Raw genomic sequence first — 57,671 nt, 5'->3', positions numbered from 1 at the left:
CAGCGCGGCACCGGGCCGGGGGCCTCGCGCCGCGCCCGAGCCACAACGACAACGGCGCAGCGACCCGTGGGGTCGCTGCGCCGCTGGATCGGGCCGCCGAGGGGGGAAAGACGGCCTGCCGAATTCAATATGCCAGAAGAGCCGTCCGGGAGGTGCGCCCGAGCACATCCAAAAGGATGTGGCGCGGCAGCGACAGAGATCGGCCATCACCTGTGGACAGCGCGAAGCGCCCTCGATCCGTCAAGGTTCAGGAGCGAGCGTGATGCCCTCACCACCGATCCGACCCAGCCATGTTCGCCAGCCCGCACGCCTTCGTCCTGCACCATCGCTAGCGCCTCGCCGTGCTCGTCTCCTCGGCCCTGTTCCTCGCGGGCGCGCTGCCGCTGTTCTGGGCCATCGGCTGACCGTTCAGGCCCGCCGCGCTGACCGAGCGTCCGGGCACGCTGTCCCGGCGCCCCGCATCGTGTCCGGCCTATCGACGCCTTCGAAGCAGGGTGCCGCTCCGCTCGGAAGGCGTCGCGGCCCGGGGAGGCTCAACGCGGCTTCGCCGATCCGCCCGGCGCCCAGCCGTGGGCCTGGATGGCCGTCGTCAGCTTGCCCTGCATCTCGGGCATCACCGACTGGATCCATTGCTGCATGCCCGCGAGCTGGATCTGAGCGAGCTGCGGCTGGGCCGCCGCGAGGCGCTTCCCGGCGGGGGTCGCGTAGAAGGCGGCGATGGCCTGCAACTCGTCCTTGTTCAGCACGGTGGCGAAACCGCGCGCCTGGATGTCGAGCAGCTCGTCGTAGTGCGCCGTGAGCGTCGGCATGACGACCTCCTGCACCAGCACCTGCGCCTTTGGGGGGTCCTTGATCCCGATCTGCTGCATCATGCCGATCATGGGGGCCGCCATCGAGCCGAGCGTCGCGGCGCGATCACCCTGCATCTGCGCGACGGTCTCCCGGGCAACCTTCAGCAGGGCCGGATCCGGCGCGGTCGTGGGCGCGGGCTTCGGGGCCGGTTGTGCCAGTGCCGCACCGATCGGGAAGGAGGTCAGGCACAAACCGACGACGAGGGCAGAGAAGCGCATGGCGGTCCCGTTCACGAGCGCCGCGCGATCCAAGGCCGCGCGGCCGGTCCGGGTAGCTACCACAGCTCCGAACAGGATCGATGACAGCGCGGGATTGCTCGGCACCGCGTCGCGCGGCGGGCCCTGAACTCGGGGTGCCGATCAGCACCGAGATCCGGCGGTCGCGGGCTCATGGTGTCCGCATCGAGGAATGGGAGGACACCATGCGTCAAACGTTTCTGCGGACCGGCGCTGCGGCCGCGCTGGTCGCTCTGGCACTCTGCGCCACCCCGCCGGCCGCTCAGGCGCGCGGCATCGGCGTCGGCGGTGCCGTGGCGCTGGGCATCCTCGGCGGCGTCGTGGCCGGCAGCGCCATCGCGTCCGCCAACAGCGGGTACTACCCGGGTCGCCCCGTCTACGCCGCGCCCGACCCGTACGGCGCCTGCCACTTCGAGCGCCGCGCGTACATCGACCCGTACGGGTACGAGCACGTTCGGCGGATCGAGGTCTGCGAGTAGGCCGAGCCCCGTCCCGGAGATCGCGGAACGGCGACCCGGCGTCGCCGCGCGCGGCCTCGCCCGCTAGGCCCGGCCTGATCGCAGGCGTGCGACCTCGCTCGGCCCGATCTCCAGGTAGAAGCGGATCGCATCGTCGACGAGTGCGTCGGGCGTGACACCCGCCGCCTTCGCGGCCCGAGCGACCTGGAGGCCGAGCGCGAGGTCGATCCTCAGGTCGGCGCCCCGGCTCGACGGCGCCGGTGCGGCGGTCGGGGCCGGTACGGGCGCGGCGCTGCTCCGCGACTCGAGCTTGCCGAGCTTTGCTTCGCGACGCCCCCTGTGGACGAGCGCGTCGGCACGCTCGTTGAGGCGGTCGCCGGCATGCCCCCGGACCCAGGTCCACTTCACGTCGCGGGCCGCGTTCAGTTCGTCGAGGCGCTTCATGAGATCGACGTTCTTCACGTCACCCGTCGTCGAGCGCCAACCCCGCGCCTTCCAGCCGCGCATCCACTCGGTCACCGACTTGACGACGTACTGGCTGTCGCACCGCATCTCGATCGCGGCCCCGGCGGGGAAATGCTCGAGGCCCTTGATCGCGGCCGTCAGTTCCATCCGGTTGTTGGTCGTGGTGCCGGGCTCCCCGCCGCACAGCTCGATCGTGCCGTCCGGGGCCGCGATGACGACGCCCCACCCCCCCGGCCCGGGGTTCGGGTCGCAACCGCCATCGGCATAAACGATCGTTCGCATCGTGGCGTCAGCCCTCTCGTACGGGTGGTCGGTGGACGGGCGCCATCGAGGCCCGACATCGGCCGACCGATGGTCGCCCCGGCCCGAGCCGGCATCGCCGGCGAGCGCGGCGGCACCTCTAGCACCGATCGCGCGCCGCGGCAGGGCCGGGTGAGGCGCGCGTCGGCGAGCGAGCGGTGTCCCGAAGCCCCGCGCCGACGGGCGGGCCCGGTGCTGGCGACGAAGGCGCATTCGTGTGAAACGCGCCGCACGGACGGAGATCGATATGCGCCGGAATGGCTGAGGATGGGATTGCCGATTCGGGCCGCGCCTGGCGTCGGCTCGCCGCGGCGACGGCGCTCGGCACGGTCGGGGGCGTCGGCATGTGGTCGGTCGTCGTCGTGCTGCCCGCGGTTCAGGCCGAGTTCGGGGTCGATCGGGCGGCGGCCGCCCTGCCCTACACCCTCACGATGGTCGGCTTCGCGGTCGGCGGCCTTCTGATGGGCCGGCTCGCGGACCGCATCGGCATCGTGCTCCCGCTGGTCCTCGGCACCGTCTGCCTGGCCCTCGGCTACGGGCTCAGCGCCCTCGCGACGAACCTCTGGCAGTTCGCCCTCGTGCACGGCGTGCTCGTCGGGGCGCTCGGCAGCTCGGTCGCCTTCGGACCGCTGATGGCCGACGTGTCGCGCTGGTTCTCGCGCCGGCGAGGGCTCGCCGTCGCGCTGTGCGCGTCCGGCAATTACCTCGCGGGCACGCTCTGGCCACCGGTGGTGGAGCGCGCGGTCCACGCGTACGGCTGGCGCGCGACGCAGGCCGGCATCGGCCTGTTCTGCCTCGTCGCCATGCTGCCCCTCGCGCTGGCGATGCGGGGCCGACCGCCACGGGCTTCGGCGACGCGCGCGGCCGGTCCTCAGGCTGTGACGACGCTGTCGCCCGCGGCGCTGCAGGGCCTCCTCGTCGTGGCCGGCACCGCGTGCTGCGTGGCGATGGCGATGCCGCAGGTCCACATCGTGGCGTACTGCAGCGATCTCGGGTACGGCGTCGCCCGCGGCGCGCAGATGCTGTCGCTGATGCTCGGTTTCGGCATCGTCAGCCGGGTCGCGTCGGGCTTCGTCGCCGACCGGATCGGCGGTCTCGCGACGCTGCTGGCCGGTGCGCTGCTGCAGGCGGCGGCGCTCGCGCTCTACCTCGCGTTCGACGACCTGACCTCGCTCTACGTGATCTCGGCCCTGTTCGGCCTGTTCCAGGGCGGCATCGTGCCGGCCTACGCGATCATCGTGCGCGAGTACCTCCCGGCCGAGGAGGCCGGGGCGCGGATCGGTGCGGTGCTGATGGCGACGCTGGCCGGCATGGCGCTCGGCGGCTGGCTCACGGGGGCGATCTTCGACGCCACCGGCTCCTACCGTGCGGCGTTCGTCAACGGGCTGGCCTGGAACGCCGTCAACGTGGCGATCGTGCTGTGGCTGATCCACTGTCGTCGGGCGCGCACGAGTCCGGCCGCGCTCTGAGGGCTCCGGACCCGCCCCCCGGGATCTCGGGCCGTCCCGCCGGTCGCGGCTCCGCGCGCGTCTCACGCGTGCGCCTTCCCCGCGGGTCACGGCGCGGCCGATCCCGCCGCGGGCACGGGCAGCACGTCTGGCCGGAAGAACAGGCCCGCCTTCAGGCTGTCGCCGATGCGGTGCGCGCGCTCGATCAGGAGGGCGGCAGGTTCGGGCGGGAAATGGGCGGAGGCCGTCTCCCCGAACAGGTCGAGCCACCGCGCGAAGTGCTCGGGCTCGAGGCGGCCCAGCGCGAGATGCTTGCCGAACGGGTTGCCCTTGTACCGGCCTGACTTGAAGAGGACCGAGGACCAGAACGCCCGGACGGTCTCCATGTGCCGCGGCCAGTCCGGGTCGGGGATCGCGGCCGCGAAGACGGGTCCGATCAGCGCATCGCCGCGCACGCGCCCGTAGAAGGCATCGAGAAAGCGGGCGAGGCTGGCTTCGTCGAGCGCGACATCGGGCATGATCGTGAGATGCCGGCAGACCCCGCTCTCTTCAAGGGGGATCGGACGGCCTCCGGATCGGAGCCGGAGGGGACGGCGCGCGTGAGTCCTCGGCCGACGCCGGGCGCGGCCGCCATTGACCGCGGTATCGCGCCAGAATAAATGATGGTCATAATTCTTTTGGGCGATCGGCTGCGACGGGGCTCGGTGATGGACGCGCGATGGGTGATCGGGTTCGCCGGCTTGGCACTCGCGGCATGCTCGCCGGCCGAGACCGCCGTCACGCCGGAGCCGCCGCTGGTGCAGACCGTCGCGGTCGCGCCGGCCTCGGCGGCGGTGGCGCGCTACACCGGCGTGATCCGGGCGCGCACCGAGAGCAACCTCGGCTTCCGGGTCGGCGGCAAGATCTTCGAGCGCCTCGTCGACCCGGGCGACCACGTGCGCCTCGGCCAGCCCCTGATGCGGCTCGACCGGACCGACTTCACCCTGGCGCTCAACGCGGCCCGCGCCTCGGTCGAGGCGGCCCGCGCGCAGATGATCAAGGCCAGGGCCGACGAGGAGCGCAGCCGCAAGCTCGTCGGCGACGGGTGGACCTCCAAGCAGACCTACGACCAGAACAAGGCGGCCGCCGACGCGGCCATCGCCCAGTTCGCCAACGCCGAGGCGCAGGCGAGCCAGATCGCCAACCAGGCCGGCTACTCCGAGCTCCAGGCCGATGCCGACGGGGTCGTGATGGAGGTGCCGACCGAGCCGGGCCAGGTCGTCGCCGCCGGGCAGACGGTGGTGAAGCTCGCCCGCGACGGCGCGCGCGAGGCGGAGGTGTTCCTGCCGGAGGGGAGCCGGCAACGCGCGAAGGGCACGGCGTCGGCCACCCTCTACGCCGAGGGCGAGACGACCTACCCGGCCAAGCTCCGGGAATTGTCGGCCACGGCCGATCCGGCGACCCGCACCTACCGCGCCCGCTACATCCTGTCGGGCGGGGGCGAGACCGCGCCCCTCGGGGCGACCGTGACGCTCCAGCTGATCCCTGCCCAGGGGCAGGCGCGGGCTTCGGTGTCCGTGCCGCTGGGGGCCCTGTTCGACCAGGGCGGCGGCTCGGCCGTCTGGCGCTACGACGCCGAGACCCAGACCGTCGCGGCGCAGCCCGTCACCGTCGCGCGCCTGTCGGAGGAGACCGCGGAAGTCGCCTCGGGCCTGACGCCCGGTGACCGGATCGTCGCGCTCGGCGCCCATCTGCTGAGAGCGGGCGAGAAGGTCCGTCAGGCCGACGCCAGCGTCGTGGAGGCCGGCCGATGAACGCCTCCGGCTTCAACCTCTCGGCCCTGGCGGTGCGCGAGCGCGCCGTCACGCTGTTCCTCCTGCTCGCCGTCACCGCGGCCGGGATCTTCGCCTTCGAGAAGCTCGGGCGCGCCGAGGACCCGACCTTCACGGTCAAGACCATGGCGGTCTCGGCCGCCTGGCCCGGCGCGACCACCGACGAGATGCAGCGGCAGGTCGCCGACCCGCTGGAGAAGCGGCTCCAGGAGCTCGTCTACTACGACCGCGTCGAGACGACCGTCCGCCCCGGCCTGACGCTGATGAAGGTCTTCTTCAAGGACAGCATGCCGCCGGCCCGGCTCCAGTCGGAATTCTACCAGGCGCGCAAGAAGCTCTCCGACCAGGCCTCCGGCCTGCCGCGCGGCGTGCTCGGGCCGCTGTTCAACGACGAGTTCTCGGACGTCTACTTCGCCCTCTACGCGCTCCAGGCCCAGGGGCTGCCGCACCGGCATCTCGTGCTCCGCGCCGAGGACCTGCGCCAGCGGCTGCTGCGCGTGCCCGGCGTCGAGAAGATCAACATCCTCGGCGAGCAGGCGCAGAAGATCTTCGTCGAGGTCTCCTACCAGCGCCTCGCGACCCTGGGCATCACCGGCCAGCAGCTGCTGGCGGCGCTCGCCAACCAGAACGACGTGACGCCGGCCGGCTTCGTCGAGGCCGACGGCCCGCGGGTCTACCTGCGCCTCGACGGCGCCATCGACGGCCTCGACGCGATCCGCGACCTGCCGGTGGCGGCCGGCGACCGCAGCCTCAAGCTCGGCGACATCGCCGAGGTGAAACGCGGCTACGAGGACCCGAAGACCTTCGCGATCCGCAACGACGGCGCGCCGGCCCTGGTGCTCGGCCTCGTGATGAAGCCGGGCTTCAACGGACTGAGCCTGGGCGAGGCGCTGAACGCCGAGGAGGTCGCGATCCATCGCGATCTCCCGACCGGCATCACCTTCACGAAGATCACCGACCAGGCGAGGGTGATCGACGACGCCATCCACGAGTTCATGGTGAAGTTCTTCACAGCGCTCTCGGTGGTGATCTTCGTCAGCCTCGTGGCGCTCGGCTTCCGGGTCGGCATCGTGGTGGCGCTGGCGGTGCCGCTCACCCTCTCGGCCGTGTTCGTGGTGATGATGATCACCGGCCGCGACTTCGACCGCATCACGCTCGGCGCGCTCATCATCTCACTGGGCCTCCTCGTCGACGACGCCATCATCGCCATCGAGATGATGGTGGTGCGCATGGAGGAGGGCGCCGACCGGGTCTCGGCGGCGACCCATGCCTGGAGCGCCACCGCCGCGCCGATGCTGACCGGCACGCTCGTCACCATCGCGGGCTTCCTGCCGGTGGGCTTCGCCGCCTCCACGGCGGGCGAGTATGCCGGCAACATCTTCTGGGTGGTGGCCTTCTCGCTGATCGTCTCGTGGATCGTGGCCGTGACCTTCACGCCCTACCTCGGCGTCAAGCTCCTGCCCGACATCAAGAAGGTCGAGGGCGGGCACGCCGCGATCTACGCCACGCGGAACTACCAGCGCCTGCGCCGGGTCGTGCGGCTCTCGGTCGACCACAAGTGGATGGCCGCCGGCATCACCGTGGCGCTGTTCGCGGCGGCCGCGGTCGGCATGGGCAAGGTCGAGAAGCAGTTCTTCCCGAACTCGGAGCGCTCCGAGCTCATCGTCGAGGTGACGCTGCCGACCGGGTCCGCCTTCGCGACCACCGAGGCCAGCGTCCGGAAGGTCGAGGCGGCCGTGCGCGCGCTGCCCGAGGCGGGCGAGATCACGAGCTATATCGGCCAGGGCATGCCGCGCTTCGTGCTCTCGTTCGACCCGGAGCTGCCGGACCCCGCCTTCGCGCAGATCGTCGTCCAGACCGCGGATTCCCACGCCCGCGACGTGCTGCGCGGCAAGGTGCGCAAGCTCGTGGACGACGGCCGCTTCCCCGAGGCGCGGGTGCGGGTGCTGCAGATCGTGTTCGGGCCGCCGGTGCGCTTCCCCGTCGCCTTCCGGGTGGTCGGGCCCGACCTCACCGTCATCCGGGGCATCGCCGCGGAGGTGCGCGACGTCATGATGGCCAACCCCAACATGCGCCTCGTCCACCTCGACTGGGGCGACAGGACGCCGACCCTGCACCTCGCCCTCGACCAGGAGCGCCTGCGCCTGATCGGCCTGACGCCGAAGGAGGCCGGCCAGCAGCTGCAGAGCTACCTCAACGGGACGCCGGCGACCCAGGTCCGCGAGAACCTCCGCTCCGTGGACGTGCTCCTGCGCAGCCCCGGCCCCGAGCGCCGCTCGCTCGGCGACATCGGCGACCTGACGCTGGCCACGCGGGACGGGCGGCAGGTGCCGCTCTCCCAGGTCGCGCACCTGGAGAGCCGCAACGAGGACGCGGTGCTCAAGCGCTACAACCGCGAGACCTACATCCGCGTGCAGGGCGACGTGATCGACGGCAAGCAGCCGCCGGACATCCACGCGCAGATCGTCCCCGAACTCGCGGCCATCAAGGCGAGGCTGCCGCCCGGCTACCGCATCGACACGGCCGGCTCGGTGGAGGAGAGCGAGAAGGCGATGAAGGCGCTCGTCACGGTCTTCCCGCTGATGCTGATCGTGACCCTGACGGTCATCATGCTGCAGGTCCGCTCGTTCACCACGATGTTCATGGTGTTCGCGACCGCGCCGCTCGGCCTCGTCGGGGCGGTCCCGACGCTGCTCGTCTTCCACCAGCCCTTCGGCTTCAACGCGATCCTCGGCCTGATCGCGCTGTCCGGCATCCTGATGCGCAACACGCTGATCCTGGTGGACCAGATCCACCACGACCGCGCGGCGGGCCTGTCGGACTACGAGGCCATCGTCGAGTCGACGGTGCGGCGGGCCCGACCGGTGATCCTGACGGCCGCTGCCGCGATGCTCGCCTTCGTCCCGCTGACCCACTCGGTGTTCTGGGGGGCGCTGGCCTACGTGCTCATCGGCGGCGTCGGCGTCGGGACCCTGCTGACCCTGCTGTTCCTGCCGGCACTCTACGCCCTCTGGTTCCGGGTGGCGCGGGACGCGCACGCGCCGCGGACCGCACCCGGCCCCGCACCGGTGCCCGTGCCGGCCGAGCCCTGACCCGGCCGCCCCCCACCGATGCCCCGCTCGGGGCATCCCGCGATCGCGCGCTCGGGTCCCGGGCGCGCGGTGCGTCGACCGGCCCGCGCTTCGCCCCCTCGCCCGGGCCGGTCGGCAGCCCTGAACGGCCGCCGCGGCGCGACCGCGACGCCGCTCTCCGCCCGGCCTCGGGCATCCGCGGCTCGCCGTCCCTTCAATAAATGACATCTCGCATCTATGTGAGGAGGCGGAGCGGAGGACGGTACGATGCCGAGGGTCTCGCAGGAGCAAGCCAAGCTGAACCGCCAGCGCGTGGTCGAGGTCGCCTCGGCCCTGTTCCGGGAGCGCGGCCTGCACGGTATCGGCGTCGTCGACATCATGGCGGCCGCGGGCCTGACCCATGGCGGCTTCTACGGTCAGTTCGCCAGCAAGGATGCCCTCGCTGCGGAGGCGTTCGACGCGGCGATCAGCGCCGAGTACCGGGCCAACCTCGACGCCTTCATCGAGAATTACCTCTCCTTGGGGCATGTCCGCACGCCGGGGAGAGGCTGCCCCGTCGCGGCGCTGGTGAACGACGTCGGGCGTGAGCCGCCCGGAAGCGCCCTGCGGGCGCGGTTCACCCAGGGGGTCAAGGGGCTCGCCGGTCTCATCGCGGACAGGCTGCCCAGAGCGTCGAAGGAACGCCGCCGGCAGCGCGCCCTGATCGCGCTGTCGACCATGGTGGGGGCGGTGGTGCTGGCCCGGGGCGTCGACGACGAGGCCCTGGCCGGGGAACTGCTCGAGGCGGCGCGCTCCACGATCCCGGGCTGAGCCGGTCCGAGGCGGCACCCCGGCTCGGGCCGCCTCACCGCCGGGACAGGCACGGGCGATGCGATGGCCTCAGATGCCGCGACGGCGCGCGGCCCGCGGTCGGGCGGGCCGCGGTTTTCGGATCGACGGTGTCCGTCACGGCCGTCCGGCGCGTCCGGACGGAGGGTTGCGGGCCGTCAGCCCTCCGCCTTGGCGAGGAAGTCGAAGTCACAGCCTTCCGGGGCCTGCGTGACGCTGCGCCGGTAGAGCGCCTTGTAGCCCCGGGCCGGGGCCGGGGGCGGCCGGTGGCCGGCGAGCCGGCGGGCGATCTCGTCCTCCGCGACCAGGAGATCGACGCGCTTGTCTCGGATCGACAGGCGGATGCGGTCGCCGTCGCGCACCGCGGCCAGCGGTCCGCCCACCGCGGCCTCCGGGGCCACGTGGAGGACGATCGACCCGAAGGCCGTGCCCGACATCCGCGCGTCGGAGATGCGCACCATGTCCTTCACGCCCGCCTGCGCCAGCTTCTTGGGGATCGGCAGGTAGCCCGCCTCCGGCATGCCGGCCGCGTGCGGGCCGGCATTCTGCAGGACGAGGATGTCACCGGGCGCCACGTCGAGCGCGGGGTCGTCGATGCGCGCCGACAGGTCCTCCAGGCCGGTGAACACCACCGCCCGGCCCTCCGACTCGAACAGGTCGGGCGTCGCCGCCGCGCGCTTGAAGATCGCCCCGTCGGGCGCGAGGCTGCCGGACAGGGCCACCAGGCCGCCGACCGGCGACACGGGATCCGCCGCGGTGCGGATGACCGCGCGGTCGACCCAGGACTCCGGCTCGTCCAGGCGCTCGGCGAGCGTCCGGCCCTCCACGTCCACGGTGTCGAGATGGAGGAGCGGGCGCAGCTCGCGCAGGAGCGCGCCCATGCCGCCGGCGGCGTGGAAATCCTCCATGTAGCCCTGCCCCACGGGCTTCAGGTCGACCAGCACCGGCGTCTCGTCGGAGATCTGGTTGAAGCGCTCGGGCGAGATCCGGATGCCGAGCCGCCCGGCGATGGCGGTGAGGTGCACGATGGCGTTGGTCGAGCCCGACACCGCCATCAGCACGCGGATCGCGTTCTCGACCGACTTCTGCGTGATCACCTGGGAGGGCCGGATCCGCGTCTCGATCAGCCGCACGGCGGCGCGGCCGGTCTCCTCGGCGGCCACCAGCCGGTCGGAATGCACCGCCGGGATCGCGGCGGTGCCCGGCAGCGACATGCCGAGCGCCTCCGCGATGCACGCCATGGTCGAGGCCGTGCCCATCACCGCGCAGGTGCCGGCCGTGACGGAGAGCCGACCCTCGACCTCGGCGATCTCCTCGGCGTCGACGGTGCCGGCCCGGTACTTGGCCCAGAAGCCCCGGCAATCCGTGCAGGCGCCGAGCCGCTGGCCCCGGTGGCGGCCGGTCGACATCGGGCCGGTGACGAGCTGGATCGCCGGCAGGTCGGCGGAGGCCGCGCCCATGAGCTGGGCCGGCACGGTCTTGTCGCAGCCGCCGATCAGCACCACCGCGTCCATCGGCTGGGCGCCGATCATCTCCTCGGTGTCCATGGCCATGAGGTTGCGGTACATCATGCTGGTCGGGTTGAGGAAAACCTCGCCGAGCGACACGGTCGGGAACGGCCGCGGCAGGGCGCCGGCCGCCAGCACGCCGCGGGAGACCGCCTCCACGAGCTCCGGCATGCCCCGGTGGCAGTTGTTGAAGCCCGACGGCGTCATGGCGATGCCGACCACCGGCTTGTTCAGCAGGCCGACCGAGATGCCCATCGAGCGCGCGAAGGAGCGGCGCAGGTAGCGGGCGAAGTCGCGGTCACCGTAATTGGTCAGGCCGCGGTCGAAGCCGTGCGGTTCGTCGGTCATGGTCGTCTCCTCGCGTGGGCGGCCCGGGTTGCCCCGGCCGTCCGGTCTGTCTCAGCGGTCGCCGGGCTCCCGGCTCCCGGAGCGCGCGTCGAGCAGGTCCTCGCGCGCGTCGTCCCACCCCTGTCGTTCGCGCCGCGTTCCCGGCGGAGCGCCGCCGGATCGGTTGCGGCCGCCGACGGCATCGGGGTGCGGACAGGCATGTCCCAGTCCGGCGCCGATGACGAGGCCTCTCAAGGCATGGCCCATCGGATAGGTGTCCGAGAAGGGGCCGCGCGGGTTCCGGAGCGCGAAAAGCGCGGCCGCGTCACCGCGCCCGGTGCCAGCCTCCACGGCGGCGCCCGCGTTCCGCACGATCCGTCCGGCGTTGCATCCGTAGCGGGACAGAGATCGCTCAGGCGGCGGGCGATCTGTAAGACGGTTCCGGCGTCGGCGGCCCCGGCGCTTCGCGGCAACGGGCTACCGGGTCACGTCATGGATTTGCGCAGAGCCGCGGTCGGGCTCACCCGTCAGGTGCGTGACGCCGTCCGCGGCCGGCCGGGCACCGTGTCACCGCGCGGCTCGACGGGGCGCGCGAGGACCGGGCTGTCGCGGCGATCGCTGGGCATCCTGCTCGTCCTCGCGGCGACGGCCGTCTGGCTGGCCGTCGCCCTCGTGCCCAACCTCCTCGGGAAAGGCGGAGCCCTGTGGGCGATCGTGCACGGCGCGTGCGTCCCCCACGCGTTGCGCGGACAGGGCCCCGCACCGTGCAGCCTGGTCGACCTGGAGGGCGGGGTCGAGAAGGGATACGCCATCCTCAAAGACCTTCGCGGGCGGGCGCAGTTCCTCCTGATCCCGACGGCGCGCATCACCGGCATCGAGAGCCCCGTGCTCCTCCAGCCCGGCACGACGAACTACTTCGCCAAGGCGTGGCGCGCCCGAACCTTCGTGGAGGAGCGTCTCGGCCATCCGCTCGACCGGCGCGACGTCAGTCTCGCGGTGAATTCGCGGCTGCGGCGGACTCAGGGGCAGCTGCACATCCACATCGACTGCGTCCGCCGTGATGTCCGCGACACCCTCCGCCGCCTCGCACCCACGATCGGGGATCGCTGGGCACCTCTCGCGGAGCCGCTGGTGGGTCGCCCGTACAGGGCGATGCGCGTGCTCGGCGAGGATCTCGGCACCGCGGACCCGTTCGACCTGCTGGCGCGCGACGACGGGGCGCGCTCGGCCATGGGCGAGCACGCCCTGGCTGTCGTGGGCGCCGAGTTTCCGGGCGCGAAGCCGGGCTTCGTGCTCTTGGACGGTCTGGTGACCAGCCGCTTCGGCAAGGCCTCCAACGGCGAGGTCGTGCAGGACCACACCTGCGCCGTGGCGGCGGAGCCCGCATCGAGCGGGTTTCGGCCACTGGAAGACTGACGCGGGCGGATCCGGCTTCCGCCGCGGGTCGGGTTGCGCGGTGCCGGCCGCGGGCCGCATTCCGGCCGGCCCTCGCGTGAGCAACGTCGCGGCGGCCGGCGGCGGCGCGCCTGCGCGCAAGTCTTATAAATGACCTTAAATCTGTGCCGACGCCCGCAGCGGGGCGGGTAGCCCGAGACAAGGGCCGACTCTGACGCGTGCCATGTCGACGATCATCGCGATGAGAGCGAGGGCGAGAGCCGGTCGCCCTCCGCCCATCCGCCGCTGGTCCCTTCGCGCACGGGGCGCCTCGGTGCAGCCACCGAGGACCCAGTACTCAGGTCATATATATGACACATGAATATTGACAGACCTCCCCGGGGGCGTATCCTCGATCCGACGCCGACGAGGTCGCGGACTTCGCAAGATCGGCGCGCGGACAGGTGAGGAGCGCCATGACGGCACGGAGCATCATCCGGCTCGTCGGGACGGTCGCGGTCCTATGGGGGGCGCTCGGCGCCGCCCGGGCCGAGGTCTCGACCGTGCGGCTCGCCAAGCAGTTCGGGATCTCCTACCTGCCGCTCACCGTGATGGAGGAGGAGGGCCTGCTCGAGAAGCAGGCCAAGCAGCGCGGGCTCGACGTCAAGGCCGAGTGGCTGCGCTTCACCGGCGGCTCGGGGATGAACGAGGCCCTGCTCTCCGGCAACCTCGACCTCGCCTCCGGCGGCGTCGGCCCGTTCCTGACGATCTGGGGCCGGACGCAGGGCAATCTCAAGGTCAAGGGCGTGGCGGCGCTGAACGCGATGCCGCTCTGGCTGGTCACCATCAACCCGGCGGTGAAGGCGATCACGGATTTCGGCCCCCAGGACAAGATCGCCCTGCCGACCGCGAAAACCTCGATCCAGGCCATCACCCTGCAGATGGCCGCCGAGAAGGCCTTCGGGCCGGGCCAGCAGGCCAAGCTCGACCCGCTCACCGTCTCGATGGGGCACCCGGACGCGCAGACCGCCATGATGGGCGGCCGCTCCGAGATCACGGCCCATTTCGGCTCGCCGCCCTTCCAGGAGATGGAGCTGAAGGACCCGCGCGCCCGCAAGGTGCTCGACAGCTACGACGTGATGGGCGGCCCCCACACCTTCAACCTCGTCTGGGCGACCAACCGCTTCGTCACCGAGAACCCCAAGGTCACGGCGGCCTTCCGGGCGGCGCTGGAGGAGAGCCTCGCGCTGATCCGCGACGATCCGGCCCGGGCCGCCGCCCTGTGGATCAAGGCCGAGGGGGCGAAGATCTCGCCCGAGGAGGCCGTGGCCATCATCCGCGCGCCGCAGAACGCCTGGACCACCAAGCCCGAGCGGATGCTCGCCTACCTCGCGTACATGAACCGGGCCGGGCTGGTCTCGGCCAAGGCCGACAGCGAGAGCGAGCTGTTCTTCCCCGATCCGAACGCTGCCGGCGCTCCGAAGGAGGCCAACCGGTGACGGCTCCCGTCGGCCACGCGGCCGTCGACCCGGGCGCAGGCGAGACGCTGCGGGTGCATGTCCGGCGCGGCGAGACCGTCGCGGACTACGCGGTGCCGCGCCGGGCCAACCAGACGGTGCTCGACGTCGTCACCGAGATCCAGCGCGACCAGGACCCGACCCTCGCCTACCGGTTCGCCTGCCGGGTCGGCATGTGCGGCTCCTGCGGCATGACGGTGAACGGGCGCCCGCGCTGGACCTGCCGGACCCGGGTCGCCGCCGTGGCGCCCGACGGAGAGCTTCTGCTGGAGCCCCTGCGCAACCTGCCGGTGGTGAAGGACCTCGCGGTCGACATGGAGCCCTTCTTCGAGAAGTGGCGCCGGGCCCACGGCTTCTTCGAGCCGGGCGAGAACCCGCCCGAGGATTTCGCGGTCGTGGAACCGGAATCCGCCGCGCGCCGGGAGGTCGATGCCGGCATCGAGTGCATCAATTGCGGCGTCTGCTACGCCGCCTGCGATCTGGTGACGTGGAACCCCGACTATCTCGGGCCCGCGGCCCTCAACCGGGCCTGGACGCTGGTCAACGACGTGCGCGACCGCGACCGGGATCGGCTCGCCGCGGTGGCGGGCGATGCCGGCTGCCATTCCTGCCACAGCCACATGAGCTGCACCGAGCATTGCCCGAAGGGCCTGAGCCCGACCTTCTCGATCGCGGGCCTGAAGCGCGAGACCGGCAAGGCGGCGCTGCGCCGGTTCTGGAGGCGCGGATGAGCCCGCTCCTGTACCTCGCCCAGCGCGGCACCGCGGCGATCCTGGCGGTCACGGTCGCGGTCCATCTCGGCACGATCCTCTACGCGGTGCGCGGCGGGCTCACGGCCGGCGAGATCCTGGGCCGGACGCAGGGCAACCTCGCCTTCCTGCTGTTCTACGCGGTCTTCGTTCTGGCGGCCGCGATCCACGCGCCGATCGGCCTGCGCAGCGTCCTGCGCGAGTGGACCGGCTGGCGCGGCCGCTCCCTCGACGTCGCCATGATCGCCCTCTCGGCCCTGCTCGCCGGGCTGGGCCTGCGGGCGGCACTCGCGGTGTACGCGGCATGAGGACCGCCCCGGGCACGGCCGGGCGGGCCGGCATCACCCGCGCGTCCCTGCGCCGGCCCGGCTTCGCCGCCGCGCTGATCCACCGGCTCTCGGGGATCGCCCTGGCGCTGTTCCTGCCGATGCACTTCATCGCGCTCGGCACCGCGCTCCAAGGTGCCGACCGGCTGGAGAGCTTCCTCGGCCTCACCCATAACGGCCTCGTCCGCACGGCCGAATGGGGCCTCGTCTGCGCGCTCGCCGTCCACATGGCGCTGGGGTTGCGCGTGCTCGCCATCGAGTGGCTGCGCTTCCGCGAGCGCGATGCCGGCGTCGTGGCGGGCTGTCTCGCGGCCGCCTTCGCGGTCGGCCTGCTGTTCCTCCTCAGCGGGGCCTGATCCCCCGACCGTCACCAGCGGAGACCCGCCATGGACCTCGACATCCGCGAATTCGAGGAGGTCTGCCGCGACCTCTACGTCCGCGCCCTGAAGATCCTGCCGCCCGACATCAAGGCGGGCTTCGCAGACCTGCAGCGGGCCGAGACCAGCGCCACCGGCCGAGCCATCCTCGACACGATGGTGGAGAACGTCGCGGTCGCGGAGCGCACGAAGAATATCCTCTGCCAGGATACCGGCATCCCGATCTACAACGTCGTGATCGGCGCCGACGTGCGGTTCGACGGCGCTGCACTCAAGGCCGCGATCCGGCGCGGCTGCGAGCGGGCGACCAAGGACTTCTCCCTGCGCTCCTCGGTGGTCCACCCGATCACCCGCACGAACGCGCAGACCTCCTGCGGCATCCGCGTGCCGATCATCCACGTCGACTTCGACGACCGGCCCGAGACCGTGGCGGTGGAGATGATCCCGAAGGGCTCGGGCTCCGAGAACGGCTCGTTCCTGCAGATGCTGCTGCCCTCGGACGGGATCGGCGCGGCCAAGCGCTTCGTCATCGACCGGGTGATCGAGCTCGGCGGCCGGGTCTGCCCGCCGACCATCGTGGGCGTCGGGCTCGGGGGCACCTCCGACCTGTGCATGCACCTCGCCAAGGTGGCGGCGACCCGGCCGCTGCGCTCGGTCTGCTCCGATCCCGAAGGCGCCCGGATCGAGGCCGAGCTGTCGCGGGCCGTGAACGAACTCGGCATCGGCCCGCAGGGGCTCGGGGGCCGGTCCACGAGCTTCGCCGTCCATGTCGAACTCGCCGCGACCCACATCACCCAGAACCCGGTCGCCGTGAACATCCAGTGCCACTCGGCCCGCCGCGCCCGCGCGACGCTCACGCCCGGCGGCATCGCGTTCGATTGAGGAGCAGACCGTGGCCCACCACGTCCTCGACATGCCGGCCACTGAGGCCGAGATCCGGGCGCTCCGGATCGGCGACACCGTCACCCTGCGGCGCTGGCTGTTCGGCATCCGCGACGCGACCCTGATCCACATGTTCGACCGGGACCGCCGCACCCGGCTCGACCTCGACGGCCACGCGGTGATCCACACCGCGCCGAACGTCCACCGCGTCCCGGTCTCCAACGAGGCGCCGGTCGGCTTCGCGCCGTTCTGCATCGGTACCACCACGTCGATGCGCATGGAGCGCTTCACCGACGCGCTGATGGAGCGCGAGGGCGTGCGCCTCATCGTCGGCAAGGGCGGCATGGGGCCGGCGACCCTCGACGCCTTCGCGCGGCGCGGCGGCGCCTACCTGGCGATCGTCGGCGGCGCGGCGGCGCTGGAGACCACCTGGATCGAGACCATCGTGGACGTCGACCTCGACGATCTCCATCCCGAGAGCCTGTGGCAATTCGCGATCCGCGATTTCGGGCCGCTGCTGGTCGGCATGGATTCGCACGGCGGCTCGCTCTTCGCCGACGTGCAGCGCGACGTGGCCGCCCGGCGCGACGCCGTCATCGCCTCCCTCGAGGACGCCCGATGAGCCCCGAACAGGTCGAGACCGACATCCTGATCCTCGGCTCCGGCGGGGCCGGGCTGTTCGCCGCGCTCCACGCCAAGAAGGTCGCACCGGACCTCGACGTCACCGTCGCGGTGAAGGGTCTGCTGGGGAAATGCGGCTGCACCCGCATGGTCCAGGGCGGCTACAACGTGGCGCTGGCGCCGGGCGACTCGGTCGAGCGGCACTTCATGGACACGATCGAGGGTGGCAAGTGGCTGAACGATCAGGCACTGGCCTGGACGCTCGTCACCGAGGCGCAGGTGCGGATCCGCGAGCTGGAGACCGAGCTCGGCTGCTTCTTCGACCGCAACCCGGACGGCAGCGTCCACCAGAAGGCCTTCGCGGGCCAGACCTTCGACCGGACGGTGCACAAGGGCGACCTCACCGGGATCGAGATCATCAACCGCCTGTCCGAGCAGGTCTGGCGCCGGGACGTGCGCCGCCTGGAGGACCACCGCGCCCTGGAGCTGATCCCGGCCCGGGACGGATCGGGGCTGGCCGGCGTGCTGATGCTCGACATGCGCACCGGCGAGCCGAAGCTGGTGCGGGCCAAGGCCGTGCTGCTCGCCACCGGCGGCGGGCCGACCATGTACAAGTACCACACGCCGTCCGGGGACAAGTCCTGCGACGGGCTCGCCATGGCTCTGCGCGCCGGGCTGCCGCTGCGCGACATGGAGATGGTGCAGTTCCACCCGACCGGGCTGCTCGCCGGCGCCGGCACCCGCATGACCGGGACGGTGCTGGAGGAGGGCCTGCGCGGGGCCGGCGGCTGGCTCCTCGATTCCACCGGCCAGCGCTTCATGGAGGCCTACGACCCGCGGGCCGAGCGCGCGACCCGGGACGTGGTCAGCCGCTCGATCATGCGGCGGCTGCGCGACGGCTTCGCCACGCCGAGCGGGGGCGTCCACATCCAGATGAGCCACCTCGGCCCCGAGGACGTGCGCCGCCGGTTCAAGGGCATGGTCGAGCGCTGCGCCGATTGCGGCTTCGACCTCGCGGGCGGGCTCGTCGAGGTCATCCCCACCGCCCACTACATGATGGGCGGCCTCCAGTTCGCGGTCGACTGCACCACCGCGCTGCCGCGCCTTTACGCTGCCGGCGAGGATACCGGCGGCGTCCACGGGGCGAACCGTCTGGGCGGCAACGGCGTCGCGAACTCCACGGTGTTCGGGGGGCTGGCCGGCCAGTCCATGGCGCGGGCCGTGACGCGCGAGGGCCGCCTCGCCGAGCCGGATCCCGCCGCCATCGAGGCGGGCCTCGCCCGCGCCTACGGCCCGCTCGGCCGGCCGGCGGAGTCGCTGCCGGAGATCCGCGAGGCGCTCTACGAGACGATGTGGGCCGATGTCGGCATCCTGCGGGACGCGGCCGGGCTGACCCGGGCGCTCGCCACCCTCGACGGGCTCTCCGACGCGGTCGCCCGGGCCGGCGCGCCGGACGGCGACCGCCGCTACGCGCTCACCTGGATGGACCGGCTGAACCTTGAGAACCTCGTGCTGGTCTCCCAGGCGGTCGCCCGGGCGGCGCTCGCCCGCACCGACAGCCGCGGCGCCCATTTCCGCGAGGATTTCCCGGAGGCCTCGGACCTCGCGACCTCGCACTTCACCGTGGTCCGCCAGCGCGGCGGGGCGCTCGACCTCGCGATGGAGCCGGTGCACTTCACGCATGTGCGGCCCGGCGGCTCGCTCCTCGACGCCGCCGCCTGAGGAGAGCCCGTCCATGCAGACCCTGCGCGGCGCCGACATCGTGGCCCGGACCCTGGAGGCGCTCGGCGTCACCCGGATCTTCACCCTGTCGGGCAACCACATCATGCCGGTCTTCGACGCCCTGCTGGAGACCGGGATCAGCCTCGTCCACACCCGCCAGGAGGCGGCCTGCGTCCACATGGCCGACGCCTGGGGCCGGCTGACCGGCGAGGTCGGCGTCGCCCTGGTGACCGGTGGGCAGGGCCACACCAACGGCGCGGCGGCGCTCACCACGGCGCTCGCGGCCGAGTCGCCGGTCCTGCTGCTCTCCGGCCATGCGGGCCTGTCGGAGCTCGGGCGCGGCGCCTTCCAGGAACTGGCTCAGGCCGACATCGCGCGGCCGATGACCAAGGCCGCCTGGACCGCCGGGTCGGTCGCTTCCCTCGGGCCGGACCTCGCCCGGGCCTTCCGGATCGCCCGGGAGGGGCGGCCCGGCCCGGTCCATCTCAGCCTGCCGGTCGACCTGCTGGACACGGCCGTCCCCGCCGCCTCGGTGCGGATCCCGGACCGGGCCGCGGCCGCCATCCGGGTCGCCGAGCCGGCGCCGGATCTCGTGGCCGACCTCCTCGCCGCCCTCGCGGGGGCGGAACGGCCGCTGATCGCCTGCGGCCCGGCGCTGTGCGACGCCTCCGGCCGGGCTGCCATGGCAACGCTGGAAGAAACTCTCGGCCTGCCGGTCGTCGGCATGGAGAGCCCGCGCGGGATCAACGATCCGGCGCTCGGCGCCTTCGCCGAGGTCCTGGCGCGGACCGACCTCGTCGTGCTCCTCGGCAAGCCGCTCGACTTCACCCTGCGCTTCGGCGCGGCGCCCGCCCTCGCGCCCGACTGCCGCTTCGCCGTCGTCGATCCCGATCCGGCGCTGTTGGCCCGCGCGCCGGCCGACCGCCTCGCCGTCTCGGGCCTCGCCGATCCGCGGCCGGTGCTGGCGGCGCTGACCGCCCGCGCCACCGCCCTCCCCCGCCGGGACGCCTGGCACCGGGAGGCGCGGGCCGCCCTCGCCTACCGGCCGCCGGCCTGGGCGGATTTCCACGGGACGGGTCAGCGCCTGCACCCGGTGGAGCTGTGCCGGGCGGTCGACGCCTTCCTGGAACGCCACCCCGACGGCACGCTGATCTGCGACGGCGGCGAGATCGGGCAATGGCCGCAGGCCCTGGTCCGCGGCGGGCGCCGGCTGATCAACGGCGTCTCGGGCACGATCGGCGCGTCGATCCCCTTCGCGATCGCCGCCGCGCTGGAGCGGCCCGGCGCCCCGGTGGTCGCGGTGCTGGGCGACGGCACCTTCGGCTTCCACATGGCCGAGTTCGACACCGCCGTGCGCTATCGGATCCCGTTCATCGCGGTCGTCGGCAACGACGCGCGCTGGAACGCCGAGCACCAGATCCAGCTGCGCAGCTACGGCCCCGAGCGGACGCGCCACTGCGACCTGCTCCCGACCCGCTACGACACGGTCGTCCAGGCCCTCGGCGGCTTCGGGGCGCTGGTGACCGAGGCGGCCGAACTTCCGGCGGCGCTGGAGGCGGCCCAGGCCAGCGGCCTGCCGGCCTGCATCAACGTGATGATCGCGAGCGTGGCGGCGCCGGTGATCCGCCGCCCCGGCTGAGGGGGCGAGCACGATACATGACGGCGACGCCGTCTTGCCGAATGAGGCGCGGGTCCCCTCTCCCGGGCGGGAGAGGGACAGGGTGAGGGATGAGACCTATCCGGACGAGGCGCACCGCGTAGGCGGTTCGAGGGCGGGCTTAATCCTGAACCTTCTCATCCCTCACCCCAACCCTCTCCCGCTCGGGAGAGGGGGCAGGTCGCGCCCGCCACGTGCGCCGGCGCGACGGTCGTGGACCTTGGGCTCAAGGAGGGGAATCATGCGCAGACGCGACGTTCTGGCCGGGGCAGCGGCGTTCCTGGCGAGTCCCGTCCCGGGGCGGGCCGACGAGGTCGGCGCGGTGGCGATCGCCCGCCAGCCGAGCCTCGGCCACCTGCCGCTGATGCTGATGGAGGAGCAGGGCCTGCTCCAGAAGGCCGCGGCCGCCCGCGGCGTGGCGGGGCTCCAGGCGCGCTACCTCACCCTCGCGGGCGGGGCGGCGATGAACGACGCCCTGCTCTCCGGGACGATCCAGTTCGCGGCCGGCGGCGTGCCGCCCCTCGTGCTGCTCTGGTCGAAGACCGAGGGCACCGCCATGGCGGTGAAGGGCGTGGCGGCGATGAACAGCATGCCGCTCCTGATGAACACCAGCAATCCGAAGGTGCACCGGCTCGCCGACTTCACCGACCGGGACAAGATCGCGCTCCCCGCCGTGAAGGTCTCGGTCCAGGCGATGTTCCTGCAGATGGCCGCCGAGAAGGAGCTCGGCGCAGGCCGCCGCAACGACCTCGACCGGCTCACCGTCACCCTCTCCCATCCCGACGGCATGGCGGCGCTCCTCGGGGGCAGCGAGGTGACGGCCCATTTCACCGCCGCGCCGATCCAGGAGCTGGAGCTGCGCCGGCCCGGCATCCGCACGGTGCTGAACAGCTTCGACGTGCTGGGCGAACCCTCGACCTTCAACGTCGTCTGGGCGTCCTCGGCCTTCGCGGGCGCCAATCCCCGTGTCGTCGCGGCTTTCAACGCCGCCCTGGACGACGCGCTCGCCGCGATCACGGCCGATCCGTCGGAGGCGGCGCGCGCCTACGTGCGGCTCGCCCGCAACGGGAGCGATGTCGGGCTGATCACCGAGATCCTGAAGGACCCGCAGGTCTCCTTCACGGCGACGCCCCGGGCGGTCGGAAAGGTCGCCGACTTCATGGCCCGCACCGGCACGATCCGTCGCCGGCCGGAGAGCTGGAAGGACCTGTTCTTCGCGGGCGTCCACGACAAGGCGGGCAGCTGACGCCCCACCGGCCGCGCTCAGTTCTGCAGCAGGCCGGGCAGCGCCAGGGCCGTCGTGGTCAGGCCGATCGCGGCGAGCAGCGCGAGGACGAGCGTGCGGAAGCGGCGCTGGTCGATCCGGGCGAACAGCGAGAGCCCGGCGAGCACGCTCACCAGCACCACCGGCAGCGCCAGGGCGAGGTCGCCGAGGAGCTCGGGCGGCAGCGGATCGAGATAGAGGAGGATCGTCAGGGCCCAGACCTGCATCACCAGGGTGAAGGACTGGTAGACCGCCCGCTGGGTGCGCGGATCCCAGCCGCGCACGAGGCTCCAGGCCGTCGGCAGGGCTCCGGACAGGCCCGCGATGCCGCCCAGCACGCCGCCGAGGAAGCCGATCGCGCCGTCGCTCCAGCGATTGCCGAAGCCGACCCGGTAATCGGCGCGCAGCAGGGCGACGCCGCCGCTGTAGAGGACCAGGAAGGCGCCGATCGCGACCTTGATGAAGCGCGGATCGAGATCGTGCAGCAGGTGGATGCCGATCGGCGCGCCGACGAGGCCCGGCAGGATCATCGCGAAGGCGGTGCCCCGCGGCGGCCAGGTCCGCAGGCGCAGGATCGAGATCACCTGCGAGAGGATGCTGCAGACGAGCACCAGGGCGGTCGCCTCCACGGGCGTGCGGATCGACAGCAGCGTGCCGGAGGCGATCAGCGCGAAGGCGAAGCCCGTCAGGCCCGAGATCACGCCGGCGCAGCCGACGCAGAGGACGAGGAGGAGCGTCTCGTTCACCGGGGGCGCCCGGCCCGGCCGATGCCATCCGCGCGCACACCCGCCATTCTCGTCCTCCCGGCCCGCGTCCCGCCGGGGCGGGCTCTCTTTCCATGTATCTTATATAAGACTTGCCCCATGGGGCAAGACGCATGCCTCTGCGGCGCGACAGGGCTACCCATCCGGATCCGGCCTGCGACCTCCCACCGTCACAGAGGAGGATGGGGGCGCTCGGTGCCGTCCCCGAACCAGTGAAATCACCCGCACCCCTCGATCACCCGTTGACGCCGGACATCTCATTGGTCTTATATAAGACCAGTCGCCGCCGAGAAGCCGACGACGCAGATCAGGAGGACCGCATGAGCAGCCACGCCGCGTCCGGCGAAGGGCATCGCGAAGGGCGCCGCAAGCCGCATCTTCTCGCCCATTCCCCCCAGGACAACGTCGCCGTCGCGGTGATCGAGGGCCTGAGCGCGAGCACCGACGCCTTCGGGGTGGTCACCGAGAACGACAGCACCTTCGAGGTCCATGTCCGCCACGACATCCCGATCGGCCACAAGGTCGCGCTCACCGACCTGAAGGCCGGCGACACGGCGATCAAGTACGGCCAGGACATCGGCAAGGTCATCAAGGACGTCGCTAAGGGCGAGCACGTCCACGTCCATAACGTCAAGACGAAGCGCTGGTGAGGTGACGATGTTCAAGGAAGCCGCTCAGCTCGAACACGAGATCGCCACCCCCTTCGTGGGCGGTGCGCCCGATCAGTTCGCCACCAAGGCGCTCGCGACCAAGCGCGCCTCGGAGAACTACACCTCCGCCACCTTCATGGGCTGGCGCCGGGAGAACGGCCGGGTCGGCGTGCGCAACCACGTCGTGCTCCTGCCGCTGGACGACCTGTCCAACGCCGCCTGCGAGGCGGTCGCCAACAACGTGAAGGGCACGATGGCGCTGCCCCACGCCTACGGCCGGCTCCAGTTCGGCGAGGATCTGGACCTCCACTTCCGCACCCTGATCGGCATCGGCTCGAACCCGAACGTCGCCGCCGTCGTGGTGATCGGCATCGAGGACCAGTGGACCAACCGCGTGGTCGAGGGCATCGCCAAGACCGGCAAGCCGGTCGTCGGCTTCGGCATCGAGGGCCACGGCGACATCGCGATCGTCGCCAAGGCGAGCTACCAGGCCAAGCGCTTCGTGCAGTGGGCCACCGAGCTCCAGCGCGAGGAATGCCCGATCGCCGACCTCTGGGTCTCGACCAAGTGCGGCGAGTCCGACACCACCACCGGCCTCGCCTCCTGCCCCACCGTCGGCAACATGTACGACAAGCTGATCCCGCACGGGATCTACGGGGTGTTCGGCGAGACCTCGGAGATCACCGGCGCGGAGCACCTCTGTCGCGAGCGGGCGATCAGCCCGGAAGTCTCCGACAAGTGGTACACGATGTGGAAGGCCTACCAGGACGACGTGATCGAGGCCCACAAGACCGACGATCTCTCGGACTCGCAGCCGACCAAGGGCAACATCGCGGGCGGCCTCACCACGATCGAGGAGAAGGCGCTCGGCAACCTCGAGAAGATCGGCCACGAATGCCGGTTCATCGACGCGCTGCAGCCCGCGGAGGCGCCCGCCAAGGGGCCCGGCCTGTACTTCATGGACACGTCCTCGGCGGCGGCCGAGTGCGTCACCCTGATGGCGGCGGCCGGCTACGTGGTGCACACCTTCCCGACCGGCCAGGGCAACGTCATCGGCAACCCGATCGTCCCGGTGATCAAGATCACCGGCAATCCCCGGACCGTGCGGACCATGGGCGAGCATATCGACGTCGACGTCTCGGGTGTGCTCACCCGTGAGATGACGATCCCGCAGGCCGGCGACGCGCTCATCGACATGGTGGTGCGCACCGCCAACGGCCGGCTCACGGCGGCCGAGTCCCTCGGCCACCGGGAATTCGTGATGACGAAGCTCTACCGCAGCGCCTGACGCACAAGTCCCGCGCCCGCGGACCGCGATCCGGTCCGCGGGCGCGGCCCCGACGCCACGGGGTCAGGACCACGCCGGAGCGCGCGACCGCGGGGGAAACCGCGGCGGCCTCCGTCCCGTCATTCTGGAGGAACGCATGAGGCTGCTTCGGTCGATCTACGGCCAGGTCCTGCTCGGCATCGCGCTGGGCATCGCGGTCGGGGTGGTGGCCCCCGATTTCGCCGTGGGCTGCAAGATCCTCGGCGACATGTTCATCAACCTGATCAAGATGATCGTCGCCCCCGTCATCTTCTGCACGGTCGTGGTCGGCATCGCGCATGTCGGCGACATGAAGAGCGTCGGCCGGATGGGCCTGAAGACCATCCTGTACTTCGAGGTCGCCACGACCGTGGCGCTCGCCGCGGGCCTCCTGTTCGTCAACCTGCTGCGACCGGGCGACGGCGTGAACGCCACGGTCGACAGCCTCGACGCCAAGCTCGTGGCCGGCATCGCCGGCAAGGCCCACGCGCAGTCGCCGATGGAGATCGTCGCCAACATCATCCCGCACAGCGCGGTCGACGCCTTCGCAAAGGGCGACCTGATCCAGGTGATGTTCTTCTCGGTGCTGGTCGGCATGGGTCTGGCGATGCTCGGCCGGCGCGGCGAGTTCCCGCTCAAGGTGGTCCACGCCTTCGGCGACGTGCTGATGAAGGTCGTCGGCCTGATCATGCACTTCGCGCCGATCGGCGCCTTCGGGGCGATGGCCTTCACCATCGGCAAGTTCGGGCTCGGCATCCTCGCCCAGTACGGGATGCTGATCGTCTCCCTCTACCTGACCTTCATCGTGTTCATCGCGGTCTTCCTCGGCGGCGTGATGCGCTTCTACGTCGGCCTGAGCCTGTGGAAGCTGTTCCGCTACAGCCGCGAGGAGCTGTTCATCCTGCTCGGCACCACGAGCTCGGAATCGGTGCTGCCGCGGATCATGGCCAAGCTCAACGGCCTCGGGGTCGACAAGAGCGTCACCGGACTCGTGATGCCCGCCGGCCTGTCCTTCAACATGGACGGCTCGTGCATCTACCTGACCATGGCGATCGGCTTCATCGCCCAGGCCCTCAACGTGCCGCTGACCTGGGAGCAGGAGCTCGGCATCCTCGCCATCGCGCTGGTGACCTCGAAGGGCGTGGCGGGCGTGGCCGGCGCCATCCTGTTCGTGCTCGCCGCGACGCTCCAGGCCTCGCAGCTCCTGCCGGTGGCGGGCATCGCCCTGATCATCGGGGTGGACCGCATCCTGAACGAGCTGCGCTGCGTGACCAACGCGGTCGGCAACATGGTGGCGACCCTCGTGATCGCCCGCTGGGAGGGCAAGATCGACCTCGCCCACGCCCGGGCGGTGCTCGACGGCCGCATCACCCCGAACCTCGACCTCCTCGACGACGAGGACGAGGCGGCGGACGCGATCCCCGCCCGCGAGCCGGCGGCGGCCTTGCGCCGCCCCCTCCCCGCTGCCGTGCCGGCGACCTGAGAAGGATCCTCCATGCCCAAGGTCATCATCAGCGAGTTCATGGACGAGGCCGCGATCGCGGCCGAGCTCGCCGGCCTCGACGTGGTGTACGATCCGGGTCTCGTCGACCGGCCCGGGGACCTCGCCGCCGCCGTGGCCCAAGCCGACGCCCTGATCGTGCGCAACCGGACCCAGGTCCGCGGCCCCCTGCTCGACGCCGCCCGCGACCTCAAGGTCGTCGGACGCCTCGGCGTCGGCCTCGACAACATCGACGTCCCGGCCTGCCGGGCGCGCGGCATCGCGGTCTACCCGGCCACCGGCGCCAACGACGGCGCGGTCGCCGAGTACGTGGTCGCCACCGCGCTGCTGCTCCTGCGCGGCGCCTACGGGTCCACGGCCCGCGTGGCGGCCGGGACGTGGCCGCGCAACGCCCTGATGGGCCGCGAGATCGCCGGCAAGCGCCTCGGCCTCGTCGGCTTCGGGTCGATCGCCCGCGAGACTGCCCGGAGGGCGGCGGCCCTCGGCATGGCGATCGCCGCCCACGACCCCTTCGTGGCCGCGGGAGACCCGGCCTGGAACCCGGCCACCGGCCCCGTGCAGAGCCAGGCGCTCGACGCGCTGATCGCGCAGAGCGACGTGCTCTCGCTGCACGTGCCGCTCACCGATCAGACCCGCGGGTTGATCGACGCGGCGGCGCTGGCCCGGATGCCTGCGGGCGCGATCCTGATAAACGCGGCCCGCGGCGGGGTGGTGGACGAGGCCGCCGTGGCGCAAGCCCTGCGCTCCGGCCATCTCGGCGGCGCGGCGCTGGACGTGTTCGACCGCGAACCCCTCGACGCGGCGGCGGGCACCGTCTTCGCCGACGTGCCGAACCTGATCCTCACGCCGCACATCGCCGGGGTGACGCAGGAATCGAACGTGCGCGTCTCCGCCGTCACGGCCGCGGCCGTCCGCCGCCACCTCACGGAGCGCTGAGCCGATGCCGAACCTGACCCTGTCGGAGGCCGAGGCCCTCGCCGCCGACGCCCTCGTCCGCTGCGGCACGGCCGAGGCCGCGGCCCGGAGCGTCGCCCGCGCCCTGGTCGGCGCCGAGGCGGACGGGCTCAAGGGCCACGGCCTGTCGCGGGTCGCGCCCTACGCCGCGCAGGTCCGGGCCGGGAAGGTCGCGGGCGACGCGGTCCCGCTTGCGTCGCGCCCGCGGCCGGGCCTGCTCGCGATCGACGCCGCCCACGGCTTCGCCTACCCGGCGATCGACCTCGCCCTGGAGGCGCTGCCGGGCGTCGCGCGCCAGCAGGGCGTGGCGGCGGCCGGCATCCGCCGCTCGCACCATTGCGGCGCGGCCGGACGCCCGGTGGAGGCCCTGGCCGAGCAGGGCTGCGTCGCCCTGCTCTTCGCCAACACGCCCGCCGCGATGGCCCCCTGGGGCGGGCGGCAGGCGGTGTTCGGCACCAACCCGCTGGCCTTCGCCTGCCCGCTGCCGGGCCGCGCGCCGATCGTCGTCGACCTCGCCCTGTCGAAGGTGGCCCGCGCCAACATCGTCGGGGCGGCCAAGCGCGGCGAGCCGATCCCCGAGGGCTGGGCCCTCGACGCGGAGGGACGACCGACGACCGACGCCACGGCCGCCCTCGACGGCACCATGGTGCCGCTGGGCGACGCCAAGGGGACGGCGCTCGCCCTGATGGTCGAGCTGCTCGCCGCCGGCCTCGTCGGCGCGCGCTTCGCCGGCGAAGCCTCCTCGTTCCTCGACGCCGCGGGCGACCCGCCGGGGACCGGCCAGCTGATCCTCGCCCTCGACGCTTCGGCGCTCAGCCCGGACGCGCCGGAGCGCTTCGCGGCGCTGGCCGGCGCGATCGAGGCGCAGGACGGCGCCCGGCTCCCGGGCAGCCGCCGGCTCGGGCTCCGCCGCCGGGCCGCCGAGGGGGGGCTCGACGTGGCCGAAGCCCTCGTGGCCGAGATCCGGGCGCTGTGAGGCGTAACGCCTGTGCGAAGGGAGAACCCGTGATTGCTCCCGTCGGCAGAGCCACGTAAGCCAGAGGAGGGAGAGGTGCTGGACACAACCTTCGACGCTCTACCCACGGATGGGGCTCTGCGTCGTCACGCGATGGAACGGTCAGGCGAAGGGCAGGCAGGTTCGGGACGCGCAGACTCGGGACGCGCCGGCGCGGTCGGCTTCCGCCCGCTCTACCGGCAGGTCTACGACACGCTGCTGAAGCGCCTGGCCGACGCGGTCTGGCAGCCCGGCCAGATCCTTCCGAGCGAGGGGCAGCTCGCCGCCGAGCTGGGCGTCAGCCAGGGGACGGTGCGCAAGGCGCTCGACGCGCTCACCGCCGACAGCCTGCTGGTGCGCCGCCAGGGCCGCGGGACGTTCGTGGCCGACCACGACGACAAGCAGAGCGTCTTCCGCTTCCTGAAGCTGCGGCCGGACGGCGACGGCACCGGCATGCCCACGAGCCGGGTCACGGGGATCGCGGAGGCGGCCGCCAGCGCCGACGAGCGCGGGCGGCTCGACCTCGTGCGGTCCGCCCGCGTGGTCCGGATCGAGCGCGTGCGCGCCGTCGACGCCAAGCTGTGCGTGGTCGAGACGATCAGCGTGCCCGCCGGCCTGTTCCCGGGCATCGCCCAGATCGAGCTGCCGAACACCCTCTACAGCCTCTACGCCACCCGCTACGGCATCACGATCGCCACCGCCAACGAGCGCCTGAAGGCCGTGGCGATCGGGCCCCGCGAGGCCGAGCTGCTCCAGGTGCCCGCCGGAACCCCCGCCCTCGAGATCGACCGCGTCGCCATCGACCTCGAGGAGCGGCCGGTCGAGTGGCGCCTCTCGACCTGCCTGACGCAGGACATCCACTACCTCTCGGTCCTTCGCTGACCGGGATCCCCCGACGCGCCGCCTCGCAGTCGAAGGCGAGGCGCGCCGAACCGGACCTCCGCTGCCACAGCCTGAACGGGGAGCGCGCGATGACCGATCGCGGAAGACGGGACTTCATGCGGCTGAGCGCCCTCGGCGCCCTCGCCGCGCTCGGGGGCGTGCCGCGCGCACGGGCGGCCGACGGGGGGACGCTGCCCTTCGGCAACGGCGAGCGGCCGCTCGTGGCCTATCCGGGCAAGCGGCCGCTCCTGCAGATGACCGCGCGCCCGCCGCAGCTGGAGACGCCGTTCGCGGTCTTCGACGGGGGCGCGATCACGCCGAACGACGCGTTCTTCGTCCGCTACCACCTCGCCGACATCCCGACCGAGATCGACCCGCAGGCCTTCCGCGTCGCCGTGACCGGGCAGGTCGAGCGCCCGCTTTCCCTGTCGCTCGCCGACCTCAAGGCGATGCCCCAGACCGAGATCGTCGCGGTCAACCAGTGCTCGGGCAATTCCCGCGGCTTCTTCGAGCCGCGCATCGCCGGCGGCCAGCTCGCCAACGGCGCCATGGGCTGCGCCCGCTGGACCGGCGTGCCGCTCAAGACGGTGCTCGACCGGGCCGGCGTGAAGGCCGGCGCCGTGCAGGTCGCCTTCAACGGCCTCGACGGGCCGGTCCTGCCCGAGACGCCGGACTTCGCCAAGGCGCTGACCCTCGACCACGCCCGGGACGGCGCGGTGCTGCTCGCCTGGGGCATGAACCGGCAGGACCTGCCCTGGCTCAACGGCTTCCCGCTCCGCCTCGTGGTGCCGGGCTACTACGGCACCTACTGGGTCAAGCACCTCGACAGCATCGCCGTCCTCGATCACCCCTTCGAGGGCTTCTGGATGAAGACGGCCTACCGCATCCCCGACAATGCCTGCGCCTGCACCGAGCCCGGCAAGGCGCCGGACAGGACCGTCCCGATCGGCCGCCTCAACGTCCGCTCCTTCCTGACGAACCTGACCGACGGCGCGCCGGTGAAGGCGGGTCCGGTCGCCCTGCGGGGCATCGCGTTCGACGGCGGCTCGGGCATCCGGGACGTCGCGGTCTCGGCCGACGACGGCCGGACCTGGAGCGCGGCCCGGCTTGGCCAGGATCTCGGCCCCTACGCCTTCCGCACCTGGACCGCGGAGGTCGATCTCGCGCCGGGCGCCCACGCCCTGCGCGTGCGGGCCACGGGCAACGACGGCGCGACCCAGCCGATGGAGCCGCGCTGGAACCCCGCCGGCTACATGCGCAACGTCGTCGAGACGACCCGCGTGCGCGCGGCCTAGAGGGAGGATCGGCATGTTCAGCACCCGCCCGCTCCGCGCGTCGGTCGTCGCGATCGCCGCCGCGCTGGCCGCGACACCCGCGCTGGCCGCGCCCGAGACCTACGCGCTGCCGGAGCCGACGGCGCAGTTCCGGCCGGCCCCGGATGCCGCGCACGCGGCCGGCTTCCAGGCCGCGCAGGAGAACTGCCTGACCTGCCACTCGGCCGACTACGTCGCCATGCAGCCGCCCCGGAAGGGGCAGGCGTTCTGGGACGCCGAGGTCGCCAAGATGATCAAGGTCTACCGGGCACCGATCACGGAGGACCAGGCCCGGGCCATCGCCGGCTATCTCGGCGCGGCCTACTGAGCGCCGAGACCGGGCAGGAGGTCGCGCGATGACCCTCAGAACCGCCGTGCCGGACCGGTCCGGGGCCGCGCCGACCGGGTCGCGGGGGGCCTCCGCCTGGGCCGGGGCGGCCGGCACCCTGCTCCCGGGCCTGCTCCTGTGCCTGGGCATCACCGCGGTGGCGCAGGCTCTGCAGGCCGGCGAGGAGCACCTGACCGGCCATCCCTACGTCGAGGCCCTGGTGCTGGCCATCCTGCTGGGGACGGCCGTGCGGACCGCCTGGGTGCCGGGCGCGCGCTTCAAGGCCGGGATCGCCTTCTCGGCCAAGCAGGTGCTGGAAGTGGCCGTCACGCTGCTCGGCGCCGCGGTCAGCCTCGGGGCGATCGTCGCCTCGGGCCCGGCGCTGCTGGCCGGCATCGTCGGGGCGGTGGCGCTGACCATCCTGGCGAGCTGCGCCCTCTGCCGCGCCCTGGGCCTGCCGGTGCGCATGGCGCTGCTGATCGCCTGCGGCAACGCCATCTGCGGCAACTCGGCGATCGCCGCGGTGGCGCCGGTGATCGGGGCGGACAGCCGGGACGTGGCGGCGGCCATCGCCTTCACGGCGGTGCTGGGCGTGCTGATGGTGCTGGGCCTGCCGCTGTTCGTGCCGCTCGTCGGCTTCAGCGAGCACCAGTACGGCGTGCTGGCGGGCCTGACCGTCTACGCGGTGCCGCAGGTGCTGGCCGCGACCGTCCCGGTGGGCCCGCTGGCCACGCAAGTGGGCACGCTGGTCAAGCTGGTCCGGGTGCTGATGCTCGGGCCGGTGGTGCTGGCCCTCTCGCTCCTCGCCCCGCGCCTGCCGGCGGCGGGCGCGAGCGCCAAGCCTGCTGGGGGAAGCGCCCCCGGGAGCGCCCGGCGCCGGCCCGGCTTCTTCAAGCTGGTCCCGTGGTTCATCCTCGGCTTCCTGGCCCTGGCGAGCCTGCGCTCGCTCGGGCTGATCCCGGACGCCTGGGTCGCGCCGATCTCCCGCCTCGCCGGCTTCCTCACCATCGTGTCGATGGCCGCGCTCGGCCTTGGGGTGGACGTGCGCGTGCTGGCCCAGGTCGGCGGCCGGGTCACGATGGCGGTCACCGCCTCGCTCGGCGTGCTGCTGGCCATCGCCGTCCTGCTCATCCGCGGCCTCGGGTTCGGCTGAGCCGGTCGCCGGCGGCGCGCCGCACCCGCCGGCGTCCACGCGCGGGTGGCCCGGGCTCCGCGAGCGCGATCGCACCGGGGAAGCGGCTCACACGCAACGGTGGCGGTCGCGCACGGCGGACAGCGATGTCGCCCGCCCGGGAGCGTGAAAGTCCCCGACGAGACGACGTCATCCGGGCACCGATGCGGACGTCGAGCGCGCAACGGGATCGGCGGTGCCACGATGCCGCCGGGGCAGGATCGCGCGATCGCCGCGACGTCTGACGAACAGGCAGACGTCTTCGCGCCGAACGCGGTCGAGCAAGACGACAGCTCCGGATATGGGGTGTCCGCGGCGCAACGCCCGACGGGATTTGAGTGAACCCTCCGCGCCCGTCCCGTCCATACCTGCGCCGGACTGCCCGGCGCGGCACCGATATTCGGCCTCGTGAACGACGGAGATCACCGAATATTTGCGCACAGGAGACAAATATTCGAAGCAGAGTTTTGCCCCGCGCGCGCCGTTAACCACGGTTTTCAATATTTCTGAAATTCGAAGCCGCTAATATGCGGATATAACCTGGGATTGAACTGCTACAATGATGACCCCCTCGACGAGAGCGAAGTAGCGAGACGCCGCGTTGGGACTGTATTCCAAGCTGCGGGCCGCACTCGCTGAAGATGCCCTCCTCGCGCGCGGCGTGAAGCGCTCGCTCGTCGACGGGCTGTATCAGCCCTTCGCGTCGCTCGCGGTCGGCGCCGCGTCCGGGACGATCGTCGCCACGGCCGCGGCGTTCTGGTCCGACGATCGCGCGATCACGGTGACCGCGTTCGCGGTCGGCCTGATCGGCCTCACCCGCATCGTGCTCGCTCGGATCTACCTGACGAAGGGGCCGCAGAAGCACGATCGTTACGAGCTCTGGGAGACCTACTTCTCCCTCGGCGCGTTCGCCTACGCCGCGTCGCTCGGCATCCTGTCGTTCCTCATCACGACGCGGTCGTCCAACCTCGCGCTCCAGGTCATCACCCCCACGTTCACGATCGGTTACGCCGCGGGCATCTCGGGCCGCAATGCGGGCCGCCCCCTGCTGGCCATCGCGCAGGTGCTCCTGTCGGCGATGCCGCTGTCCGCGGGCCTGCTCGTGTCGGGCGACGGCGAGCGGGCCTCGCTCGGCATCCTCTCGCTCCTGTTCGCCTACGGCATGATCGACATCACGCTCAGCACGCGCGAGATCATCGTGTCGGCCCTGGTGACGACGCGCGAGAAGGAGGCGCTCGCCGAGAAATTCCAGGCCCAGGCCAATCTCTTCGACATCGCGTTGCGCAACATGTCGCACGGACTGTGCATGTTCGACGCGCGCGGCCGGCTCCAGGTCTGGAACGACCAGTTCCTCTCGATATCGGGCATTCCCTCGAACCGCATCCACACCAATTCGACGGCCAAATCGCTGTACGCATTGAGCCGCGCCATCATCGATGAGCGGACCGCGGGGCGCGGCGCGACGCTCTCGACATTCTCGGCGGCGTCGAACGCGTTGAGGTCGGGAAACCTGGTCCTGATCCTCCCCGACGATCGCGTGGTCTCCCTGATGCAGCGGCGGACCGCCGAGAAGGGCTACGTGATCATCTTCGAGGACATCACCGAGCGGCGTCGGAGCGAAGCCCGCATCCAGCAGATGGCGCGTTACGACGATCTGACGGGCCTGCTCAATCGCAGCAGCTTCAAGGCCAAGGTCTCCCAGGCGCTGAAAGCCAGCGCCAGCAGCAAGGGCGATTTCGCGGTCCATCTGCTCGATCTCGACCACTTCAAGGTCATCAACGACACGCTGGGGCATCCGGCCGGAGACAGGTTGTTGCAGATGGTGGCGGACCGGCTGCGCGGGATCGGGGCGCTGTCCGGATCGGTCGCCCGCCTCGGCGGCGACGAGTTCGTCATCGTCCAGCAATCCGTCACGTCGCCGGCCGTCGCGGAGGATCTCGCGCAGCGCGTCCTGCACGAGCTGGAGCGACCTTTCGATATCGACGGCACCCACGTCACGGTCGGCGCCTCGATCGGCATCGCGATCGCCCCATTCCATGCCAACGACGAGGACAGGCTGCTGAAATGCGCCGATATCGCCCTCTACGCCATCAAGGGGGCCGGCAGGAGCGGGTTCAAGATCTTCCAGCACGAGATGGAAGCGGCCACGCGCGCGCGGCACGCCCTCGAGTCCGATCTCCGGGCCGCCCTGACCAACGGCGAACTGGAGCTGCACTATCAGCCGATCGTCGACGCGAGCACCGGGGCGATCGTGAGCTGCGAGGCCCTGCTTCGGTGGCAGCACCCCGTCTCCGGCTACATCCCGCCGTCGGACTTCATCCCGGTGGCCGAGGACACGGGGCTCATCGTCCAGCTGGGCGACTGGGTTCTGAACGAAGCGTGCCGCGAGGCCCGGAACTGGCCGTCGACCGTGAGCGTCGCGGTCAACATGTCGCCGCGTCAGTTCGGTGATCCGCAGCTGGCCTTCCACGTCATCGGCGCGCTGAACCGCTCCGGCCTCCCGGCGCATCGCCTGGAGCTCGAGATCACGGAGAGCGTGACGCTGGGCGCGACGCACAAGATCGTCGAGACCATCCACACGCTCCGCCAGCTCGGGATCCGCCTGTCGATCGACGATTTCGGAACCGGTTACTCGTCCCTGAGCTCCCTGAGAAACTTCGCCTTCGACAAGCTGAAGATCGACCGGTCGTTCGTGTGGGACCTGGACAGGAAGGCCGAGTCGACCGCGATCATCCGGGCGATCGTCGGGATGGGAAGGAGCATCGGGATGGCCATCGTCGTCGAGGGCGTCGAGACGGAGACGCAGCTCTCCATCCTCCGGGCCGAGGGCTGCGATCTGATCCAGGGCTACGTGTTCAGTCGTCCGGTCGCCGCACCCCAGATCCGGGCCATGCTCGCGGCCGCGGAGCCCGTGACGAAGCTAGCGAGTTGACCCCGCCGGCCCCCGCGCGGTCACCGTGCGGGCCTGAGCGGCCTGGGCTTTTCCCCTGAGCCTGTCCTGCGCCAGGACGAGCCGCTCCATGATGCTCAGATCCCTGTCCGTGAGATTCATCGCGGCGGCCGCCCAGACCGAGACGATCTTTCTCAGTTCCTCCAACGATATGCGGTTGACCTCCCGGGCGGCTCGATAGATCGCCTGCTGCCCGTTGCGGCGCCGGTGGTTGCCGGCGATGTACGCGCGCACGGCCGCCTCGCCCTGGCCCCGCTCGGCGAGGACGTGAACGATTCCCAGTTCGTGCATCTCCTCCGCGGTGTAGGTTCTCCCATCGAGGATCATCTCCTGAGCCCTGATGGTCCCCAGACGCCGGGCGAGGAAGCTGTAGGCCCCCATACCGGGGAAGAGCCCGAAGAGGATCTCCGGGAAGCCGAACTTGGTGCCCTTCTCGGCGATGATCACGTCGAACGAGAGCAGGCCCTCGAACCCCCCGCCCAGCGCGTCGCCCTGAACGAGGCCGATCGTGATGATCGGCAGGTTCAGCGCGTTCATGTTGCGATGAAGAACATCGACGCACGCGTTGCCGTAACCGACCAGCGCGGCCTCGTCGCCCGCGCGGATCTTGCTCGCGAACAGGCTCAGATCACCGCCGAGACTGAACACGCCGGGAAATCGTGAACCGAAGACAAAGTAGTTCAGGTCGAGGCTGCCGTTGCCGAAACCGCGCTCGATGCCATCCTGCAGCCGGCTGAAGTCGGCCAGCATCTCGGGATTCTGGCACGGGCGGCCCTGCGGGCGCATGAAGGCCCACAGGGTGCTGGTGTCGGTTTCGAGATTGACTTCGATCTGAGCGAGTTCGGAAAGGCCGTGGTCGGGAGACGAGACGGTCGGCGCGATCCGCTTCTCGCTCGGCCGCCGCGCGGCCGTCGGACGCCGTCGCAGCGGCACAGGACCAGGGTATGGCACCAAGTCTTTGGCGAGACCTGTAATAGACGCCATCGTATTCGGATCCGTTAAGTGATCCTTAACCGTATCTCAGCCGGCGTTGCGGAGCTAGGCAGCCGGAGCGGCCCTCCTCAGATAATTAAGCTTTGGTTAATGCCGGCCTTTTAGCCACCTTTGCTTGCGAGGCGGGCCTCTCCGGACGAGAGGCCCGCCGACGCCCCGGCGGCTGCCCTGACCCTCGACCTCCACGGCCTCGACGGCGCCGGCTCGGTCCGGCGGGATCGCGGACGGCAGGCGTGAAGCGGCACGCCCGCCGCTCCCGCGCGAGACCGGGTCCGCCGCGGGGACGCGCGGTCAACCGCGCGACGGACGCCTCAGCGGCACCCCGTAACGGCTCCGATCTCCGATCATGCGAGTCGGCGCAATGCTCGCTGCGCCGATCGCCGATCATGACGATTGCTGTCTCCATCCCCAGCAGTTGTATTATAGACGAGTAGCATACCAATAGTTGCACAATATTATCTGTTCGTTATAAATTTTCATGTCTATCGAGACCATGATCCGAGAGCGATCCGACGACGAGAGCGACGAGAAGCCGGCACTCTATCTATGGTTGACGACAGCGTTTCTCTATTTCTGCACCGCAGCTTCGACACTGAGCCTGGCCAGTAGCGGACACGACATCGCTGCCCTATGGCCGGCCAATGCCATTCTGGTCGCCCTGCTGCTCTCCCATGACAGGGTCCGATCGGGCACGGTGCTGAGCGCCGGATTGGCCGCGAACATCGCGGCCAATGTCCTGACGCGGGGCACTGTGCTCGGCCCCTTCCTGTACAGTCTCGCCAACCTCGCCGAGGTGATGTTGGCCGTCCGTCTCCTGCGAAGGACCTACGAGCAGGACGCCCTGCTGCAATCCACGAGATCCGCCCTGCGGTTCCTCGCGATCGCGGGATTGCTGGCACCGGCCGCGAGCGGCGTCCTGGGAGGCTTGACGGCGCATCTCGTCTTCGGCCAGCCCCTGTTGCGCTCGTTCGGCACCTGGGTCGCGAGCGACGGCCTGGGACTCATCGTCTTCACGCCCTTCCTGCTCTCGCTGTTCCGAGGCGATTACGCGCGTGCGCTCGCGGAGCGGAGCTGGCGGGACCGGCTCGAAGCGGCCGCCTTGCTCGTCCTCGCAGGCTCGGTCGCGTACGCGACCTTCTTCTGCACCAGCCGCCCCTTGCTGTTCCTGATCTTCCCGCCCCTCATCCTGATCGCTTTCCGGCTGGGCCGCCTGGGTGTCACCGCGGCCGTGATGGTCGTGGCCGTCATCGGAGGCGTCGCAACGATGTACGGTCGCGGGCCGATGGTCCTGATCGCGGCCGACGCCGTCACGCAGGCGCAGGCGTTCCAGGTGTTCCTGGCCTTCATCCTGCTGACCTGCCTGCCCGTCGCGGCGGAGGTCTCCGCGCGGGCGCGGCTCACGGCCGAGCTGGCCGCGCACGATCGGGAGATGACGAGGAGCGCCTTCACCGATTCCCTGACAGGACTGCTCAACCGTGCGGGCTTCGAGCATCAGATCGAGACCATCCTGCCCGTCAGGGCACTCCCGCCCGTCAGCCTGATCGCGATCGACATCGATCACTTCAAGCAGATCAACGACCGCTGGGGGCATCCGGCGGGCGATCGCGCGCTCGAGACTCTCGGATCGCTGCTCGCATCGCAGATCCGCCCGGGGGATCTGGTCGCGCGCCTCGGCGGCGACGAGTTCGTGATCCTTCTCCGCGAGAGCGACCTCGAGCGCGCCAGGGCGGTGTGCGAGCGGATCCGCGCGAGCGCACGCGCCTTGCCGTTCTCGACCGGTGCCGGGACCGAAGCGCCGGTCAGCCTGAGCATGGGCTTGGCCGTCGCGCGCGTGGGCGAGGGCTACGAAGCGCTGGCTCAGCGGGCCGACAGCGCTCTGTACGAGGCGAAGCACGCCGGCCGCGACGCCCTGCGATGGGCCGCCTGACTCCGGGATCGACCCTGACCGGCGGCGATCCGGGCCCGGTCGTTTGGCCGTGAAACGCCTGCCCCGTAGGATCGGCCGATGAGACGCCGCCACCTCGTCGGACCGATCCTCTGCGTCGCGCCGCTCGCCCTCCTCTTCGGGACGGCCGACGGTCCCGCGGGCTCCGCGGCCCCCGGCCTGGTGCCGCAGGCCGAGCGCGCGGATCTCGTCCGCGTGGAGAAGGCGCAACGGCGCCTGACGCTGCTGCGCGGCGGACGCGTCCTGGCGGTCTACCGCGTCTCGCTGGGCTTCGCGCCGGTCGGCCCGAAGGCGATGGAGGGCGACGGCCGAACACCCGAGGGTCGCTACCGCATCGCGGGCAAGAACCCGGACAGCATCGCCCACCTCGCGCTGCGGATCTCCTATCCGGACGCCGCCGACCGCGCCGCGGCGTCCGCGGCCGGCGTGCCACCCGGTAGAGACATCATGATCCACGGTCTGAGGAACGGGTTCTCCTGGGTCGGTCGCCTGCATCGTCTGATCGACTGGACGGATGGCTGCGTGGGCGTGACCAACGCCGAGGCCCGCGCGATCTACGCGCGGGTCGAGGTCGGCACGCCGATAGAGATCCGGAGCTGAGCGGGATCGGGCGCCGTCGGGCGGAGCGTTCGGGGCCGGACGGCGCGCGGCCGGGGCGCCTCAAGGCCCCGCATCCCCGGCGGCCGCGCCCGGCCCCGCGGGCGGGCGCCACGGGAGCGGATCGAACGAGCGCCGGAGCGCCTCGAGGAACCGCTCCGTCCGGGCCGCGCGCGACCGCCGTTCCGAGCCGAGCAGGGCGACGACCGGCGCCGACGGCAGAGCGTAGCCTTCGAGCAGGCGCGCCAGCCGCCCCGCGCGCAGGTCGTCGGCGACATCCCATTCCGAGCGCACGATCACGCCGAGGCCCGCGAGGGCCCAGCCCCGCACCACGTCGCCGTCGTTGCTGACCAAGCCCGCATCCACCCTGACGCGGACCTCGGCGCCGTCCGCCGCGCGGAAGCGCCAGAGCGTCACGTCCTCGTCGTTCTCGCGCAGCGCGATGCAGGTGTGATCCCGCAGGTCGACCGGCACGCGCGGGGCCGGATGCCGGGCCAGGTAGGCGGGCGCCGCGCAGAGGATCCGGTCGTTCGGCGCGAGGGCGCGCACGGTCAGGCTCGGGGTCGCCTCCCTGATCTCACCGACGTGGATCGCGAGGTCCCAGGTCTCGGACGGGATGCGGCCCAGGCGATCCGAGAGCAGCAGGTCGATCCGCACGCCCGGATGCCGGAGCCGGAACGCCGTCACGACGGGGGCCACGTAGCGGCGCCCGAAGCCGAGCGGGGCGACGACGCGCAGATGTCCGGTCACCGCGCCGACGCGCTCGGCCAGGGCGTCGGCGAGATCGTCGAAGGCGCCGAGGAGGTCGCGACCGCGCTCGGCCAGCAGCTCCCCCTCGTCGGTCAGCGTGAGGCCGCGGCCGGACCGGTCCACCAGATGGACCCGCAGCCGCTTCTCCAGGCTGCGCAGCCGCTGCGTCACGGCGGGGGGCGACACGTTCAGGCTGCGCGCCGCGGCGGCCAGGGACGGGCTGGCGGCGACCGCGACGAAGAAGCGGAGATCGTCGGTGTCGAGCATTAAGGCCGACCTTAATCCAGAATGCCGAACAGATTAATGGCGTCTCGCGGTCCGGCATGATCTGTCACCCGGCAGCGAGACAGGGAGGCGTGGACATGCCGGAGACCGGAGTCGGGACGCAGGTGCCGTCAGCGGAGGCCGACGGGGCGTCGGGTCCTCTTCAGACACCGTGCCTTCTCCTGGACGAGGCGCGGCTGCGCGCGAACCTCGCGGGGCTGCGGGCGCACCTGGACCGGCTGGGCGTCGCCTTCCGGCCGCACCTGAAGACGGCGAAGTCGATCGACGTCGCCCGCCTGGCGATGACCGGTCCGGCCGGCCCGGCGATCGTCTCGACCCTGCGCGAGGCCGAGTACTTCGCCGAGGGCGGGGTCCGGGACATGATCTACGGCGTCGGCATCGCCCCGCAGAAGCTCGACCGCGTCGGCGCGGTCCGGCGCCGCTGGGGTGCGGACCTCGCCGTGGTGCTCGACTCGATCGAGCAGGCGGCCGCGGTCGCCGCCTGGGCCGCGCGGACCGGCGACCGTCTGCCGGTCCTGATCGAGGTCGACGCCGACGGGCATCGCTCCGGCGTGAAGCCGGCCGACGCGGCGCTGCTGGTGGCGATCGGGCGCGCGCTCGGCGCGGGGGCGGACCTGCGCGGCGTGCTGCTCCACGCCGGCGACAGCTACGGCCTCAGCGATCCCGAGCCTCTCGCCGCGGCCGCGGAGGGCGAGCGCGCGGCGGCGGTGACGGCGGCCACCCTCCTGCGCGCGGCGGGCCTGCCGTGCCCGGTGGTGAGCGTCGGCTCGACCCCGACCGCGCGCTACGCCCGGAACCTCGACGGGATCACCGAGGTCCGTGCCGGCGTGTTCATGTTCGGCGACCTGTTCCAGGCCGGCGTCGGCTCCGTCGCGGTCGACGACATCGCGGTGAGCGTGCTCGCCACCGTGATCGGGCACCGCCGCGACAAGGGCTGGATCATCACCGATGCCGGCTGGATGGCGCTGTCGCGCGACCGGGGCACGGCCCGGCAGGCGGTCGATCAGGGCTACGGCGTGGTCTGCGACCGCGCCGGCCGCCCCTACCCGGACCTGATCGTCGCCGACGCCAACCAGGAGCACGGCATCCTCGCCCTGCGTCCGGGCTCCCGCGCCGCCCTCCCCGATCTGGCCATCGGCGACCGTGTGCGCGTCCTGCCGAACCACGCCTGCGCGACGGGCGCCCAGTACGACCGCTACCACGTCCTCGACGCCGACGGGCGGGTCGCCGCCGTCTGGCCGCGCATCAATGGCTGGTAGGCGGCGCCGACCGTGACGTCGCGGATCGGGCGCCTCGCGAGCGCCCGGCGGCGCCGGACGCGGCGGGAGCCCGCCTGGACACCGCGAGGCGCGTGACCGCCGCCCTCCTCGGGGCGGCGCATGCCGCCCGCGCGCACTGACGCGCGCACTGACGCGCGCTCCGGGCCCGGTCGGCGCGGCCCGAGGCCCCCGGCACCGACGCCGCCCGATGCGGCGCCCGATACGGAAGGAGAAGCCCATCATGACAGCCCACCGGTTCGACGCCGTCCTGTTCGACCTCCTGACGGCCCTGCTCGACAGCTGGTCCCTGTGGGACTCGGTCGCCGGCAGCACGGAGGCCGGCCGCCGGTGGCGGGCCGAGTACCTGCGGATCACCTACCGGACGGGGGCGTACCAGCCCTACGAGGATCTCGTGGCGGAGGCCGCCGCGGCGGTGGGCCTGCCGCGCCGCCTCGCGGCGGACCTCGAGGATCGCTACGGCGAGCTCCGGCCCTGGCCCGGCGTGACGGAGACCCTGCAGGCGCTCGCGGCGCGCTCCGTGCGGCTCGGCGTCGTGACCAACTGCTCCGAACGTCTGGGTCGCATCGCCGCCGGCTGCCTGGGGGTCGAACTCGACGCGGTCGTCACGGCGGAGCGCGCCGGGTTCTACAAGCCCGATCCGCGTCCCTACCGGCTGGGACTGCAGGCCCTCGGGGTCGAGCCGGCGCGCTGCCTGTTCGTCGCGGGCTCGGCCTTCGACCTCGTGGGCACGGCGCAGGTGGGGCTGGCGACGTACTGGCACGACCGCGTGGGCATGGCGGCCCCGGACGGCGCGTCGCCCCCCGCTGGCGCACGAGACCACCCTCGATCCGCTGCGCGCCTGGTTCGATCCGGGCGCGCGCTGACGCTGACCTTCTCCGGGCGCGGCGGGGGGAAGGCGGGGCGGGCGACGGGCCGGCAGAGGGCACCTCCCGACCCGCGCGAGGCGACCGCATGTGCCGCCGCGCACCGGGCGGCCCGGCGCGAGCTTTGCCTTTCGGCCGTCGCCCGGTCCATGTAGCCGCCCATGATCCGCCTCATCCCCAGCCTGCCCGCGGCCTACGTCATCGCGCGGGTGGTGTGGCCCCTGCCGGTGCCGCTCGCGCTCAGGCTCGGCCTCGCCGGGCTCCTCCTGGTCGCCTCCCAGTACCACCTGTGGAGCCGCCTCTCCTCCGGGTCGGTCTTCGCGCCCGAATTCCCGCGCCCGATCGTGATCCTGTTCAACTGGGCGTTCGGTGCGATCGCGCTGGCGGCGGTGATGCAGCTCGGCCTCGATGCCGTCGCGCTGATCTCGCTGGCTCTGCCCGGGGGCGGCTGGGCGATCCCGACCGCCTGGCGCATCGCGGTGGCCTCGACGGCCGCCGGCCTCTCGGCCGTCGCCGTGTGGCAGGCCGTGCGCGTGCCGCCCCTGAAAGACGTCCCGGTCGCGATCGCGGACCTGCCCCCCGGCCTCGACGGCTACACGATCCTGCACCTGACCGACCTGCATATCAGCCGCCTGTTCCCGGCCGCCTGGGCGCGGGCCGTCGTCGCGCGGGCCGACGCCCTCCAGGCCGACCTGATCGTCGTGACCGGCGACTTCATCGACGGTTCGCTGGAGGCCCGGCGAGACGACGTCGCGCCGCTGCGGGCCCTGCGCGCGCGCGACGGTGTCTGGGCCGTGCCCGGCAACCACGAGTACTTCTTCGACCACGATTCCTGGATGCGCCATCTCGCGGGCCTGGGGATCCGCGTCCTCGCCAACACCCACACGATCCTGAGGCGCGGGGGCGGCGCGCTGGTGCTGGCCGGCGTCACCGACCGCTCCGCGCCCGCCACGGGGCATCCGGGGCCCGACCTCGACGCGGCCCTGGCGGGCGCACCGCCGGGCGCGCCGATCGTTCTGCTGGATCACCAGCCGGCCAACGCCGCGCGGGCCGCGGCGCGCGGCGTGGCGCTCCAGCTCTCCGGCCACACCCACGGCGGCATGATCCGCGGCCTGGACCGGCTGGTGGCGCGCGGCAATTCCGGGTTCGTCTCGGGGGCGTACCGGGTCGGGGCCATGCGGCTCTACGTCAGCAACGGCACCGGGCTCTGGCCCGGCTTCGCCCTCCGGCTCGGGCGTCCGTCGGAGCTGACGCGGATCACCCTGCGGGCAGCCACCTGACGCGCGCGCGCCGCCGCGCGGCTTCTCGCACGGGTCAGCGATCCAGGCCCGGGAGGCCCCAGCGCCGGCCGAAGCCCGCATCGCCGGACACTCGGCTGTTTCCCCCGGGAGGGGCCATGTTCGTCGGAACGGCTACCCCGGGTCGCTGCCGGATCGCCCCCGCTCGGAAGCTGCCGGCCGGCTCGCGGGAGAAGAGCGGTGAGAGCGGCCCCTGCGCGCGTGCCGGACAGCGCCAGTCCCAGGACGAAGCCGGGCCTCGACGAAAGGTCAGGCCATCGCACCCTCGATTAAACCTTCTCGTCGTATCCCCCGGATACCATCTTGGCTCCGGCGAGGTCGAACAGTGCTGCAGGGGACCATATCGAATACCCAGCGCGAGGCACTCCGCCAGCAGGCGCTGGCCGAGATCGCCCTCCTCGACACGCCGCCGGAGCGCGAGTTCGATGCACTCGCCAAGCTCGCGCAGCGCATGCTCGGCACCGGCATGTCCTCGATCACCCTGATCGACCCGGAGCGCCAGTGGTTCAAGGCGCGTTGCGGTCCCTTGGCGGCCGAGACGCCGCGTGCCCAGGCGTTCTGCCCCGTCGTGTTCGAGACGGAGGCTCCGCTGATCGTGGCGGATGCCAGCCTCGACCCTCGCTTCGTGGCCAGCCCCTTCGTCACGAACGCCCCGTACATCCGCTACTACGCGGGCGTGCCGGTCCGCGTCCGGCAAGCCGACGGCGACAAGATCACGATCGGCACGCTCTGCGTCCTCGACGAACAGCCCCGCGAGCCGACGACGACAGACCTGGAGGTGCTCGAAGAGCTGGCCTGCATCGCGGAGGCCCTGATCGAGGCGCGCGCCGTGGCCCTGCGCGCAGCCGAGGCTGCCGAAGAGCGCCGGATGGCCGTCGAGGGCCTGGAGCGTGAGCGCCGCCAGTTCAAGCAGGCGGAGCGCATGGCCGAGATGGGCTCGTACCGCTACGATATCGAGACGCGGTCGACCTCCTGGTCGGACGGCGTCTTCGTCATTCACGAGCTGCCCGTCAGCGGCGGTGTGCCGATTGGCGCGATCATGAACTTCTTTCCCGAGCCCGATCGCGCCCTCTTCCGCGCGGCCGTCAGGCGCGTGCTGGACACGGGCGAGCCGTTCGAGATGGACGCCGATTTCGTGACCGCCAAGGGCAATGCCCGGCGCGTGCGGTGCTCCTGCGAGATCGAATTGGTCAAGGGTAAGCCCGTCGCCCTCATCGGCCTGATCCAGGACATCACCGAACGGCACAGCTTGGAGCAGCGTCTTCGCCATCAGGCGCGCACCGATGACCTGACGCAACTCGCCAACCGAGCCGAATTCCACCGCGCGCTCGACGCGCGGCTGCGCGAGGCGCGCGCTTCCGACGACGATGTGGCTGTCCTCCTGATCGACCTCGACGGCTTCAAGGGCGTGAACGATCGCCTCGGGCACGCGGCCGGCGACGAGGTTCTGCGTTGCGTAGCCGAGCGGTTGCGCGCGCCCTGCTACGCCGGTTGCTTCCCGGCACGGTTGGGGGGCGACGAGTTCGCGATCCTGGTGCCTGCCGGCTGCGATGGCGCGGGCGTGCAGGCGATGGTGCGGCGCCTCCTGCACGACCTCGAGATGGTCGTGAAAGGGCAGGGTCAGATCGCGCGGGTGACGGGAACGATCGGCCTCGCGCGGTCACGAGAGGCCGGACAGGACCGCGACGTGCTGCTGCGCCACGCCGACGCGGCCCTCTACGCCGCGAAGCGTAAGCAGAAGGGGACGGCTGAAACCTACTCGGCCGCGACGGATCCGACTGCCACGCCGGTTCGCGGCGCGTCCGCTCTCGAGTTGGCTCCTCACCGACGCCTCTGACGCGGAGTCGGCCACACGACCCTCTGGCCCGGGTCCGGCGGACGAGGGCGCGGACGGGATGGGCGAAGGCGCGCGGAGATCGTCGCGCCGCCCGGAGCGGATGGCGAGGCGGCGGAAGCGCGCCGACCACGCCGGCGTGCGCGACGATCCAGCGGTGGCGTCCGAGATCCTCGCTGCCCTCGCCGCCGCGCCGTGCGATGCGCGGCGTGATGCTGCGGGATCGGCACGGGTGCCGGGAGCGACCCGGCCGCGACGAGGAGCGTGGCTCAAGAGGCCGTCACCACGCGGCTTGGAGGCCGGCGGTGAACACCTGGGCGGTGGCGCCCGGGCGGACGTCGCCGGTATAGCCCACCGACAGCCGCACGCCCTCGGCGACCGCCCCCGTCAGGCTCACCCCCAGAACCGCGCCGTCCCGGCCCAGCGCGCTCGTCCGACCCGCGAACCCCGCCCCGAACAGGCTCGAGCGAACCACCGCCGCCGTGTCGGCCAGCTCGTGCGCCCAGTACGCCCGACCCTCCAGCCGCAGGTCCGGAATGCCCGCCAACGCCCAACTCGTCACCCGCCCGCCGACCAGGCTGCGCGCCGCGTCGAGGTCGGCCACCGCGAAGCCCTGCCCGCCGAAGCCCTGCCCGACCAGACCGCCCCGCTCGGACACACGGCCCCGCGTCAGCCGGTCGTAGCTGAAGCCCACCTCCGGCACGACCTCGACCGGCAGGCCGGTCGCCAGCGCGTACCCGGCAAAGCCCGACACCCCGCCGTTCCAGCCCGACGACACCCCGCTCGCCTGCGACACCGCCGCGCCCAGCGCCACCGTCCGGTCCACCCGGCCGTCCGCGTACGACACGCCCGCCGTGCCCCGCAGCACCACGGCGCCGAGCCGCGTGCTCGCGTAGAGCGTGCCGCCGTAGCTGTCAGTGGTGAACCGCCCCAGCCCCGCGCCCCGCGACGTGCCGCCCGCGCGCAGGTAGCTGAACGCACCGCCGACCTGCGTGTCCGCCCCGACCTGACGGTCGACGCCCATCAGCAGCCCGCCCGCGTCGAACCCGGCGCCCGTGGCCGCCCGGTCGCCGGCGCGCGCGCCGAACCCGTACAGCGCGTCGGCCCAGACCCGGCCCTCGCCCACCCCAAGCGGCGCCGCCGCCGCCCCGGCGCCGCCGCGCACCTGCAGCGCCGTGCGGTTCGGGCCCGGGCCCGGATCGCCCGCGCTGAACGCGCCCGCGCCCCCGCCCAGCCCGCGCTGGTGCCGGTCGATCGTGTCGGAGAGCAGACGGCGCGCGGCGAGGTCGGTCATCACCGCGTCGCCGTAGCTCTGGCCCGACAGGCTCGCCAGGCCGCCCGGCAGCGTCGCCGGGCCGGCCGCGTAGAGCGGGTCGAACACCCGCGCCCGCGCCGCGTCCGGCCGCGTGCCGGCGGCCGGGCGGGCGAGGTCGAGGGCCGCGCCCACGGCCCGGGCGTTGCCGGTCTGGGCGAGGCCGAGGCCGGCGAGGCTGCCGTAGGCGGCCGGCGTGACCACGAGGTCGAGGCCGGTGGCGGCGTAGAGCGCGTCGAGGCGCGTGGCCGCCGGCAGGCCCGCCGCCGGCTGGGCGAGCCCGCTGAACGAGCCCGACAGCCCGGCCTGCGCGGTGAGCACGCCGAAGCGCTGGCCGAGCGCGGGGGTGAAGCTGTTCGTGGCGTTGCCGGTGATGCCGCGCAGTTCCGGCACCAGGGTGCCGTTGGCCGAGACCGCACCGGTCGGGCCGAGCGCCAGGAGGCGGGCGTAGCTGCCCGCGCCGGTGCCGGTGCCCGGTCCGTCGATGTCGAGGCCGAGGCTGCTGCCGGGGGCGAACGCCACCGGGCCGAGCACGGTGAGCGTGCCGGGGGAGTTGCCCGGCCGCAGGGCGCCCGCGACCGTGACCGGGGCCGCGACGGTGCCGATGCCGCGCAGGGTGCCGGTGGCCGCAACCGTGACCGGCGAGGTCCAGAGGCCGTTGAGGGAGAGCGTGCCGGCCTGGATTGTGGTCGGGCCGGAGAAGAGGCCGGGGCCGGTGAGCAGGAGCGTGCCGGGGCCGGCCTTGGTCAGGCTGGTCGGGCTCGCGGTCTCCAGGATGGCGCCGGCATAGGTCGAGGCGGCCGCATTGGAGACCGTGAGGGCGCCGTTGCCCAGGACGGCGGAGGCCGGGCCGGCGAGGTCGGTGAGCGTGAGGGCGGTGCCGTGGCCCTCACGGACAAACGACAATCGAGGCGCGAAACTCCTGACCTCCCCGCGTCGGTTTTTTTCGCCTCGTCAGGCCGGCGGCCTGACGAGGACGAGGTACGGAGTCAGGCGCGTGACGCGCAGGCTCATCGTCGCGGCCAGAACGTCGAGCGCGTCGTCGGTGTCGCGGATGTCGAGCGTCCCGCTGAAGCGCTGCGCGCCGAGCCCCGAACCGAGCAGGACGATGCGCCCGCGCCGATAGCGGTTCAGGTCGGCCACGACCGCGGCGAGGGGCTGCCCCGTGACGACGAGCTTGCCCTCCCGCCACGTCGTGGCGCGCCCCACATCGCCGCGCTCGACCGTCAGATGGCCGTCGGCGCTCCGGAGGGCGACCTCGCCGGCTCCGATGGTCACGGCGCCCGCGGTCGTCGACGCGTCCACGCGCCCCTCCGCCACGCCGACCGGTTCGGCGTCCCCGCCGGCCCGGACGAAGAAGCGCGTCCCCACAGCGCGCACCCGCAACCCGCCGCCGTAGACCACGAAGGGTCGGGCGCTGTCGGGCACGACATCGAACACCGCCTCGCCGCGCAGCAGGTGGACGTCGCGCGCGGCGGCCGTGAAGTGCAGGACGAGCGCGGTGTCGGTGTTGAGGGCGGCGCGGCTGCCGTCGGGGAGCCGCGCCGTCTCGATGTCCCCGATCCCGGTCCAGACGTCGGCGCGGACACGGTCGAGGATCCCGCTCTCGTAGGTGATGAATCCGGACAGGCCCAGCGCTGCCGCGAGACCGACGAGGCGCGTCGGCGGCGGCCGCCTGCGCCGGCGCGTATCGGGCACGCGCCCGGCGATGCCCCGCCACGCCTCCATCTCCGCGTAGGCCTCGGCATGGGCCGGGTCGGCGGCGCGCCAGGTCTCGAAGGCTGCCCGGTCGGCGTCGGTCGCGTCGGGGGAGGACAGGCGAACCACCCAGAACGCGGCCCGCGCGTAGATCGGGTCGTCGGCGGCCTCGTCGTCGCCCGCGGGCTTGCGCTCCTCCTCCATGTCGACCCGCTGCCCGCTCCGCCCGTCCGACCTATGAAGACCATCGAGGCCGCGAACTCCTGACGTGCCCGATCAGAAAAACTCGTGACACGCGCGACGAATGTGCAGCAGCGCCGTGATGAGGTGCTTCTCGACCATGTTGCGGCTGACGCCGAGACGGACGGCGACCTCCCAGTTCGAGAGGCCCTCGACGGTGCTGAGCAGGAACGCCTCCCGGCAGCGCGGCGGCAGCCCGTCGATCGTTGCCGCCACGAGGCGCAGCTGCTCGCGGGCGATCACCTGCGTCTCGGTCTGGGCGTGCCCGTCCACGACGCTCGACAGTTCGAGATCGGTCATGGATCGGAAGAGGCGCGCTTCGAACCGGCGGCGCTTGCCGAGATTGGCGGCGACGTTGCGCGCGAGGTGGAACAGGAAGAGGCGCGGATGCTCCAAGTCGGTGGTCGTGAGTGCTTTGACGAGGCGAAGATACGTCTCCTGCGCGGCGTCGGCTGCGTCGGCAGGGTTCCCGAGTTTGCGAAGAAGGAACCGCTGGAGGTTCAGGTTCTCACTGCGATGTAGGGCATCCAATGATACCGCCGCCATAACTCCAATCCTCAGGTGCCTCGCCGACGCACACGAGCGCGCGGCGCCGGCCGATTAGACTGTCACGCCGAGGATAGACGCAAGCGTTCTGAACGCTTTTAGCCGATCTAAACTGATGCATCTGCTCTCAGCCAAACGCTTGTTCGGCCGCAACGAAACAGCGATGCGAATGCGGGGCCTTGAACTGGAATAGTTCTAGTAGAACGGCTGTTTTCCATGTTCTGTTGCAAATCTGCGGCATGGATCGGGGCATGCCGGTGGCGTTCTGGGACCCGGCTTCGCGCCGTTCGTGGTCGAGACGCGCTCAGCGTCCCGGGGCGGCCTTCCGTCAGACGTCGAACGCCCACGTCCTCGACATGGCGCTCGAACCCGGCCGATCGCGGAGCCGCCCGTTCCGGCCACGCACCTTCGCCTCGCAACGCGGCCTGCACTCTGGCGCTGCGAGGGTCTGAAAAGGGTCGGACTTGGTCCGTGCGGCTATTATCCGCTTCGCTACATCTGCCGTCCCACAGCAAAAATGGCGGCATTCCACCCGGAGCCGCCCTTCGGCTGTCGGCCCATCTCAGACGGCTACGCCCGTGGTGGGGACGCCGACAGGCGGACGTTCTGATCTCCTGGCCGTATCATGGAGGTGCGGTGCGTGACCGCGATGATGGTCAACCCGTCAACAAGGTCACGTAAGCCGTCCATGATGTGCCGCTCGGTCTCGTCGTCGAGGGCCGAACTGGCTTCGTCCAGAACGAGAATCGCCGGTTCGCCGTAGAGCGCCCGCGCGATGGCGATGCGTTGCCGTTCACCGCCCGACAGCTTGAGGCCCCGTTCGCCCACGACGGTCTCAAACCCTTCCGGCATGGCCTCGATGCGCGTGAGGATGGAGGCCTGCGCGGAGGCCCGGCGGAGGCGCTCCGCGTCGAACGGACGGCCCAGCACGATGTTGGCCGACAGCGTATCGTTGAGCAGTGTCACCTCTTGCGGCACGACGCCGACATGGTTGAACCAATCATCGCTCGCGATGCGAGTCAGGTCGGTTCCGTCGGCGAAGATGTGGCCGCCGCTCGGTTGCAACCCCTTCAACAGCAGGCGAACGACGGTTGATTTGCCTGCACCGGTCTCACCCGTAAGGAAGGTCGGCGTGCCGCGGCGAGCGACGAAGGAGAGGTCGGCAACGCCACGACCATTGGCGTAGCGAAAGCTGACGTTCTCGAAAGCGACGATGCCGAGGGACGGCCGGTAGGGCAGCGGATCGGCGGGCTCGAGCTCTTCCGGTGCTGTCCACATCATCGCTAAGGGCCGGAAGCGGGCCGCTGCTTCGACCGACTCCTTGATGGCCATGCCGACCATGTGGAACGGCTCATTCAACTGGATCAGCAACGTGTTGAAGAGCACGATGCCGCCAATCGAGATCAGGCCGCCCTCGAACCGGGGGACGAGGATCAGGAACGTGACGGTCAACTGCAAGGCTGCAGCGATGCCCAGAAGCCCACAGAAGGCACTGCTCACCAGCGCGTAGCGCCGCAAATTCGCGAAGGCATCACCCGCGCTGGCAGTAAAGCGCTCGGTGATCCATCGTTCGCCGCGTGTCTGGCGCAGGGTGTCGATGACGGCGATGGCGTTGCCGACCAGGCGCGCATTGGCCTGACTTTGATTCATCGCCTCATTGAGAGCGGGTTTGACTTTGCCGATACGCGTGTAATCGAGCGCGATCACGACCACGCCGTAGATGAATATGATCAGGGCTATGTCCCAGCTGACGAGGTTGCCGAGGACTAGGACGCTGAAGGCGATCTGGACGCATCCAGGGAGCAAGCCTCCGAGCCCGAGCTGGGTGATGAGGTTCAGCGTCTGGGTTCCCTGCTGACGGGCAGTCCCGATCTCCGCGGCGTTGTGCTCCAGGAAGAAGGCTGGCGTCTTGTGTAGGAGGCGCGCAAAGAAGGCCGTATTTGCAATGAACGATAGACGCTCCGCGCAAAGCACGATCAGGAACCGTGATCCAATGCCCAGAGCTTTCGCGCATCCGAACAGGAATGCGTAGGACATGAGGAGCGGGAGCGCGTCGGACCGCACTTGTCCGCGGGCCAGATCGTCGACGGCGCGTGAGAAAAGGTACGGAGCCGAGATCGAGGCCAATGCACCGAGCAAACTGGCCGAGATCACCGCGATGGTCGTCAGGCGGGCGTCACGCCAGTAGGCTCGCAGCAACGCATTCAGAATCGATATCATTCGAAATTGCCAGGGAAAATCCTGAGGGCGATTTTCGAATCCCTCGCAAGCTTGAGGAATGCAAGATTTTTCGCGGCACCCCGCGACTGGATCTGTCCGCCGCGATGCATCCGCCGCCCGGGAGAGGACGGGCAAGAAGCCAACTATCCCGAATATTTGCCCTGTTCTGCCCTATGACCGGATGACGAACGAATACCCGATATCAACACGCTGCATGTCCAGCGCGGGATACATCACATACTGCCATGCCAATCGATTATCCCTCACGCAATCCGGAAATTCGACCTGCTCCGATCCAAGCATCAATACAAGTTCTATTTTACGGAAAACCGGAATGAACCAATAGGACCTGAGTACGAGAGCACCGCTTGACGCAGATCTGCACGCGATTCAATTGGGTTTCCCATCTTCCGCGATGTCCGCCGTGAGCGGGCCGGCGGCCATTTCCTCGATGTGTTCAATCGCGGCTTTCAGACTTATGAACGCGCCCAGCGGGCCGCGCAGGTGTACGACTATCTTTCGCCGACTGATCGGGGTGCCGTCCGCGCTGGGCTCGGAGAGCATCATCTCGAGAGCGAGGCGACCGACGCCTCCTCCGACGCCATGCGTCGATGTGGCTTCGAAGTAGATGACGGGAGCTTCGAGAGTACCTTCGACCTCACTGGGGACGATCGGAACGGAGCTGATCTTGGGACGGCTGGTCAACGGTGTGTCTCCGGTGTTGGCCGCGTCGATGGTGCAACCGGCCACATTGAGCACGCCATGCGGGCGTGCGCCTTCACCGATGTCCTTCCATCGCTGCCTGTTCGACCTCCTCTGTCGCGTGCCAACGGTCGCCCGACAGAGCCACGATGCGCCCATGTTCAAGAGTATCGGGACGATCATCGTCTCCCTGAGAGAGCGAACAGAGGACGAGCGTCACCTGGATCGAGAGGCGGACCGTCGATCCTGAGCAGCAAATGCTCCGGCGATGGCACCGCCCCACCCTCCACTTCGAGAGTTCCGCTCACGGGATGACAAAGGGATCCTCGAAGTCGTCGGGATACGTCGAGCAGGCCGGGGCGTCATTGAGCTTCCGACACGGCCATTGCGATCGGGCAATTCGATCGACGAGCTCGAAACGAGAACCGGTCCAGTGGACGAAGCCGAAGTGGGCCCAAGGGCCCGCGGCCTTCGGATCGTCCTTCTCGAGTGGTGGCGAGTCAGGATCGAATTCCATGATCCAGCGCATGGTGGGTGCATAAGGCAGCTTGTCGTCGAGCAGAAACAGGACGCTGCCGCCGTACTTCGTCTGACGCACGCGGTCGTCGGAGCTCAGGACCGGATCCGTCGGCAGCACGTCCGCACTGACATCCCGCAAGGCGCCGTCGGCAGCGAACCGAAAAGCCTTCCGACCCATGCCGTTGTGGCAATCCAACCCCGCCTCACCCTCGTCGCATCGTACGGGCCAGATCAGGTACACGGTGTCTCGGGGGTCCGCTCCCTCGAAGCTGCGGACCATGAACGCGCCGGCCCCCAGCGTGAAGTCAGGACGGCGCCCGAAGCCGGGAGCCGCCAGGTAAAAAGCTTTGCGCAGATCCTCACGGCGCGTGTCACGTTCGAGGTCGAACGCTCGGACAGGGAGGGCCAAGACAGCGTGTGCCACATGCTCAGGAGCCGGGCCGAAGCAGTGATCGTCGAAATGAAGCCCGAGGAACGAGGTCCCTCCGCCCGCGTCGTGGGGCTTGCAGATCGCCCCCATGGTCCGCCCAACCTCGAGGGGCATCCACGGACTTGGCATGATCGCCGGGACCCGAGGAAAGACGGGTTCGGCGTCAAACAGCTTCATGGCCGCGGGACGCACGATGGCCCCACGTGCGTCACCCAGTCCCGGAGCATGCCCTCGCGCGCACCCAATGCTGTAAAATCCGACCAGTGATGCGGCCACAAAGAGACGGGATAAGGATTTCATCCGACGACCTTGTCGCACGTCCGCGAATAAGCGATGTCACCAGCTATGGTTCAGCAGGAACTCGGCCCTGTATGGTAGGCGAATGTTAGGCTTGCTCATTGCCGCGAGCCACCAGCGTTCCCGCTCTGACTTCGGCAACCGTCGCAGACCCGTCGGACAAACCCGAGTCCGCGCAGCGCGAGCGCCTGTGTTTCTGTACGCCGCGCAACAGGCGTCGTCACGCCACGGCGATGAGCTAGTCCGCTGGACAAGCCCATCGAGGTCTATGGTTTTGCGGGCCTGCGCCGTCACCCGCAGTGAACCGCGGCGGCTTTCCCGGAGCCTGTCCGGTTCGGGTCAGGCGGCCAAGGCTCGGACCTCGGCTTCGGCAGAAGCGGCGGGTTTCCGTCTCGGCGGAGGCAGCGTGCCGATCGGTTGGAGCGGCCGCCGGTGGTTGAACCAGTCCACCCATTCGAGGGTGGCGTACTCGACCGCCTCGAACGAGCGCTCAAGATCTCACGCCGCAGCGTCCATCGCGCCCTACAGGACGCAGCATCACCGGAATCGCTCGGACCGTCCCCGCCCCTCGAATGACTGGTCGGGCCGCTCGCGCCCCTCGTGTGACTGTACCATCGGGCTCCAGAAGCCATCCGGCGACCAACTGTGCGGCTGCACGGGAACATGCCCGCCGTCCCAGTTGCGAGGCCTCATATCAGCGATCAGCCTCGACCCAGTCTCGTAGCGGTACATCTCACGGTGGTCGCTATCGGCGCGGCGTCGCACCGCGCTCAGGTCCGTGGTGATGTCGATGGGAGCCATCTTCCGGGAAGCGCTGCGCGGCGCGCGCTTCGCGGTCACGGGCTTCGCATCGAAATAGTCACGGTAATCCCCGTACGACTCGACCGCCATCGCGCCGACCGTCGATCCGAGAAGTATGGCGGCTGCGAGCAACGTCTTCACTATCCCACACCTTCTGCATGCATGGTGGCGTCTAGCAGATCCGCGTTTACGTCGGCCCGCCGAACTGTGTAGGATTGTAGGCGATCTTCCAGAGGATGCGGTGACGTGCGGCACAGGCCGGATGCCGCTCAGGCCGCACGAAGGCGCGGCTCTCCAGCTCTCACGCGGCTCCTGATTTTGCTCCGCCGCGCATCCCGATCTTCCTGGCGCAGGACAGCACGGACAACCGCGTGCTGCCGCGGGTGACCGAGGAGTATCGCGCGCGGCTGTGCCGAGCCGGCAGCCGGGTCGCGTTCGACCGCGTGCCTGGCGTGGGACATCTGTCGATGGCCAAGGACGCTGCGCCGGCGGCCCTCGACCGGATCGGTGACCGCTCCGCCGGCGTGCGGGCACCGAGCGAGTGCGGCGAGCCTTGACCGCCGGACGGCGCCCTTTAGGGTCGGATCCCTCCGCTGGGCAAATTCGAGACTGAGGGGATACCGCCTCAGGATACGCGACCGAGCGAGCCACGTAGCGCGGGAGGCGGGTCCATGACGGACATTCTCATTGTCGGCGCGGGGCCGGTCGGTCTGACCATGGCGGCGGAGCTGGCCCGCTACGGCGTCGGAGTGCGCCTGATCGACCGCGCCCCGCACGCCACGGAGACCTCGAAGGCCCTCGTGGTCTGGTCGCGCACCCTCGAACTCATGGATCGCATGGGTTGCACGCGAGCCTTCCTGGATGCGGGACTGCGCGCTCCCGGTGCCTCGATCCGCAGCGGCGGCAAGGTGCTCGGCAGCCCGCGCCTGGAAGGCGTGGCGAGCGCGTACAACTTCGCCTTGATGATCCCACAATGCGAGACGGAGCGCCTGCTCACCGCGCAGCTGGGCGCGTTCGGCGTCGAGATCGAGCGTCAGGTCGAGCTGGTCGACTTCGCCGAGACGGCCGACGGCATCGACGCGCACGTGCGACACGCCGACGGACGCGAGGAGACGGTGAGGACGCCGTGGCTGATCGGCTGCGACGGTGCTCACAGCACGGTCCGGCACAAACTCGGCATCCCGTTCTCCGGCTCGGCGCAGGGGGACGACTGGCTGCTCGCCGACGTGCGCCTCGAGGGGCCCGCAGCACCGCCGGCGGACGAGATCGCGACCTACCTGCACCGTGACGGCCCCTTCGTCGTCTTCCCGATCCCGGGCGGTCGGGCGCGCGTCATCGCGACGGTGGGCAAGGCGGATGCGGCGCACCCGCGGCCGGAGCCCACCCTCGACGACGTGCAAGCCCTCGTCGATCAGCGCGCCGGCGGCGGCTTCCGCGTGTCTGACCCGGTCTGGTTGACGCACTTCCGCATCAACGAACGCAAGGTCGCGGATTACCGGCGCGGGCGCGCCTTTCTCGCCGGCGATGCGGCGCACATCCACAGTCCCGCAGGCGGACAGGGGATGAACACCGGTATGCAGGACGCGGTGAACCTCGCCTGGAAGCTGGCGATGGTGGTGCGCGGTCAAGCGAGCGCGTCCCTGCTCGACAGCTACAGCCCAGAGCGCAGCGCGGTCGGGGAGCTGGTCCTGCGCAACGCGACCCGGCTGACCGACATGGCGACGCTGTCGAACCCGGCGGCGCAGACGGCGCGCAACCTCGCGCTGCGCTTCCTGCTCGGCCTCCATGTCGTTCGCGACCGGATGGCGACGCAGCTGAGCGAGATCGAGATCGCCTATGCCGACAGCCCGCTCTCCCTCGGACACGGCGCCGGGGCGCGTTGGGAGCCTGCTGCCTACGCGGGACCGCCCCCGGGCGCCGGCAGCGAGCCGCGCTTCGTCCTCTATGCGGCGGACGCGACGCGTGGGGCTGAACTGATCGAGCGCTTCCCCGGCCTGCTCGAACCGACGCGTCGGTCGCTGCCGAGCGGTTCCGACCTCATCGTTGTCCGACCCGACGGCTATATCGGTCTGGCTGCGAGGGACGGCGCGTGGGAGACCGCCGAGCAGTATCTGCGAGCCCTCGCGTAAGGTCCGAGCACCACCTGCTCCGCGCTCGTCTTCTGACCTCGCCGCATGCCCGACTCCTTCGGTCCTGGCCGATCCTCTCAATCAGCCCGGTCCAGAGCCAGTCGGTCAGGTCACACCGGCCTGTCCGTCACGCCCGCTTCGTCACCTCCGCCCACGCGACGTCCCTGGAATGGTCCACGTCGCGCTCAGAAGCGCAGCTGCATCCGAGCAGTCCCCGCATGCGAGAGGAAGTGATCGCCGACTTGACCCTGATACTCGCCGGTCACCTCGATGCCGCCACCGAGGCTGATCTGAAAGCCCAGCCCCATCTCGCCGAGGCGATCGGGGATCGACGATTCCGTAGCGAACAGGCCGAGAGCGCCGGTCCCCTGGAAGCTCGCCCGACCGGTGAAATGGTCGTCCGAGAGGAGCGTCACGCCGAGGATACCGTAAGGCCGGATCCAGCGCCCCGCATCGAGGTCGATCCGGCCGCCGATCTCCAGCATCGGGCTGAACGCCACCAGCGTCTTGGCGACCGGTCGCATGTCGAGGTTGAAGCCGGGGGCCCCGGTCTCTGAATAGGCGGGACTGTAGCTGTAGAGCAGATCCAGATCCGCGTAGGGCTTGAGATACCAATCGCCGAACAGGACTTGGTAGCTTGCCCGCAGCCGCCCGCCCGCCGAGAGGATCCCGGACTTGCTGCGCGCCGTGGCCGTGGCGCCGCCGAAGTCGATCAGGCGCCTGTTCTCGGCCCAGGAATAGCCGAGATTGGCCGATGCCGCGAGCAGCCAGGGGCCGATCTGGTGCTTGAGCGCCGCCGAGACATCGCCGGCATCGCTGGTCGTCCCGGTGATCCGGTCGGGATCGCTCTGGATGGCGCGGGTGTAGGCGCCGGTCAGACCGAAGAACCAGTCAGGGGCGAACTCGGTCTGGAGGCCGGTCTGGTAGCTGAGGGCGGTCTGGCGATAGCCGCCGTCCTCCGCGGTCGCGGAAAGGGTCGTGTGGGCGCTCGTGATCCGCCCCCAGACACACTCGCCCTCACGCAGGAGCGTGCCGGTACCGCTGAAGGCCGGACAGCTCATGGCCCGCTGAAGACCTTTGCGGGTGTCGAGCGTCCGGTCGGTCAGGCTGTCCTGGTTGGACTCGGGCTTCAACTCGTCGAGGGCGGCGGCGTAGGCCTTCTGGCTGTCGACCGAGAGGAAGCGCCCGTAGAGCGTTCCGAGCTGCCTGGTATTGCCGTCCCAGGCATCCTGCAGGCCCTGTGCGACGCTGCGCTGGTCCGGCGTGAGCGTGACGCCCGTCGGCTCCGTGAACCGGGCTCTCGGGACCAGGGAGAGGGTGTCGCCCGACGCGACGATCGACCAGGAGATCGGAACCGCGCCGGAATGGAGGCTGCTGCCGACAGCCATGGCGCCGCTCTCCACGACCTGACCGGCCCGGAGGAAGGCGTACCGGCCGGGCAGCAGCCCGTCGATCAGATGCGGCTCGACGAGGCCCTTCAGCGATGCGGTGCCGGTGACGGTGAGGAGATCGGCGCGCAGGGCCCCCTCCGGCGCAAGGGGCGCCACGTCGACGAGCATCCGCCCGTACGCGCTCTGCTCGAAATTGCCGGTCACCGTCGCTCGGGCGACCTTGCCGACGCCGCCGATGTCGAGGGTGGCGCTGTTGTGCAGGCGGCCGTTCGGCCCCAGGGCGATGACGCCTTCGGGTCCGGTGCGCAGGATCGCCGAGGTGCCACCCGTGTTCTGGAAACCGCCGTTGACGAAGGTGACGCCCCCCGCCTGGCCGGCGGCCAGGTCCACGTCGCCGATCACGGTGCCGTAATTGTTGATCTCGCCGGCGGAGAACGCGCCGACGATGGCCCGGCCCGAAGCCGCGCTGACCACGGCGCGCCCGCCAATCACGATCGTAGTGGAGCGCCCGCCGTCGATGCGGATCGCCGCTCCGGTGCCGCTGCCGCCCGTGACGAGGCCGTTCACCTGGAGGTTGATCCTGCCGCCCTGCTCCGGGTCGGGTTCGAGGCTCCCGTCGGTGCGTTGGACGCCGGACTGGACGAAGATCGCGTTCGCGTCGAGGCCCGACGCGATGATCGATCCGGACGACGCGACGGAGATGTCGCCGCCCTTGCCGGTCGCGTTCAGACGGCTCTGGCCCGACGCCCCGGCGGCCGGGCCGGCGAGGTCCAGGAGCAGGCCGCCGCCGCCTCCGAGGCTCTGGGCGAGGAGGCCGTGGGACTGGGCGCCCGACGTGCGGATCGCGCTGCCCTCCTCCAGCGTCACCCGGATCGTCCCACCGTTGCCGTCGGACCCGTCGCGCAGGGCGTAGGGCACCGCGTATCCCATCGCCT

Annotated in this window: 47 protein-coding genes and 2 pseudogenes (1 of these 49 running past the window's edge); 32 read left to right on the top strand and 17 right to left on the bottom strand. The window is 71.2% G+C overall.

The genetic code is table 11. The features are described 5' to 3' along the window. Positions 1-533: 533 nt before the first annotated feature. Positions 534-1,070, bottom strand: a complete 537-nt coding sequence (locus tag ACX9MN_RS32050) for a DUF2059 domain-containing protein (protein ID WP_489726423.1) — start codon at positions 1,068-1,070, stop codon at positions 534-536. A 203-nt stretch (positions 1,071-1,273) separates the two neighbouring features. Here ACX9MN_RS32050 and ACX9MN_RS32045 point away from each other — a divergent pair, with 203 nt between their 5' ends. Next, positions 1,274-1,567, top strand: coding sequence for a hypothetical protein (locus ACX9MN_RS32045; RefSeq protein WP_489726422.1), 294 nt, complete (start codon positions 1,274-1,276; stop codon positions 1,565-1,567). A 63-nt stretch (positions 1,568-1,630) separates the two neighbouring features. Here the strand turns inward: ACX9MN_RS32045 and ACX9MN_RS32040 are convergent, their stop codons facing one another. Then, positions 1,631-2,293, bottom strand: a complete 663-nt coding sequence (locus ACX9MN_RS32040; protein WP_020094902.1) for a ribonuclease H family protein — start codon at positions 2,291-2,293, stop codon at positions 1,631-1,633. A gap of 275 nt (positions 2,294-2,568) precedes the next feature. On the opposite strand from ACX9MN_RS32040, the gene ACX9MN_RS32035 reads away from it, so the two are divergent. Then, positions 2,569-3,780, top strand: coding sequence for an MFS transporter (locus tag ACX9MN_RS32035; RefSeq protein ID WP_489726421.1), 1,212 nt, complete (start codon positions 2,569-2,571; stop codon positions 3,778-3,780). Positions 3,781-3,866: 86 nt separating this feature from the next. Here the strand turns inward: ACX9MN_RS32035 and ACX9MN_RS32030 are convergent, their stop codons facing one another. Continuing rightward, positions 3,867-4,277 (bottom strand): group III truncated hemoglobin, encoded by a 411-nt coding sequence (locus ACX9MN_RS32030; RefSeq protein WP_020094904.1) that lies wholly within the window; start codon positions 4,275-4,277, stop codon positions 3,867-3,869. Positions 4,278-4,466: 189 nt separating this feature from the next. On the opposite strand from ACX9MN_RS32030, the gene ACX9MN_RS32025 reads away from it, so the two are divergent. The 3 genes from ACX9MN_RS32025 (at position 4,467) to ACX9MN_RS32015 (ending at position 9,451) form a co-directional block, all read left to right on the top strand. Continuing rightward, positions 4,467-5,552, top strand: a complete 1,086-nt coding sequence (locus ACX9MN_RS32025; protein WP_091978509.1) for an efflux RND transporter periplasmic adaptor subunit — start codon at positions 4,467-4,469, stop codon at positions 5,550-5,552. Continuing rightward, positions 5,549-8,662, top strand: coding sequence for an efflux RND transporter permease subunit (locus ACX9MN_RS32020; protein ID WP_489726420.1), 3,114 nt, complete (start codon positions 5,549-5,551; stop codon positions 8,660-8,662). Before ACX9MN_RS32025 ends, ACX9MN_RS32020 begins: the two co-directional genes overlap by 4 nt. A 246-nt stretch (positions 8,663-8,908) precedes the next feature. Further along, positions 8,909-9,451, top strand: a complete 543-nt coding sequence (locus ACX9MN_RS32015) for a TetR/AcrR family transcriptional regulator (RefSeq protein ID WP_020094907.1) — start codon at positions 8,909-8,911, stop codon at positions 9,449-9,451. A 176-nt stretch (positions 9,452-9,627) separates the two neighbouring features. On the opposite strand, the gene ACX9MN_RS32010 is transcribed toward ACX9MN_RS32015, so the two are convergent. After that, on the bottom strand, positions 9,628-11,325 hold the full coding sequence (locus ACX9MN_RS32010) for an IlvD/Edd family dehydratase (protein ID WP_489726419.1): 1,698 nt from the start codon (positions 11,323-11,325) through the stop codon (positions 9,628-9,630). A 471-nt stretch (positions 11,326-11,796) separates the two neighbouring features. On the opposite strand from ACX9MN_RS32010, the gene ACX9MN_RS32005 reads away from it, so the two are divergent. From ACX9MN_RS32005 to ACX9MN_RS31960, 10 genes are all read left to right on the top strand, one after another. Continuing rightward, positions 11,797-12,720 carry a CDP-diacylglycerol diphosphatase gene (locus tag ACX9MN_RS32005; protein ID WP_489726418.1) on the top strand — a complete coding sequence of 308 codons (924 nt, stop codon included), beginning with the start codon at positions 11,797-11,799 and terminating at the stop codon, positions 12,718-12,720. Between the two features lie 434 nt (positions 12,721-13,154). Continuing rightward, a complete protein-coding gene (locus tag ACX9MN_RS32000; RefSeq protein ID WP_020094911.1) occupies positions 13,155-14,177 on the top strand; it encodes an ABC transporter substrate-binding protein in 1,023 nt (340 codons plus the stop codon). Continuing rightward, complete coding sequence (locus ACX9MN_RS31995) at positions 14,174-14,926, top strand: succinate dehydrogenase/fumarate reductase iron-sulfur subunit (protein ID WP_020094912.1); 753 nt, start codon at positions 14,174-14,176, stop codon at positions 14,924-14,926. The genes ACX9MN_RS32000 and ACX9MN_RS31995 overlap by 4 nt, the downstream gene beginning before the upstream one ends. After that, on the top strand, positions 14,923-15,252 hold the full coding sequence (locus ACX9MN_RS31990) for a succinate dehydrogenase/fumarate reductase transmembrane subunit (RefSeq protein ID WP_020094913.1): 330 nt from the start codon (positions 14,923-14,925) through the stop codon (positions 15,250-15,252). The genes ACX9MN_RS31995 and ACX9MN_RS31990 overlap by 4 nt, the downstream gene beginning before the upstream one ends. Next, positions 15,249-15,626: a succinate dehydrogenase, cytochrome b556 subunit gene (locus tag ACX9MN_RS31985; RefSeq protein ID WP_489726417.1), complete on the top strand. Its 378-nt coding sequence runs from the start codon at positions 15,249-15,251 to the stop codon at positions 15,624-15,626. Before ACX9MN_RS31990 ends, ACX9MN_RS31985 begins: the two co-directional genes overlap by 4 nt. 30 nt (positions 15,627-15,656) lie before the next feature. Continuing rightward, positions 15,657-16,529, top strand: coding sequence for a fumarate hydratase (locus ACX9MN_RS31980; RefSeq protein ID WP_489726416.1), 873 nt, complete (start codon positions 15,657-15,659; stop codon positions 16,527-16,529). Positions 16,530-16,539: 10 nt separating this feature from the next. Then, complete coding sequence (locus ACX9MN_RS31975) at positions 16,540-17,151, top strand: fumarate hydratase C-terminal domain-containing protein (RefSeq protein ID WP_056530583.1); 612 nt, start codon at positions 16,540-16,542, stop codon at positions 17,149-17,151. Continuing rightward, positions 17,148-18,872 (top strand): L-aspartate oxidase, encoded by a 1,725-nt coding sequence (locus ACX9MN_RS31970; RefSeq protein WP_489726415.1) that lies wholly within the window; start codon positions 17,148-17,150, stop codon positions 18,870-18,872. Before ACX9MN_RS31975 ends, ACX9MN_RS31970 begins: the two co-directional genes overlap by 4 nt. A 13-nt stretch (positions 18,873-18,885) precedes the next feature. Next, positions 18,886-20,511 carry a thiamine pyrophosphate-binding protein gene (locus ACX9MN_RS31965; protein ID WP_489726414.1) on the top strand — a complete coding sequence of 542 codons (1,626 nt, stop codon included), beginning with the start codon at positions 18,886-18,888 and terminating at the stop codon, positions 20,509-20,511. A 259-nt stretch (positions 20,512-20,770) separates the two neighbouring features. Further along, positions 20,771-21,775 carry an ABC transporter substrate-binding protein gene (locus tag ACX9MN_RS31960; protein ID WP_103985144.1) on the top strand — a complete coding sequence of 335 codons (1,005 nt, stop codon included), beginning with the start codon at positions 20,771-20,773 and terminating at the stop codon, positions 21,773-21,775. Positions 21,776-21,792: 17 nt separating this feature from the next. On the opposite strand, the gene ACX9MN_RS31955 is transcribed toward ACX9MN_RS31960, so the two are convergent. Continuing rightward, complete coding sequence (locus ACX9MN_RS31955; RefSeq protein ID WP_489726413.1) at positions 21,793-22,539, bottom strand: sulfite exporter TauE/SafE family protein; 747 nt, start codon at positions 22,537-22,539, stop codon at positions 21,793-21,795. Positions 22,540-22,877: 338 nt separating this feature from the next. On the opposite strand from ACX9MN_RS31955, the gene ACX9MN_RS31950 reads away from it, so the two are divergent. The 10 genes from ACX9MN_RS31950 to ACX9MN_RS31905 all read left to right on the top strand — a co-directional run bounded on the left by ACX9MN_RS31950 (position 22,878) and on the right by ACX9MN_RS31905 (position 34,588). Beyond that, a complete protein-coding gene (locus tag ACX9MN_RS31950; RefSeq protein ID WP_447683116.1) occupies positions 22,878-23,207 on the top strand; it encodes a UxaA family hydrolase in 330 nt (109 codons plus the stop codon). A 7-nt stretch (positions 23,208-23,214) separates the two neighbouring features. After that, positions 23,215-24,495, top strand: coding sequence for a UxaA family hydrolase (locus tag ACX9MN_RS31945; RefSeq protein WP_489726412.1), 1,281 nt, complete (start codon positions 23,215-23,217; stop codon positions 24,493-24,495). 136 nt (positions 24,496-24,631) lie between these two features. Continuing rightward, positions 24,632-25,996 carry a cation:dicarboxylate symporter family transporter gene (locus ACX9MN_RS31940; RefSeq protein ID WP_331289321.1) on the top strand — a complete coding sequence of 455 codons (1,365 nt, stop codon included), beginning with the start codon at positions 24,632-24,634 and terminating at the stop codon, positions 25,994-25,996. A 12-nt stretch (positions 25,997-26,008) separates the two neighbouring features. Next, positions 26,009-26,950 carry an NAD(P)-dependent oxidoreductase gene (locus ACX9MN_RS31935; RefSeq protein WP_489726411.1) on the top strand — a complete coding sequence of 314 codons (942 nt, stop codon included), beginning with the start codon at positions 26,009-26,011 and terminating at the stop codon, positions 26,948-26,950. Positions 26,951-26,954: 4 nt separating this feature from the next. Next, the gene (locus ACX9MN_RS31930; RefSeq protein WP_489726410.1) at positions 26,955-27,944 is read left to right on the top strand and encodes an Ldh family oxidoreductase; all 990 of its coding nucleotides are present in this window, start codon (positions 26,955-26,957) and stop codon (positions 27,942-27,944) included. Between the two features lie 75 nt (positions 27,945-28,019). Further along, on the top strand, positions 28,020-28,844 hold the full coding sequence (locus ACX9MN_RS31925; RefSeq protein ID WP_489726409.1) for a GntR family transcriptional regulator: 825 nt from the start codon (positions 28,020-28,022) through the stop codon (positions 28,842-28,844). Positions 28,845-28,933: 89 nt separating this feature from the next. Continuing rightward, positions 28,934-30,139, top strand: coding sequence for a SorA family sulfite dehydrogenase catalytic subunit (gene sorA, locus ACX9MN_RS31920; RefSeq protein ID WP_489726408.1), 1,206 nt, complete (start codon positions 28,934-28,936; stop codon positions 30,137-30,139). Positions 30,140-30,152: 13 nt separating this feature from the next. Next, a complete protein-coding gene (sorB, locus tag ACX9MN_RS31915; protein WP_091928611.1) occupies positions 30,153-30,485 on the top strand; it encodes a SorB family sulfite dehydrogenase c-type cytochrome subunit in 333 nt (110 codons plus the stop codon). Between the two features lie 28 nt (positions 30,486-30,513). Beyond that, positions 30,514-31,638, top strand: coding sequence for a YeiH family protein (locus ACX9MN_RS31910; RefSeq protein ID WP_489726407.1), 1,125 nt, complete (start codon positions 30,514-30,516; stop codon positions 31,636-31,638). 619 nt (positions 31,639-32,257) lie between these two features. Then, positions 32,258-34,588 carry a putative bifunctional diguanylate cyclase/phosphodiesterase gene (locus ACX9MN_RS31905; protein ID WP_091978490.1) on the top strand — a complete coding sequence of 777 codons (2,331 nt, stop codon included), beginning with the start codon at positions 32,258-32,260 and terminating at the stop codon, positions 34,586-34,588. Here the strand turns inward: ACX9MN_RS31905 and ACX9MN_RS31900 are convergent. Continuing rightward, positions 34,577-35,590 (bottom strand): crotonase/enoyl-CoA hydratase family protein, encoded by a 1,014-nt coding sequence (locus ACX9MN_RS31900; RefSeq protein ID WP_489726406.1) that lies wholly within the window; start codon positions 35,588-35,590, stop codon positions 34,577-34,579. The two genes, ACX9MN_RS31905 and ACX9MN_RS31900, sit on opposite strands and share 12 nt — an antisense overlap. Before the next feature lie 487 nt (positions 35,591-36,077). Between ACX9MN_RS31900 and ACX9MN_RS31895 the strand changes: the two genes are divergently transcribed. Together ACX9MN_RS31895 and ACX9MN_RS31890 are read left to right on the top strand one after the other, a co-directional pair. Continuing rightward, the gene (locus ACX9MN_RS31895; RefSeq protein ID WP_081636520.1) at positions 36,078-37,526 is read left to right on the top strand and encodes a GGDEF domain-containing protein; all 1,449 of its coding nucleotides are present in this window, start codon (positions 36,078-36,080) and stop codon (positions 37,524-37,526) included. A 78-nt stretch (positions 37,527-37,604) separates the two neighbouring features. After that, positions 37,605-38,144, top strand: coding sequence for a L,D-transpeptidase family protein (locus ACX9MN_RS31890; RefSeq protein ID WP_489726405.1), 540 nt, complete (start codon positions 37,605-37,607; stop codon positions 38,142-38,144). Between the two features lie 60 nt (positions 38,145-38,204). On the opposite strand, the gene ACX9MN_RS31885 is transcribed toward ACX9MN_RS31890, so the two are convergent. After that, positions 38,205-39,158 carry a LysR family transcriptional regulator gene (locus ACX9MN_RS31885; protein WP_489726404.1) on the bottom strand — a complete coding sequence of 318 codons (954 nt, stop codon included), beginning with the start codon at positions 39,156-39,158 and terminating at the stop codon, positions 38,205-38,207. A gap of 95 nt (positions 39,159-39,253) precedes the next feature. Here ACX9MN_RS31885 and ACX9MN_RS31880 point away from each other — a divergent pair, with 95 nt between their 5' ends. The 4 genes from ACX9MN_RS31880 (at position 39,254) to ACX9MN_RS31865 (ending at position 44,454) form a co-directional block, all read left to right on the top strand. Next, entirely contained in the window at positions 39,254-40,435 is a 1,182-nt protein-coding gene (locus tag ACX9MN_RS31880) for an alanine racemase (protein ID WP_489726403.1), read from the top strand. 241 nt (positions 40,436-40,676) lie between these two features. Next, positions 40,677-41,474 (top strand): HAD-IA family hydrolase, encoded by a 798-nt coding sequence (locus tag ACX9MN_RS31875; RefSeq protein WP_489726402.1) that lies wholly within the window; start codon positions 40,677-40,679, stop codon positions 41,472-41,474. A gap of 6 nt (positions 41,475-41,480) precedes the next feature. Continuing rightward, a complete protein-coding gene (locus ACX9MN_RS31870) occupies positions 41,481-42,599 on the top strand; it encodes a metallophosphoesterase (protein WP_020094937.1) in 1,119 nt (372 codons plus the stop codon). A 358-nt stretch (positions 42,600-42,957) separates the two neighbouring features. Next, entirely contained in the window at positions 42,958-44,454 is a 1,497-nt protein-coding gene (locus ACX9MN_RS31865; RefSeq protein WP_081636521.1) for a diguanylate cyclase domain-containing protein, read from the top strand. A 75-nt stretch (positions 44,455-44,529) separates the two neighbouring features. Here the strand turns inward: ACX9MN_RS31865 and ACX9MN_RS31860 are convergent. From ACX9MN_RS31860 to ACX9MN_RS31820, 9 genes and pseudogenes are all read right to left on the bottom strand, one after another. Continuing rightward, a pseudogene (locus tag ACX9MN_RS31860) lies at positions 44,530-44,695 on the bottom strand (IS5/IS1182 family transposase); the annotation flags it as partial. A 36-nt stretch (positions 44,696-44,731) separates the two neighbouring features. Then, positions 44,732-46,669, bottom strand: coding sequence for an autotransporter family protein (locus tag ACX9MN_RS31855; protein WP_489726401.1), 1,938 nt, complete (start codon positions 46,667-46,669; stop codon positions 44,732-44,734). Positions 46,670-46,717: 48 nt separating this feature from the next. Continuing rightward, entirely contained in the window at positions 46,718-47,665 is a 948-nt protein-coding gene (locus tag ACX9MN_RS31850; protein WP_020095896.1) for a FecR family protein, read from the bottom strand. Positions 47,666-47,737: 72 nt separating this feature from the next. Then, a complete protein-coding gene (locus tag ACX9MN_RS31845) occupies positions 47,738-48,247 on the bottom strand; it encodes an RNA polymerase sigma factor (RefSeq protein ID WP_042669387.1) in 510 nt (169 codons plus the stop codon). A gap of 570 nt (positions 48,248-48,817) precedes the next feature. Further along, positions 48,818-50,446: an ABC transporter ATP-binding protein gene (locus ACX9MN_RS31840; RefSeq protein ID WP_489726400.1), complete on the bottom strand. Its 1,629-nt coding sequence runs from the start codon at positions 50,444-50,446 to the stop codon at positions 48,818-48,820. A 411-nt stretch (positions 50,447-50,857) separates the two neighbouring features. Next, positions 50,858-51,352, bottom strand: coding sequence for a hypothetical protein (locus ACX9MN_RS31835; protein WP_489726399.1), 495 nt, complete (start codon positions 51,350-51,352; stop codon positions 50,858-50,860). A gap of 121 nt (positions 51,353-51,473) precedes the next feature. Then, positions 51,474-52,295 carry a hypothetical protein gene (locus ACX9MN_RS31830; protein ID WP_489726398.1) on the bottom strand — a complete coding sequence of 274 codons (822 nt, stop codon included), beginning with the start codon at positions 52,293-52,295 and terminating at the stop codon, positions 51,474-51,476. 459 nt (positions 52,296-52,754) lie between these two features. After that, positions 52,755-52,895, bottom strand: a pseudogene (locus ACX9MN_RS31825) (IS3 family transposase); the annotation flags it as partial. A gap of 57 nt (positions 52,896-52,952) precedes the next feature. Further along, positions 52,953-53,357 carry a hypothetical protein gene (locus ACX9MN_RS31820; RefSeq protein WP_482960373.1) on the bottom strand — a complete coding sequence of 135 codons (405 nt, stop codon included), beginning with the start codon at positions 53,355-53,357 and terminating at the stop codon, positions 52,953-52,955. Positions 53,358-53,887: 530 nt separating this feature from the next. On the opposite strand from ACX9MN_RS31820, the gene ACX9MN_RS31815 reads away from it, so the two are divergent. Beyond that, positions 53,888-55,345 carry an FAD-dependent monooxygenase gene (locus tag ACX9MN_RS31815; RefSeq protein WP_056524270.1) on the top strand — a complete coding sequence of 486 codons (1,458 nt, stop codon included), beginning with the start codon at positions 53,888-53,890 and terminating at the stop codon, positions 55,343-55,345. 185 nt (positions 55,346-55,530) lie between these two features. Here ACX9MN_RS31815 and ACX9MN_RS31810 read toward each other — a convergent pair whose 3' ends face one another. Next, positions 55,531-57,671, bottom strand: partial view of an autotransporter outer membrane beta-barrel domain-containing protein gene (locus ACX9MN_RS31810; RefSeq protein WP_489726397.1) — the 3' portion only. Its footprint extends 4,213 nt past the window's final position; only the last 2,141 of its 6,354 coding nucleotides appear in the window; the start codon falls outside the window, past its right edge; the stop codon is at positions 55,531-55,533.

The organism is Methylobacterium sp. 1A (assembly GCF_058072805.1).
This window is presented reverse-complemented; position numbering and strand designations above follow the sequence as displayed.

Coding starts and splice junctions, on each gene's coding strand:
- ACX9MN_RS32050 (WP_489726423.1), bottom strand. CDS start 1,070: ATGCGCTTCTCTGCCCTCGTCGTCGGTTTGTGCCTGACCTCCTTCCCG.
- ACX9MN_RS32045 (WP_489726422.1), top strand. CDS start 1,274: ATGCGTCAAACGTTTCTGCGGACCGGCGCTGCGGCCGCGCTGGTCGCT.
- ACX9MN_RS32040 (WP_020094902.1), bottom strand. CDS start 2,293: ATGCGAACGATCGTTTATGCCGATGGCGGTTGCGACCCGAACCCCGGG.
- ACX9MN_RS32035 (WP_489726421.1), top strand. CDS start 2,569: ATGGCTGAGGATGGGATTGCCGATTCGGGCCGCGCCTGGCGTCGGCTC.
- ACX9MN_RS32030 (WP_020094904.1), bottom strand. CDS start 4,277: ATGCCCGATGTCGCGCTCGACGAAGCCAGCCTCGCCCGCTTTCTCGAT.
- ACX9MN_RS32025 (WP_091978509.1), top strand. CDS start 4,467: ATGGACGCGCGATGGGTGATCGGGTTCGCCGGCTTGGCACTCGCGGCA.
- ACX9MN_RS32020 (WP_489726420.1), top strand. CDS start 5,549: ATGAACGCCTCCGGCTTCAACCTCTCGGCCCTGGCGGTGCGCGAGCGC.
- ACX9MN_RS32015 (WP_020094907.1), top strand. CDS start 8,909: ATGCCGAGGGTCTCGCAGGAGCAAGCCAAGCTGAACCGCCAGCGCGTG.
- ACX9MN_RS32010 (WP_489726419.1), bottom strand. CDS start 11,325: ATGACCGACGAACCGCACGGCTTCGACCGCGGCCTGACCAATTACGGT.
- ACX9MN_RS32005 (WP_489726418.1), top strand. CDS start 11,797: ATGGATTTGCGCAGAGCCGCGGTCGGGCTCACCCGTCAGGTGCGTGAC.
- ACX9MN_RS32000 (WP_020094911.1), top strand. CDS start 13,155: ATGACGGCACGGAGCATCATCCGGCTCGTCGGGACGGTCGCGGTCCTA.
- ACX9MN_RS31990 (WP_020094913.1), top strand. CDS start 14,923: ATGAGCCCGCTCCTGTACCTCGCCCAGCGCGGCACCGCGGCGATCCTG.
- ACX9MN_RS31985 (WP_489726417.1), top strand. CDS start 15,249: ATGAGGACCGCCCCGGGCACGGCCGGGCGGGCCGGCATCACCCGCGCG.
- ACX9MN_RS31980 (WP_489726416.1), top strand. CDS start 15,657: ATGGACCTCGACATCCGCGAATTCGAGGAGGTCTGCCGCGACCTCTAC.
- ACX9MN_RS31970 (WP_489726415.1), top strand. CDS start 17,148: ATGAGCCCCGAACAGGTCGAGACCGACATCCTGATCCTCGGCTCCGGC.
- ACX9MN_RS31965 (WP_489726414.1), top strand. CDS start 18,886: ATGCAGACCCTGCGCGGCGCCGACATCGTGGCCCGGACCCTGGAGGCG.
- ACX9MN_RS31960 (WP_103985144.1), top strand. CDS start 20,771: ATGCGCAGACGCGACGTTCTGGCCGGGGCAGCGGCGTTCCTGGCGAGT.
- ACX9MN_RS31950 (WP_447683116.1), top strand. CDS start 22,878: ATGAGCAGCCACGCCGCGTCCGGCGAAGGGCATCGCGAAGGGCGCCGC.
- ACX9MN_RS31945 (WP_489726412.1), top strand. CDS start 23,215: ATGTTCAAGGAAGCCGCTCAGCTCGAACACGAGATCGCCACCCCCTTC.
- ACX9MN_RS31940 (WP_331289321.1), top strand. CDS start 24,632: ATGAGGCTGCTTCGGTCGATCTACGGCCAGGTCCTGCTCGGCATCGCG.
- ACX9MN_RS31935 (WP_489726411.1), top strand. CDS start 26,009: ATGCCCAAGGTCATCATCAGCGAGTTCATGGACGAGGCCGCGATCGCG.
- ACX9MN_RS31930 (WP_489726410.1), top strand. CDS start 26,955: ATGCCGAACCTGACCCTGTCGGAGGCCGAGGCCCTCGCCGCCGACGCC.
- sorA (WP_489726408.1), top strand. CDS start 28,934: ATGACCGATCGCGGAAGACGGGACTTCATGCGGCTGAGCGCCCTCGGC.
- sorB (WP_091928611.1), top strand. CDS start 30,153: ATGTTCAGCACCCGCCCGCTCCGCGCGTCGGTCGTCGCGATCGCCGCC.
- ACX9MN_RS31910 (WP_489726407.1), top strand. CDS start 30,514: ATGACCCTCAGAACCGCCGTGCCGGACCGGTCCGGGGCCGCGCCGACC.
- ACX9MN_RS31900 (WP_489726406.1), bottom strand. CDS start 35,590: ATGGCGTCTATTACAGGTCTCGCCAAAGACTTGGTGCCATACCCTGGT.
- ACX9MN_RS31895 (WP_081636520.1), top strand. CDS start 36,078: ATGTCTATCGAGACCATGATCCGAGAGCGATCCGACGACGAGAGCGAC.
- ACX9MN_RS31890 (WP_489726405.1), top strand. CDS start 37,605: ATGAGACGCCGCCACCTCGTCGGACCGATCCTCTGCGTCGCGCCGCTC.
- ACX9MN_RS31885 (WP_489726404.1), bottom strand. CDS start 39,158: ATGCTCGACACCGACGATCTCCGCTTCTTCGTCGCGGTCGCCGCCAGC.
- ACX9MN_RS31880 (WP_489726403.1), top strand. CDS start 39,254: ATGCCGGAGACCGGAGTCGGGACGCAGGTGCCGTCAGCGGAGGCCGAC.
- ACX9MN_RS31875 (WP_489726402.1), top strand. CDS start 40,677: ATGACAGCCCACCGGTTCGACGCCGTCCTGTTCGACCTCCTGACGGCC.
- ACX9MN_RS31870 (WP_020094937.1), top strand. CDS start 41,481: ATGATCCGCCTCATCCCCAGCCTGCCCGCGGCCTACGTCATCGCGCGG.
- ACX9MN_RS31850 (WP_020095896.1), bottom strand. CDS start 47,665: ATGGAGGAGGAGCGCAAGCCCGCGGGCGACGACGAGGCCGCCGACGAC.
- ACX9MN_RS31845 (WP_042669387.1), bottom strand. CDS start 48,247: ATGGCGGCGGTATCATTGGATGCCCTACATCGCAGTGAGAACCTGAAC.
- ACX9MN_RS31835 (WP_489726399.1), bottom strand. CDS start 51,352: ATGATCGTCCCGATACTCTTGAACATGGGCGCATCGTGGCTCTGTCGG.
- ACX9MN_RS31830 (WP_489726398.1), bottom strand. CDS start 52,295: ATGAAGCTGTTTGACGCCGAACCCGTCTTTCCTCGGGTCCCGGCGATC.
- ACX9MN_RS31815 (WP_056524270.1), top strand. CDS start 53,888: ATGACGGACATTCTCATTGTCGGCGCGGGGCCGGTCGGTCTGACCATG.